At 68.7% G+C, this 57,671-nt stretch carries 43 protein-coding genes, 6 pseudogenes and 1 other annotated feature (2 of these 50 cut by a window edge); of the genes and pseudogenes, 34 read left to right on the top strand and 15 right to left on the bottom strand.

Annotated features, from left to right (window positions below):
• Nucleotides 1-781: the 3' portion of a zinc-binding dehydrogenase gene (locus EGX94_RS12550; RefSeq protein WP_192962664.1), read on the top strand. Its footprint begins 353 nt before the window's first position; the window shows 781 of its 1,134 coding nt (coding positions 354-1,134); its start codon lies off the left edge, out of view; its stop codon occupies nucleotides 779-781.
• Nucleotides 782-848: 67 nt separating this feature from the next.
• Here EGX94_RS12550 and EGX94_RS12545 read toward each other — a convergent pair whose 3' ends face one another.
• The gene (locus EGX94_RS12545) at nucleotides 849-1,640 is read right to left on the bottom strand and encodes a GntR family transcriptional regulator (protein WP_021796818.1); all 792 of its coding nucleotides are present in this window, start codon (nucleotides 1,638-1,640) and stop codon (nucleotides 849-851) included.
• A 198-nt stretch (nucleotides 1,641-1,838) separates the two neighbouring features.
• Between EGX94_RS12545 and iolC the strand changes: the two genes are divergently transcribed.
• From iolC to EGX94_RS12495, 10 genes and pseudogenes are all read left to right on the top strand, one after another.
• The gene (gene iolC / locus EGX94_RS12540; RefSeq protein ID WP_051245306.1) at nucleotides 1,839-2,858 is read left to right on the top strand and encodes a 5-dehydro-2-deoxygluconokinase; all 1,020 of its coding nucleotides are present in this window, start codon (nucleotides 1,839-1,841) and stop codon (nucleotides 2,856-2,858) included.
• Nucleotides 2,859-2,865: 7 nt separating this feature from the next.
• On the top strand, nucleotides 2,866-3,732 hold the full coding sequence (locus EGX94_RS12535; protein ID WP_021796853.1) for a Cgl0159 family (beta/alpha)8-fold protein: 867 nt from the start codon (nucleotides 2,866-2,868) through the stop codon (nucleotides 3,730-3,732).
• The gene (gene iolB, locus EGX94_RS12530) at nucleotides 3,729-4,607 is read left to right on the top strand and encodes a 5-deoxy-glucuronate isomerase (protein ID WP_021796847.1); all 879 of its coding nucleotides are present in this window, start codon (nucleotides 3,729-3,731) and stop codon (nucleotides 4,605-4,607) included. The genes EGX94_RS12535 and iolB overlap by 4 nt, the downstream gene beginning before the upstream one ends.
• A gap of 34 nt (nucleotides 4,608-4,641) precedes the next feature.
• The gene (gene iolD / locus EGX94_RS12525; RefSeq protein ID WP_021796820.1) at nucleotides 4,642-6,549 is read left to right on the top strand and encodes a 3D-(3,5/4)-trihydroxycyclohexane-1,2-dione acylhydrolase (decyclizing); all 1,908 of its coding nucleotides are present in this window, start codon (nucleotides 4,642-4,644) and stop codon (nucleotides 6,547-6,549) included.
• A 231-nt stretch (nucleotides 6,550-6,780) separates the two neighbouring features.
• Nucleotides 6,781-8,274, top strand: a complete 1,494-nt coding sequence (locus tag EGX94_RS12520) for a CoA-acylating methylmalonate-semialdehyde dehydrogenase (protein ID WP_021796823.1) — start codon at nucleotides 6,781-6,783, stop codon at nucleotides 8,272-8,274.
• 484 nt (nucleotides 8,275-8,758) lie between these two features.
• Nucleotides 8,759-9,946, top strand: a pseudogene (locus EGX94_RS14505) (DUF6531 domain-containing protein); the annotation flags it as partial.
• A 3,850-nt stretch (nucleotides 9,947-13,796) separates the two neighbouring features.
• Nucleotides 13,797-15,116 carry a pretoxin HINT domain protein gene (locus EGX94_RS14480; RefSeq protein WP_021797693.1) on the top strand — a complete coding sequence of 440 codons (1,320 nt, stop codon included), beginning with the start codon at nucleotides 13,797-13,799 and terminating at the stop codon, nucleotides 15,114-15,116.
• Between the two features lie 12 nt (nucleotides 15,117-15,128).
• A complete protein-coding gene (locus tag EGX94_RS12505; RefSeq protein WP_021797687.1) occupies nucleotides 15,129-15,458 on the top strand; it encodes a hypothetical protein in 330 nt (109 codons plus the stop codon).
• Nucleotides 15,459-15,485: 27 nt separating this feature from the next.
• On the top strand, nucleotides 15,486-16,355 hold the full coding sequence (locus EGX94_RS12500; RefSeq protein ID WP_021797692.1) for a polymorphic toxin-type HINT domain-containing protein: 870 nt from the start codon (nucleotides 15,486-15,488) through the stop codon (nucleotides 16,353-16,355).
• A 575-nt stretch (nucleotides 16,356-16,930) separates the two neighbouring features.
• Nucleotides 16,931-17,674 (top strand): hypothetical protein, encoded by a 744-nt coding sequence (locus EGX94_RS12495; RefSeq protein WP_123826379.1) that lies wholly within the window; start codon nucleotides 16,931-16,933, stop codon nucleotides 17,672-17,674.
• A 243-nt stretch (nucleotides 17,675-17,917) separates the two neighbouring features.
• Here EGX94_RS12495 and EGX94_RS12490 read toward each other — a convergent pair whose 3' ends face one another.
• The 6 genes and pseudogenes from EGX94_RS12490 to EGX94_RS12465 all read right to left on the bottom strand — a co-directional run bounded on the left by EGX94_RS12490 (nucleotide 17,918) and on the right by EGX94_RS12465 (nucleotide 24,376).
• On the bottom strand, nucleotides 17,918-18,985 hold the full coding sequence (locus EGX94_RS12490; protein ID WP_081707404.1) for an IS630 family transposase: 1,068 nt from the start codon (nucleotides 18,983-18,985) through the stop codon (nucleotides 17,918-17,920).
• A gap of 54 nt (nucleotides 18,986-19,039) precedes the next feature.
• Nucleotides 19,040-20,452 (bottom strand): annotated as a pseudogene (locus tag EGX94_RS12485) (IS30 family transposase).
• Nucleotides 20,409-21,119, bottom strand: coding sequence for an IS3 family transposase (locus tag EGX94_RS12480; protein ID WP_021797666.1), 711 nt, complete (start codon nucleotides 21,117-21,119; stop codon nucleotides 20,409-20,411). The pseudogene EGX94_RS12485 and the gene EGX94_RS12480 overlap by 44 nt, the downstream one beginning before the upstream one ends.
• Nucleotides 21,062-21,158: a sequence feature (AL1L pseudoknot), on the bottom strand. (Overlaps the previous gene by 58 nt.)
• The gene (locus EGX94_RS12475; protein ID WP_021797668.1) at nucleotides 21,116-21,436 is read right to left on the bottom strand and encodes a transposase; all 321 of its coding nucleotides are present in this window, start codon (nucleotides 21,434-21,436) and stop codon (nucleotides 21,116-21,118) included. It overlaps the preceding feature by 43 nt. The genes EGX94_RS12480 and EGX94_RS12475 overlap by 4 nt, the downstream gene beginning before the upstream one ends.
• A 314-nt stretch (nucleotides 21,437-21,750) precedes the next feature.
• Entirely contained in the window at nucleotides 21,751-23,298 is a 1,548-nt protein-coding gene (locus tag EGX94_RS12470; RefSeq protein ID WP_196807760.1) for an MFS transporter, read from the bottom strand.
• 208 nt (nucleotides 23,299-23,506) lie between these two features.
• Complete coding sequence (locus EGX94_RS12465; RefSeq protein ID WP_021797673.1) at nucleotides 23,507-24,376, bottom strand: sugar phosphate isomerase/epimerase family protein; 870 nt, start codon at nucleotides 24,374-24,376, stop codon at nucleotides 23,507-23,509.
• 353 nt (nucleotides 24,377-24,729) lie between these two features.
• On the opposite strand from EGX94_RS12465, the gene EGX94_RS12460 reads away from it, so the two are divergent.
• The 9 genes and pseudogenes from EGX94_RS12460 to EGX94_RS14470 all read left to right on the top strand — a co-directional run.
• Nucleotides 24,730-25,806: a transaldolase family protein gene (locus EGX94_RS12460; protein WP_021797688.1), complete on the top strand. Its 1,077-nt coding sequence runs from the start codon at nucleotides 24,730-24,732 to the stop codon at nucleotides 25,804-25,806.
• A 117-nt stretch (nucleotides 25,807-25,923) separates the two neighbouring features.
• Nucleotides 25,924-26,919, top strand: a complete 996-nt coding sequence (iolG, locus tag EGX94_RS12455) for an inositol 2-dehydrogenase (protein ID WP_021797669.1) — start codon at nucleotides 25,924-25,926, stop codon at nucleotides 26,917-26,919.
• Between the two features lie 229 nt (nucleotides 26,920-27,148).
• A complete protein-coding gene (locus EGX94_RS12450) occupies nucleotides 27,149-28,798 on the top strand; it encodes an MFS transporter (protein WP_021797665.1) in 1,650 nt (549 codons plus the stop codon).
• A gap of 79 nt (nucleotides 28,799-28,877) precedes the next feature.
• Nucleotides 28,878-29,897 carry a LacI family DNA-binding transcriptional regulator gene (locus tag EGX94_RS12445; RefSeq protein ID WP_021797694.1) on the top strand — a complete coding sequence of 340 codons (1,020 nt, stop codon included), beginning with the start codon at nucleotides 28,878-28,880 and terminating at the stop codon, nucleotides 29,895-29,897.
• A gap of 298 nt (nucleotides 29,898-30,195) precedes the next feature.
• Entirely contained in the window at nucleotides 30,196-31,389 is a 1,194-nt protein-coding gene (locus EGX94_RS12440; RefSeq protein ID WP_021797698.1) for a Gfo/Idh/MocA family protein, read from the top strand.
• Nucleotides 31,390-31,425: 36 nt separating this feature from the next.
• On the top strand, nucleotides 31,426-32,424 hold the full coding sequence (locus EGX94_RS12435; RefSeq protein ID WP_021797664.1) for a sugar phosphate isomerase/epimerase family protein: 999 nt from the start codon (nucleotides 31,426-31,428) through the stop codon (nucleotides 32,422-32,424).
• A gap of 135 nt (nucleotides 32,425-32,559) precedes the next feature.
• Entirely contained in the window at nucleotides 32,560-33,336 is a 777-nt protein-coding gene (locus EGX94_RS12430; protein ID WP_021797679.1) for a sulfite exporter TauE/SafE family protein, read from the top strand.
• Nucleotides 33,337-33,492: 156 nt separating this feature from the next.
• A pseudogene (locus EGX94_RS14475) lies at nucleotides 33,493-33,579 on the top strand (LacI family DNA-binding transcriptional regulator); the annotation flags it as partial.
• A 430-nt stretch (nucleotides 33,580-34,009) separates the two neighbouring features.
• Nucleotides 34,010-34,309 (top strand): annotated as a pseudogene (locus EGX94_RS14470) (substrate-binding domain-containing protein); the annotation flags it as partial.
• A 282-nt stretch (nucleotides 34,310-34,591) separates the two neighbouring features.
• On the opposite strand, the gene EGX94_RS12420 reads toward EGX94_RS14470, so the two are convergent.
• Both EGX94_RS12420 and EGX94_RS12415 read right to left on the bottom strand, forming a co-directional pair.
• Nucleotides 34,592-35,116, bottom strand: a complete 525-nt coding sequence (locus EGX94_RS12420) for a PI-PLC domain-containing protein (RefSeq protein WP_021797681.1) — start codon at nucleotides 35,114-35,116, stop codon at nucleotides 34,592-34,594.
• Complete coding sequence (locus tag EGX94_RS12415) at nucleotides 35,113-35,322, bottom strand: hypothetical protein (protein ID WP_051383795.1); 210 nt, start codon at nucleotides 35,320-35,322, stop codon at nucleotides 35,113-35,115. Before EGX94_RS12415 ends, EGX94_RS12420 begins: the two co-directional genes overlap by 4 nt.
• 247 nt (nucleotides 35,323-35,569) lie before the next feature.
• Between EGX94_RS12415 and EGX94_RS12410 the strand changes: the two genes are divergently transcribed.
• The 5 genes and pseudogenes from EGX94_RS12410 to iolE all read left to right on the top strand — a co-directional run bounded on the left by EGX94_RS12410 (nucleotide 35,570) and on the right by iolE (nucleotide 41,309).
• Nucleotides 35,570-35,809, top strand: coding sequence for a hypothetical protein (locus tag EGX94_RS12410; protein WP_021797684.1), 240 nt, complete (start codon nucleotides 35,570-35,572; stop codon nucleotides 35,807-35,809).
• A gap of 177 nt (nucleotides 35,810-35,986) precedes the next feature.
• The gene (locus EGX94_RS12405; RefSeq protein ID WP_021797662.1) at nucleotides 35,987-36,988 is read left to right on the top strand and encodes a LacI family DNA-binding transcriptional regulator; all 1,002 of its coding nucleotides are present in this window, start codon (nucleotides 35,987-35,989) and stop codon (nucleotides 36,986-36,988) included.
• Between the two features lie 317 nt (nucleotides 36,989-37,305).
• On the top strand, nucleotides 37,306-38,454 hold the full coding sequence (locus EGX94_RS12400) for a Gfo/Idh/MocA family protein (RefSeq protein WP_051383796.1): 1,149 nt from the start codon (nucleotides 37,306-37,308) through the stop codon (nucleotides 38,452-38,454).
• A 141-nt stretch (nucleotides 38,455-38,595) separates the two neighbouring features.
• Nucleotides 38,596-40,200 (top strand): annotated as a pseudogene (locus EGX94_RS12395) (MFS transporter); the annotation flags it as partial.
• A gap of 182 nt (nucleotides 40,201-40,382) precedes the next feature.
• Nucleotides 40,383-41,309, top strand: coding sequence for a myo-inosose-2 dehydratase (gene iolE, locus EGX94_RS12390; protein WP_043121767.1), 927 nt, complete (start codon nucleotides 40,383-40,385; stop codon nucleotides 41,307-41,309).
• Between the two features lie 265 nt (nucleotides 41,310-41,574).
• Here the strand turns inward: iolE and EGX94_RS12385 are convergent, their stop codons facing one another.
• Together EGX94_RS12385 and EGX94_RS12380 are read right to left on the bottom strand one after the other, a co-directional pair.
• A complete protein-coding gene (locus EGX94_RS12385; RefSeq protein WP_028707218.1) occupies nucleotides 41,575-43,305 on the bottom strand; it encodes a glutamine--tRNA ligase/YqeY domain fusion protein in 1,731 nt (576 codons plus the stop codon).
• Between the two features lie 68 nt (nucleotides 43,306-43,373).
• A complete protein-coding gene (locus EGX94_RS12380) occupies nucleotides 43,374-44,000 on the bottom strand; it encodes a histidine phosphatase family protein (RefSeq protein ID WP_021797683.1) in 627 nt (208 codons plus the stop codon).
• A 188-nt stretch (nucleotides 44,001-44,188) separates the two neighbouring features.
• Between EGX94_RS12380 and EGX94_RS12375 the strand changes: the two genes are divergently transcribed.
• The 4 genes and pseudogenes from EGX94_RS12375 (at nucleotide 44,189) to EGX94_RS12360 (ending at nucleotide 48,057) form a co-directional block, all read left to right on the top strand.
• Complete coding sequence (locus tag EGX94_RS12375; RefSeq protein WP_021797680.1) at nucleotides 44,189-45,163, top strand: ABC transporter substrate-binding protein; 975 nt, start codon at nucleotides 44,189-44,191, stop codon at nucleotides 45,161-45,163.
• Nucleotides 45,164-45,170: 7 nt separating this feature from the next.
• Complete coding sequence (locus EGX94_RS12370; protein ID WP_021797678.1) at nucleotides 45,171-46,124, top strand: ABC transporter permease; 954 nt, start codon at nucleotides 45,171-45,173, stop codon at nucleotides 46,122-46,124.
• A 109-nt stretch (nucleotides 46,125-46,233) separates the two neighbouring features.
• Nucleotides 46,234-46,917 (top strand): annotated as a pseudogene (locus EGX94_RS12365) (ABC transporter ATP-binding protein); the annotation flags it as partial.
• Between the two features lie 138 nt (nucleotides 46,918-47,055).
• Entirely contained in the window at nucleotides 47,056-48,057 is a 1,002-nt protein-coding gene (locus EGX94_RS12360) for a proteasome assembly chaperone family protein (RefSeq protein ID WP_021797682.1), read from the top strand.
• A gap of 883 nt (nucleotides 48,058-48,940) precedes the next feature.
• Here EGX94_RS12360 and EGX94_RS12355 read toward each other — a convergent pair.
• Nucleotides 48,941-49,765 (bottom strand): PIG-L family deacetylase, encoded by an 825-nt coding sequence (locus tag EGX94_RS12355; RefSeq protein WP_021797686.1) that lies wholly within the window; start codon nucleotides 49,763-49,765, stop codon nucleotides 48,941-48,943.
• 98 nt (nucleotides 49,766-49,863) lie between these two features.
• Between EGX94_RS12355 and EGX94_RS12350 the strand changes: the two genes are divergently transcribed.
• Nucleotides 49,864-50,853 carry a rhomboid family intramembrane serine protease gene (locus EGX94_RS12350; RefSeq protein ID WP_123826377.1) on the top strand — a complete coding sequence of 330 codons (990 nt, stop codon included), beginning with the start codon at nucleotides 49,864-49,866 and terminating at the stop codon, nucleotides 50,851-50,853.
• A 28-nt stretch (nucleotides 50,854-50,881) separates the two neighbouring features.
• Here the strand turns inward: EGX94_RS12350 and EGX94_RS12345 are convergent, their stop codons facing one another.
• Nucleotides 50,882-51,502 (bottom strand): L-threonylcarbamoyladenylate synthase, encoded by a 621-nt coding sequence (locus EGX94_RS12345; protein WP_021797721.1) that lies wholly within the window; start codon nucleotides 51,500-51,502, stop codon nucleotides 50,882-50,884.
• Between the two features lie 32 nt (nucleotides 51,503-51,534).
• Nucleotides 51,535-51,906: a pilus assembly protein gene (locus EGX94_RS12340; RefSeq protein ID WP_123826375.1), complete on the bottom strand. Its 372-nt coding sequence runs from the start codon at nucleotides 51,904-51,906 to the stop codon at nucleotides 51,535-51,537.
• 238 nt (nucleotides 51,907-52,144) lie between these two features.
• On the opposite strand from EGX94_RS12340, the gene EGX94_RS12335 reads away from it, so the two are divergent.
• Nucleotides 52,145-53,359 carry a pyrophosphate--fructose-6-phosphate 1-phosphotransferase gene (locus EGX94_RS12335; protein WP_021796415.1) on the top strand — a complete coding sequence of 405 codons (1,215 nt, stop codon included), beginning with the start codon at nucleotides 52,145-52,147 and terminating at the stop codon, nucleotides 53,357-53,359.
• A gap of 76 nt (nucleotides 53,360-53,435) precedes the next feature.
• Entirely contained in the window at nucleotides 53,436-54,458 is a 1,023-nt protein-coding gene (locus tag EGX94_RS12330) for a DUF2891 family protein (protein WP_123826373.1), read from the top strand.
• A gap of 286 nt (nucleotides 54,459-54,744) precedes the next feature.
• Here the strand turns inward: EGX94_RS12330 and EGX94_RS12325 are convergent, their stop codons facing one another.
• Nucleotides 54,745-55,812 (bottom strand): IS630 family transposase, encoded by a 1,068-nt coding sequence (locus EGX94_RS12325; protein WP_081707363.1) that lies wholly within the window; start codon nucleotides 55,810-55,812, stop codon nucleotides 54,745-54,747.
• Nucleotides 55,813-55,937: 125 nt separating this feature from the next.
• Here EGX94_RS12325 and EGX94_RS12320 point away from each other — a divergent pair, with 125 nt between their 5' ends.
• Nucleotides 55,938-57,065, top strand: coding sequence for an L-talarate/galactarate dehydratase (locus EGX94_RS12320; RefSeq protein WP_021797234.1), 1,128 nt, complete (start codon nucleotides 55,938-55,940; stop codon nucleotides 57,063-57,065).
• A 91-nt stretch (nucleotides 57,066-57,156) separates the two neighbouring features.
• A protein-coding gene (locus tag EGX94_RS12315; protein ID WP_021797207.1) for a FadR/GntR family transcriptional regulator crosses the window boundary here: on the top strand, nucleotides 57,157-57,671 show its 5' portion. 256 nt of this gene lie beyond the right edge of the window; the window shows 515 of its 771 coding nt (coding positions 1-515); the start codon lies at nucleotides 57,157-57,159; its stop codon lies beyond the right edge, outside the window.

Raw genomic sequence — 57,671 nt, 5'->3', positions numbered from 1 at the left:
CCTCAACCGGATCCAGGGTCGGCTCTACGACGGCGAGACAAGGCTCTTCGACCTCGACGGGACGCCCATCGCCATGTACTCCATGGGCGGCCTGGCGCAGTACTGCGTCATCCCCTCGACCTCGGTCGCCCCGCTGCCGGACTCGATCGACCCGGTCGCCGGGGCCATCCTCGGCTGCGCGGCAATGACGGCCTACGGCGCGGTCCGCCGCGGCGCGGACCTGCGCCACGGGGAGTCCGTTGCTGTCGTCGCCACCGGCGGGGTGGGCTCGAACATCATCCAGATCAGCCGGGCCTTCGGCGCGAAGCAGGTCATCGCGATCGACGTCGCCGACGACAAGCTGGAGGCGGCGCGCGCACTGGGCGCCACCGACACCGTCAACTCGACGAAGCAGGACGTCCACGAGACGGTCTTCGCGCTCACGGGCGGGCGAGGCGTCGACGTCGCCTTCGAGGCCCTCGGCCGCCCCCAGACGTGGACGTCAGCCCTCGACGCGCTGCGCGACGGCGGGCGGATGGTGCCGATCGGTCTGGGCGCCGGGGTGCAGACGGCGCAGGTCGAGATCAACCGGACGGTGCGCCGCTCGCAGTCGATCATCGGGTCCTACGGGGCCCGGACCCGTCAGGACCTGCCGGAGGTCGTCCGCCTCGCGGCGGAGGGGACGATCCGCTACCAGGACATCGTCACCCGCAGGTTCGCCCTCGAGGACGTCGCGCAGGGCTACGAACTGCTGAGGCAGGGCGCGGTGCAGGGGCGCGGCGTCGTCGACATGTCGCTGTGACCCGGCGATCCGGCGCCGCTCCGAGGGGGCGGCGCCGGTTCCGGGCAGCACGGGTGGCGGCCCGGGATCAGCCGTCCGCGACGAGATTGAACTGGAACGAGTACATGCCGCAGTTGTAGACGTGGTTGCCGTACTCGATGACGGTGCCCTCCTTGTCGAAGGCGGTCCTCTCCATGACGAGCACGGCGCTGCCCTCGTCCAGCGCGAGCAGATGGGATTCGCGCGCGGATGCGAGCCTTGCCCCGATCGACTGCTGGGCCATGACCGGACGGATGCCGTGGACGGCGAGACTGTCGTAGAGCCCCTGCCTGGTGAGCTGGGTGACGCTCGGCGTCCTGTCCCCGGAGGGCAGCAGATTCGTCAGGATCGCCAAGGGCTCGTCGTCGATGTAGCGCAGTCGCGTCGTGCGCACCACCTCGGAGCCGATCCCGGTGTGCAGATCGCGGGCCTCCTGCTCGCCGGCGAGCATGACCTCGTAGGAGAGGACCTCGGTGCGGGGGGTGAACCCGGCGTCCACGAGGTCGTCGTTGAGGGAGGTCAGCCCGAGGGGGCGGCGTACGTGCATCGGGGTCACCCGCGTCCCGACACCGCGCCGACGGGTCAGTAGCCCCCTCGCGACGAGATCGCGCAGCGCCCGGCGCGTTGTGGGGCGCGAGACCTTGAGACGCCTCGCCATGGAGACCTCGTCCTCAATGAGGCGGCCCGGCTCCAGCCGGCCGGCCAGGATGAGCTCCTCGAGGGGGTGGGCGATCTGCTGGTAGAGCGGAACCTCCGAGTCGCGGTCCAGGGCGATCTGCGGGACGAAGGGGACGTCGAGGCCCTCGGCCTGCGCCGTGCCCGTCATGTTCACCTCTGCCATCGACCGCTCCTGACCTTGCCCACCGGCGCACCGCGTCGGGTGCGTCAGTGTACATCGAACCCATATGACATATTGATCCTCAATTTGTCATGACAAAATCTTGACGGGTTCGTCCCCGCGTCATAGGTTGGGGTCAGCAGCATCCAGGGAGCACCCGCACGGAGAGCGGGGCATGACTGGGCCGCAGGAGGAACGATGATGTCCAGCCCAACAGAGATGACACAGGCCCGCACCGCACGCACCGAGGACGACGAGCTCGATCTGTTGACGATCGGGCGCTGCGGCGTGGATGTCTACCCCTTCCAGACTGGGATCGGACTCGAGGACGTGACGAGTTTCGGGAAGTTCCTCGGCGGATCCCCGACGAACGTCGCGGTGGCCGCCGCCCGGCAGGGGGCGCGCAGCGCGGTGATCACGGAGGTCGGCGACGACCCCTTCGGCCGCTTCGTCTGCCGCGAGATGAAGCGCCTCGGAGTCTCGGACAGGTTCGTCGCGCGCAACGAGGACTACAACACCCCGGTGACCTTCTGCGAGATCTTCCCGCCCGACGACTTCCCCCTCTACTTCTACCGCCAGCCGAAGGCCCCGGACCTCGAGCTCACCGCCTCGAACATCCCGATCAGGGCCGTGCGGGCGGCCAGGATCTTCTGGTTCTCCGTCACCGGCCTGTCGGCCGAGCCATCCCGCTCGGCGCACCACTTCGCGCTCGACCTGCGGAAGGGCTCGAAGTGGACCATCGCCGACCTGGACTACCGCCCCATGTTCTGGCAGGACGAGGAGATCGCCTCGAGGGAGGTCGGGCGGGCTCTGGGCAAGGCGAACGTGGCGATCGGCAACAAGGAGGAGTGCCGGATCGCGGTCGGCGAGACCGAGCCGGATCGCGCCGCGGACGCGCTGCTCGACCGCGGCGTGGACATCGCCGTCGTGAAGCAGGGGCCCCTCGGCACCCTCGCCAAGACCAGGCAGGAGCGTATTGTCATGCCCGTCACCCCCGTCGAGGTCTGCAACGGGCTGGGGGCCGGGGACGCCTTCGGCGGTTCCTTCTGCCACGCGCTCCTCGCGGGCCTCGACCTCGCACGAGCCGTCCAGTACGCCTCGACGGCGGGGGCGATCGTGGCCTCCCGCCTCGAGTGCTCCACCGCGATGCCCACAACGACGGAGATCGAGCGGGTCATCGCCGAGCACCCCGACATCCGACCAGTCATCGAGAAGAGGTAGGGCACTCATGGGAGCTCTGATCGAAGAACTCACGAGGATCCGTTCGTGCGATCCGGACAGGATCGCACGGGTCCTCGCCGACCGTCCGCGCGCCGATCTCGCGTCCGAGGGGCGGCTCCTCGTCATCGCCTGCGACCATCCGGCCAGAAGCGCCCTGGGCGCCGGGCCCGATCCGATGGCCATGGCCTCGCGCGAGGACCTGCTCCGTCGGTGCGTCGCAGCCCTGTCGCGGCCCGGGGTCAACGGCTTCCTGGGCACCGCCGATCTCATCGAGGACCTGGCCCTGCTCGGGGCCCTCGACGGGAAGCTCGTGTGGGGGTCGATGAACCGGGTGGGTCTGCAGGGGGCCGCCTTCGAGTTCGACGATCGTTTCGGGGCCTACGACGCGGAGGGCATCGCCGCGGCGGGGCTCAACGGCGGGAAGATGCTCACCCGCATCGACTACGACGACCCCGCGACGGCGCGCACCCTCGAGGCCAGCGCCCGCGCCGTCGACTCGCTCACGAGGCGGGGCCTCAACGCCATGATCGAGCCCTTCGTCTCGCGGCGCGAGGACGGGCGCGTCATCAACGACCTCACCCCCGACGCCGTCATCAGGTCGATCTCCGTGGCCCAGGGGCTCGGAAGCAGCTCGGCCCGCACCTGGTTGAAACTGCCGTGCGTCGAGGACATGGGGCACGTCATGGAGTCCACCACCCTGCCCAGCCTGATCCTCGGCGGTGAGGTCTCCCGGGATCCGCAGGCCGCACGGGCCGCGTGGGCCAGGGCGCTCGCCCTGCCCAACGTCAGAGGACTGGTCATCGGCCGGTCCCTCCTCTATCCGCCGGACGACAACGTCGAGGCGGCCGTCGACAATGCAGTGGAGTTGCTGTGAACGAGAACAAGTACATCGTCCGTTCGGGCGAGACCGCCCATGATTCCTACGCGACCGATCTGAGCCCGGCCCGCGCCGGTTGGGAGTGGTCGTCCCTGCGCGTGCTCGACCTCGCCCCGGAGCAGGGGGTCGAGGTGCCGGGGGGCGAGGCCGAGTTCCTCGTGCTGCCCCTGGCCGGCGGCTGCACGGTCGAAGTCTGCGACCGGTCGTACGACATCGCGGGGCGCGCATCGGTGTTCACCGACATCACCGACTATCTCTACATCCCCCGAACCACGGACATCAGGGTGACCAGCGAGGACGGCGCGCGCATCGCGCTGCCCGGGGCGAAGGCGACGAAGGACCTGCCCGTCCGCTACTGCGGGCGCGACGAGGTCGGCACGGGGCTGCGCGGGGCGGGCCCGTCCTCCCGGCAGGTCAACAACTACGCCCTCGGCAACGACCTGGAGACCTCGCACCTGCTCGCCTGCGAGGTGCTGACCCCGGGCGGGAACTGGTCCTCCTATCCCCCGCACAAGCACGACGTCCACAGTGACGTCGAACGCGTCCTGGAGGAGATCTACTACTACGAGATCAGGCCCGGCGACGAGGGCGCCGCGGAGGGCTTCGCCCTCCAGCGGATCTACCCCTCACCCGGCCACGAGATCGACGTGTGCACCGAGGTGCGCAGCGGGGACATCGTCGTCATGCCCCACGGCTACCACGGCCCGTCCGTCGCCGCGCCCGGGTACGACCTCTACTACCTCAACGTCATGGCCGGTCCCGCGGAGGACTCGATCTGGTTGATGACGGACGATCCTCGGCACACGTGGATCCGCCGGTCGTGGGAGCACGAGCAGGTCGATCCCCGACTGCCCATGACCCCGATGAACTAGCACGCCGACAACCCGTTCCCGACCAGGAGAGACAATGACCAGCAGTCCCGTACCCACCGTCCGCCTCACGACGGCCCAGGCAACCGTCCGCTTCCTCGTCAACCAGTACTCCGAACGCGACGGGCACGAGCAGCGCCTCATCGCCGGCGCCTTCGGCATCTTCGGGCACGGCAATGTCGCCGGTCTCGGCCAGGCACTCCTCCAGAACGAGCTCGACCCCGAGCCCGACGGCGGGTCGATGCCTTACATCATGCCCCGCAACGAGCAGGGTCAGGTTCACGCGGCAGCGGCCTACGCGAAGAGCAGGAACCGGCTGCAGACGCTCATGTGCACCGCCTCGATCGGCCCCGGGTCGCTCAACATGGTCACGGGCGCCGCGCTCGCCACGACGAACCGCCTTCCGGTGCTGCTGTTCCCCTCCGACCAGTTCGCCACCCGCTACCCCGACCCGGTCCTCCAGCAGATCGAGAACGCCCAGACTCTCGACACGACGTGCAACGACGCATTCCGCCCGGTCAGTGCGTTCTTCGACCGCATCAACCGCCCCGAGCAGCTGCTCCCCTCGCTCATGCAGGCGATGCGCGCGCTCACCGATCCGGCCGACACCGGAGCGGTCGTCCTGGCGATGCCCCAGGACGTCCAGGCCGAGGCCTTCGACTTCCCCGTCGAGATGTTCCGCAGGCGCGTGTGGCATGTGCGCCGGCCGCCGGTCGACCCCGCCTCGCTCGAGCGCGCGGTGGAGCTCATCAGGGCCTCGGAGCGCCCGATGGTCATCGCCGGCGGCGGCGCCATCTACTCCGAGGCCTCCGAGCAGCTGCGCGAGTTCGCCTCCCGCACCGGCATCCCGGTCGCGGACACCCAGGCCGGCAAGGGCGCCATCAACTTCGACCACGCCCAGTCGATCGGCGGCGTCGGGTCGACCGGCGGCGACGCGGGCAACCACATCGCCGACAGGACCGACCTGGTCATCGGCGTCGGGACGCGCTACTCCGACTTCACGACGGCGTCCCGGACCCAGTTCAAGAACCTCGACGTCCGCTTCGTCAACATCAACGTCAAGGCCTTCGACGCCGTGAAGAACGGCGGCGAGATGCTCGTGGCCGACGCCCGCGAGGCGCTCACGGCCCTCACGGAGGCGCTCGGCGACTACTCGGTCTCCCCCGACTACGCGGCAGAGATCGCGCGGGAGAAGGCGGCCTGGGACGAGCGCGTGGACGAGTGCTACCACCTCGGTCACGGCCCGCTGCCGGCCCAGACCGAGGTCTTCGGCGCCCTGAACGAGCTCATGGGCGACGAGGACGTCGTCATCAACGCGGCGGGCTCCATGCCCGGCGACCTCCAGGCGCTGTGGCGGGCCCGCACGCCCGTCCAGTACCACGTGGAGTACGCCTTCTCCTGCATGGGCTACGAGATCCCCGCGGCGATGGGCGTCAAGCTCGCGCTGCCCGACTCCGAGGTCGTCTCGATCGTCGGCGACGGCTCGTACCAGATGCTCCCGATGGAGCTGGCCACGGTCGCCCAGGAGGGGATCAAGGTCATCTACGTGCTGCTGCAGAACCACGGCTTCGCCTCGATCGGAGCCCTGTCCGAGTCGCACGGCTCCCAGCGCTTCGGCACGCGGTACCGCAAGGGCGGGGCCGGCGCCTCGCACACCGCGGACGGCGAACTGCTCGGCGTCGACATCGCGGCGAACGCCCGCTCCTGGGGGATCGACGTCATCGAGGTCCACGGCATCGACGAGTTCAAGGACGCGTACCGGCGCGCCGTCGCCTCCGACCGTCCGACGATGATCCACATCGAGACCGACCTGTACGGCCCCAATCCGCCGGCGTCGTCCTGGTGGGACGTCCCCGTCTCGCAGGTCTCCCGGATCGAGTCCACGCAGGCGGCCTACCAGGACTACCTGCGTGATCGTGCGCCGCAGCGTCACTACTTGAAGTAGGGCGCACAGTGGCCCGTCCGCGCGTCGCGGCGGCTCGGCTCCCGGCCGCGGCCTGCCCACCCACAAGCTCCTTTATTTGTTAGAACAAAATTTCGTCATGGGCTACAAACTGGTCAGCGCAGAGTAGACTGCCCAACGGATGCCTGCTCGCCCGCCCGGCTCCTGCCGGGACGGGCGGGCGAGCAGGCGCATCCGCACATGAAATCAACACTCCAGAGGAGTTCACGGACAATGAAGACGATTGAGCACTGGATCGACGGCGCCCCCTACAGCGGCGCTCCGACGGGACGCATCCCCGTGGAGAACCCCGGAACGGGAGAGGTGGAGGCCGAACTGCTCCATGCCTCGGACGCCGATCTCGATCACGCCGTCGAGGTGGCCCGTCGGGCTCAGAGGGAATGGGCGAAGGTCTCCCTCGCCAAGCGGGTGGCCATCATGTTCCGCATGCGGCAGCTGGTCCTCGATCATCAGGACGAGATGGCGAGGCTGATCGTCGCCGAGCACGGCAAGAACTACTCCGACGCCATCGGCGAGATCCAGCGCGGCCGCGAGACCTTCGACTTCGCAACGGCCATCAACGTCGCCCTCAAGGGCGAGTACTCCTACGACGTCTCGTCCGGCGTCGACATCCACACGCTGCGCCAGCCGGTGGGCGTCGTCGCGGGCATCTGCCCCTTCAACTTCCCGGCCATGGTGCCCATGTGGATGCATCCGTTGGCGGTCGCCGCCGGCAACGCGTTCATTCTCAAGCCCGCGTCCCCGGCCCCCTCCGCCGCGATGCTCACCGCACGGCTCTACAAGGAGGCCGGCCTGCCCGACGGCGTCTTCAACGTCGTCGCCGGCGACCGCGACATCGTCACCAGCATCCTCGAGCATCCCGGGATCGACGCGATCTCGTTCGTCGGCTCGACGCCGGTCGCCCACATCGTCCAGAACACGGGCATCACCCACGGCAAGCGCGTCCAGGCCCTCGGTGGCGCGAACAACCATGCGATCGTCATGCCCGACTCCGACCTGGACTTCGCCGCCCAGCACATCTCAGCCGCCGCCTTCGGCGCCGCGGGCGAGCGCTGCATGGCCCTGCCGGTCGTCGTCGCGGTCGGCGGCATCGGCCCCGACCTGGCGCAGCGCGTCAAGGCCCATGCGCAGGCCATCAAGGTCGGCTACGGCATGGACGAGGGCGTCGAGATGGGCCCGGTCATCAGTGCGAAGGCCAAGAGCCGCATCACGGGTCTCATCGACGACGCCGAGAAGCGCGGCGCCGACGTTGTCCTCGACGGGCGCTCCCTCGTGGTCCCCGGTCACGAGAACGGCCACTTCCTCGGTCCGACGATCATCGACGCCGTGCCGCTCGACGCCCCGGTGTACACCGAGGAGGTCTTCGGCCCCGTCCTGACGATCGTCCACGCCGACACCTACGACGACGCCATGCGAATCGTCAACTCCTCGCCCTTCGGCAACGGCTCGGCGATCTTCACGAACGACGGCGGCGTCGCCCGCCGCTTCACCCTGGACACCGAGGCGGGCATGGTCGGCGTCAACGTGCCGATCCCGACCCCGGTCGCCTACTACTCCTTCGGCGGCTGGAAGGAGTCGCTGCTCGGCGACACCCACATCCACGGCCCTGAGGGCGTCAAATTCTACACCCGCGCCAAGGCGATCACGACGCGCTGGCCCTCCGAGAAGACCTACGCGGCGACGATGTCCTTCCAGCGGGAGGAGTGATCCTCTTCCCGGACCACAGACGACGGAATCCTGCCGGCGGTGCCCCTCAGCCGCAGGGCTGCGGGGCACCGCCCTTGTCCGGTGACCAAGGGCGACGCGGTGCCAGGCGGTCTCGTCACCCCAACCGCAGGGCTACGGAGCACTCCCCTCTCCGGGACTCCCGGCTCCTGCACCCGCCGCCGCAGCCCCGCTCCGCTGGTTTCGACCCATGCCGGTGAAGCCAGGAGGCTCGTGGCGCAGTCCAGGCGATGCCGAGCGGGGCCCTGGCCTGAATGGCTGCTCGCCCGGGCTCCCGACACGGGACAGGACCACTGATCCATCGCCGAGCGCGTTTTCCGGGTCGGCCCGACGAACTGTCATGCAGCCAGGCATGAAGCGTCCACCGCTCCGGTTCGCCGCACAGGGCCCCTTGGGAGCACCCCTGACCGGCCCCTGAGAATCGAGCGGTCGACGTGGTCCTCTCCCCGAGCCTCGGAGTGGCCGGATGGTCTCATGGCTAGGGGTTTCGGCGAGTCATCGTCGGCATGTAGGGCACCGGTCCGGTCACCCCTCAGGGGTGGTGCCCACTGGCCCGTTCGGTTTAGCGTCGGTGGGGTGTGGCCGCCCGCCCCCGGTGCTGGCCCGTCTGTACCTGTGTGGGAAGGATCATGTCGTGGCCGAGTACTCGGACAAGCTGGGAGCCTATGACGAGCCGGTGGCGTTCGACGACGCCACGGCCGACACCCTGAAGTCGGCGGCGACGACCCTGTCGGCCACCCTGACGAGCCAGGCCGCCTCGAGAACGTCATGGGCGACGACCGCGTCGACCGACTTCGAGGGCCACTACGCGGACGTGTTCGACACGAACGCGAAAACAGCCTCGACGGACTGCACGAACATCGCCTCGGCCCTCGACGACCTCGCAACCGAGGTACAGGCATTGAAAGAAGCCGCCCAGGCCGAACGCGAGCGGAGGAAGCAGGCCAAGGAGTGGGCCGACCGGCAGGACAAGGAGAACATCTTCAAGAAGGGCTGGGACTGGGTGTCCAACGGCGACAAGCCCCCCGCAGGACCCGCCCAGGTACCACTCCCACAGCCCCACGAGGTCACGACCACACCCTGGTCCGAACCTGCCCCGGGCGGGTCCGGGGCCACGAGCTCGGCCCGGCCCGATGACCTGCGGACGTACTCGTCGAACGTGACCGGCGCCAACGACACCGTCACCACCCAGAAGGGCACCCTGGAGGGGGCCATCACCGAGTTCACGGCGAAGTGCTCCTGGTGCAGCATCGACACGTCCGGCATCACGACCGCCCTGGCCACATTCGGGGCGAACAACACGAACGAGACCCGCTGGGTCGACACGGTCGCGGCCGCGTTCGAGGCCGCCGGCGCCTCCGGCGCCATCTCCACGGTCTCCGACGCGGCCCTCGACGCCTCCCTCCAGGCCGCCGGCGTGACCCAGACCCGCCAGCCGGTCGACGTCACCGCCCCCACCATCCAGGGCGACCCCCAGACCTCGGGCTACGCGGACGACCCGGTCAACACGACGACCGGGAACTTCGTGGAGCCGGAGACCGACCTGTCCTTCGACGGCGGGTGCGCGTCCCTCGGGTTCGACCGCATGTACAACTCCCTGTCGGCCGGTATCGGGGCGTTCGGGCCCGGCTGGGCCTCCACCGCCGACCAACGACTGCGCGTGACCGAGGACGGCGCCGTGTGGGTCCAGCCCTCCGGACGCCACATCACCTTCGGCCGCCTCGGTGGCGGCTGGGACCGGGCCCACAACGACACCTACTGGCTCCACACCACCAACCCCGGCCCCGACACCGACAACACCGCCGGTGGTGCCGTCCCCACCACCGACGGCCCCGCCGGCGAGGCCGGCCCCGCTGCCGGCGGTGATACCGCCGGCCCTGGCGGCGCCCCCGACGCTGCTGCTGATACCGCTGGGGGCGCTGCCGGGCCGGCCGGCGGGGACTCCCCCACCACCATGGCCACCACTGCCGGTACCACCGCCATGTCGGGCGCGCGTGCCGCCGGGGACGCCTCCGCCGGCGGTGGCGCGCATGCTTCCGCCTCCGATACTGCCGCTGTTTCTTCTGCCGTGGCCACCACTGCCGATGCCGACCCCGGTGCTGGTGGTGGTGCTGGCTGGTTCGTGGTGTCGGACAATGCGGGTGGCCGGTGGTGTTTTGATCGTGCCGGCCGGCCCGTCTCGGTCAGCCGGGGCCCAGGCACCAGGGTGGACCACCAGTGGAACGGAGACCGCCTGGTCGGCCTGGCCCATGAGCGGGGCCGGACCATCACCATCGAATGGAACGACCACCACACACGAATCACCGCCCTGACCGCCAACGACGGACGCCGCATCGACTACACCTACGACCCGGCCGGCAGACTCACAGAAGCCCGAACCGCCGGCGGCGGGGCCCGCCGCTACACATGGAACGAGGCCGGCCTCATCGCCACCGTCACGGACCCGGACGGTGTGGTCGAGGCCGCCAACACCTACAACGAGCGGGGGCAGATGACATCGCAGCGGTCCCGGTTCGGCCGTACCTCGCACTACACGTACCTGCCGGGGAACATCACGCAGGTCGCCGACTCGGATGGGGGCCGGGCGAACACGTGGATCCACGACCAGCGTGGCCGTCTTGTGGGGATGGTGGACGCGGACGGGAACCGGCAGAGCATCGGCTGGGACCGGTGGGGCAACCGGGTCCAGGTCACCGGCCGCGACGGGGCGGTGACCGTTTTCCGGTATGACGGGCGGGGCCGTTTGACCGATCACGTGCTGGAGACGGGTGCTCGGTTCTCCTACGAGTGGGACGGGGCGGATCGTCTGGTGGCGGTGCGCCGTGTCGATGAGGACCCGGCGGGTGTGCTGTTCGCGTACGAGGGCGAGGATCGGAATCCGTCGACGGTGACGGACCCGGCCGGCGGGGTGACCCGCCTGGTGTGGGATCGGAACCTGCTCACGAGGGTGGTCGACCCGACCGGGGTGACGATGGCGTTCGGTTATGACGGGCGCGGTGATCTCGTGTCGGCCATGAACGCGGTCGGGGACACGGCCCGACTGGTCCGTGACGGGGCGGGCCGGGTCGTCGCGGCGGTGAGCCCGCTGGGGCATCGGACCGAGTACCGCTACGACGGGGCCGGCCGGCTGGTCTCGCGGCGGGACCCGGACGGGGCGCTGTGGCGGTTCGAGCACACGGCCGGGGGCAGGCTGGCCGCGGTGGTGGACCCTGAGGGCGGGCGCACCGTGGTGGAGTACGGGCCCGGCGGGGCCGAGCATGTCACGACCGACCCGCTGGGCCGGGCCGTCGTCATGGGTTACGACGATCTGGGGAACACCACTCAAGCCATCCTTCCTGATGGGAGCCGGTGGGAGTTCGGCTACGACGGGCTGGGCCGGCTGCGCCAGGTGACCGACGCCGCCGGGGGCAGGGCCGAGTTGTCGTACGACGCGTGCGGGAATCTGACGGGTTCGGTCGATCCGACCGGCGTGGTCCAAGACTTCAGGTACGGTCCGGCAGGTCTGCCGACGGCCGCTTCTGATGCCGGTTCACGGATCGGCGCGGGTTGGGACCGGCTGGGACGGTTGACGAGCCGGACCGGCAGTGACGGTTCGCAGGTGTCTGCGCGCCATGACCGGTGCGGACGCGTTGTTGAGAGCATCGACGAGGCCGGCGGGGTCACGCGCGTCGAGCGCGACGCCGCCGGCAGGCCGGTGCGCATCACCCAACCGGGCGGGAAGTGCTTCGGGTACGAGTACGACGCGTGCGGGCGCTGGTCGGCGACGGTCAGCACGGGCGGGCGCCGGTACGAGATCGACTATGACGGCGACGGGCGGATCATCGGTGAGACCTGGCCGACGGGCGAGCGCGTCACGTCACGGTTCGACGCGTGCGGGCGGATCATCGAGCGGGTCGAGCCGGGCCGGGGCCGGACCCGGTTCGGCTACGACCGGTGCGGGCGGATCAGCTGGGTGCGGGACACGTGGAACGGGCGCCGCCGGTTCGGCTACGACACGGCCGGGCAGCTGGTGTCGGTGACGGACGCCCTCGGCGGGACCACCCGTTTCGAGTACGACGGGTCCGGGCGCCGGGTCGGGCTGGTCGACCCGATGGGCGGACGGACCGCGTGCGCCTATGACGCGGTGGGCCGGGTCACGGCGATGACAGATCCTGCGGGGCGGACCACCCGGTACCGGTGGGACGCGGCGGGCCGGCCCGCGGCCCGGGTCGACGCGGACGGCCGGGACCTGCAATGGCGCTACGACGCGACGGGCAGGCATGCGGCGACGCTGGCCGGCGGGCGCGTGCTGTCGCAGGTATCGCGGGATCATGCCGCGCGTTCCTACACCGTGGTCTCCGGCGAGGACTCCGACGCGTTGAGGTGGGACGAGCTGGGCCGGCTGGTCGAGCGGCGCCGCGACGGGCGGACGGTGCGCTGGAGATACGACGCCGACGGGCTGCGCACCTCGATGACGCGCCCGGACGGTACGGTCACCCGCTACGAGTACGACACCGACGAGCGGGTCAGCGCGGTGGAGCACCCCGGGCTCGGGCGGGCCGAGATCGCCCGTGACGAGCTGGGGCGCATCACGGCGGTGACGGCGCCCGGGGTGCGGGCCGAGTGGGTCTGGCAGGGCGGCGGCGTGGTCGCTCAGCGTCTTGAGCGCAATGGTTTCGTGCGCACGACCCGCCTCGAGCGCGACCGGGACGGGCGCGTGACGGCGCAGACCGTGGACGGCGTCCGCACAGTGTTCGGCTATGACGCGGCCGGTCAGCTCGTGCGGGCCGTGTCGGGCGAGGGCATCGTCACCGAGTTCGAGTGGGACCCCAACGGCCGCCTGACCGGGCAGACCAGCGGCGGGCGGCGCACCGGCTACGGGTACGACGCCTCGGGGCAGTTGACGTGGATGCGCCGCCCGGACGGCGGCCAGGTGGAGTACACCCACGACGGCGCCGGCCGCAGAACCGGCGAACGGGACGATGACGGCCGATCCCGAATGTTCGACTGGGACCCGCACGGCTTCCTGGAACGCATCACCACCACCGGCACCAGCGGGCCCGCCACGGTGACCGAACTGCAGACCGACGGTCTGGGCGGGCTCGCCCAGATCAACGACCAACAGATCGCATGGGACGACCCGTGGGGCGGAGCACCGATCCAGGTCGGTGACGTGCCCATCGTGGACGTGGGCGCCGGCCTCGGTGTCGGCGGGCCAGCCGGCGGCTGGCTGCTGCCCGACCGCGCCGGCCACGACGCCGGCGCCGGCCCGTGGGAGCCCGGCGCCGACGGGTTCGGTCTCGGCGGCGGGCTCGGCCTGTCCAGCACCGGGACCCTCGGCGTCGACGGGCTCGCGCTGACCGGCGCCCGGGCCTACGACCCGGCCACGGCCGGTTTCCTGTCCCCCGGACCCGCTCCCGCCGGTACTGGGCGCCGGCTGGGCCGCGAACCCGTACTCCTACGCCGGCAACGACCCCGTCAACCTGTCCGACCCGACCGGCCTGCACCCCCTCACCGACGCCGACATGAACGCCTGGCGCGACGCCCACACGACCGGGGTGGCAGCCGCCGGGGACTACCTGAAGGACAACTGGAAGTACCTGGTCGTCGGCACGCTGCTCACCGTGGGCCTGTCCGCGGTAATGGGCCCGATCGCCGGCGGCGCGGTCGCCGGCGCCATCGTGGGCGGCTGGCAGAACATCGACCAGCAACACGCCGCGGGCGGGCCGATCGACTGGAGCCAGGTCGGTGTCTCCGCCCTCATCGGCGGCGCCGCCGGGCTCGTGGGCGGCGCGGCGGGACGAGGCGCCGCCTCCGCCCTGTCCGGAAGCGCCATGAACTGTCTGGGCCGTTCCACTCTCGTCGGCGCCGCGTCAGGAGCAGCCGGCGGTGGGTTCGCCGGCGGCGCCGGCTACCTGACCGGCCCCGGCCCCCACACAGCCGGCGGGCTGCTCGCCGCGACCGGCAAGGGCGCCGCCGTCGGAGGCGGCATGGGCGCCGCCTCCGGCGCCCTGTCCGCGGTCACCGAAACCTCCGCCTACGGATGCTTCCCCGCCGGCACCCGAATCCTCCTCGCCGACGGGTCGAGCAGACCCATCGAACAGGTCACCGAAGGCGACCGCGTCGCCTCCACCGACCCCGACACCGGACAGCCCACCACAGCAACCGCCACCGCAACCTTCACACACCACAACGTGGCGACCCTGCGCCTGACCACCAGCACCGGCCAGATCACCACCACAGCAGCCCACCCCTTCTACGTCGAGGGCAAAGGCTTCACCCCCGCCGGCCAACTCACCACAGAAGACACCCTCCGCGACCACACCGGACAACCCGTCCACCTCCACACCATCGAGTCGACCGGCACCGTCCAGACCGTCCACAACATCGAAGTCAACAACACCCACACCTACCACGTCGCCACCACCGGAGGCTGGCTCCTCGTCCACAACGGATGCACATACCGGAACGGAGAATGGGTTGACTACGAGACGGGCGAGCCCGTCGCGACCCCGACGAAGCAGACCGAGATCGTGAACAACGGTCGTGTGCAGTATGATGACATGACCCAACTGGTCAAGGACAGCCCCGACGCGTCCCTTGAAGTCAGGACGAGCAACAGATTCCCAAGAACAGAAGTCGTCCTGACACCGGAACAGGCGTCACACGCCCACTCCATCGACCCCAGAGCACCCTGGGGAAATTCAGCCGAAGGCCCCACCATAGGGATAACCGATCGTGGAACTCAACAACATTACACCACTAATGGTGAGTGGGTCGACAGTTCTTCAATAAATGAAACCCACATTCCATTGGATGGATGGCCATACGGAAACAACAAGTAGGAGACACTGATCATGATCACATTCGATGACCTTCCACCAAGGTCGCCCATTCTTGAGATCAATGAGGAGATCGAGGCGATCCATGGCCTCATGAGCATGCCCTTGGGCTATCTGAAGGAGCACTTTGACGAATTTAACAATTATGTTCTGTTCATGGGGATTTCCTACGGCGACGTTGCCTATGTCGACATCACCCCTGAGAATGAGGGCGAGTTCTTCAAGTTCGCCGACTGGCTCGATGACGTCTACCCGAAACTCGGAAAACCTCGCTTGAAAGGAAGTGCCGCCTTCAGGTTCGGCTATGACAGCTTGATCAAAGAATATCCGGATCTCAAGCGATGATTCTTGACGTGCTGTGGCACGGCGGCGGTGAAACGCGAGAACACATCCGCCGGCGGCAGGACCGGCGCCCTGTCCGCGGTCACCGAAACCTCCGCCTACGGCTGCTTCCCCGCCGGCACCCGAATCCTCCTCGCCGACGGGTCGAGCAAACCCATCGAACAAGTCACCGAAGGCGACCGCGTCGCCTCCACCGACCCCGACACCGGACAGCCCACCACAGCAACCGTCACCGCAACCTTCACACACCACAACGTGGCGACCCTGCGCCTGACCACCAGCACCGGCCAGATCACCACCACAGCAGCCCACCCCTTCTACGTCGAGGGCAAAGGCTTCACCCCCGCCGGCCAACTCACCACAGAAGACACCCTCCGCGACCACACCGGACAACCCGTCCACCTCCACACCATCGAGTCGACCGGCACCGTCCAGACCGTCCACAACATCGAAGTCAACAACACCCACACCTACCACGTCGCCACCACCAGAAGCTGGCTCCTCGTCCACAACGGATGCCGGTGGGACAGCACCGCGAGCAGATGGCGCGACACCGAAACCGGACAATTCCGCACAATCCCGGAAGACCCCACCGAAACCATCGTCAACGGCAGAGGCGACTACGAAAGCCTCCACCAGTGGGCCGATCAGCAGGGACTACCCAACACATGGAGGGAAGATCCAGTTAATTTCCCCACAGGTGGCGAAAGAGCGGACAACGGCACATACCATGTACACATGCACGGCCCGAACCCCAGGGCTCCACAAGGATCAAACTCAAGCAATGGGCCAACGGTTAGCATCAAAGGCCCAAATGGATGGTTTGGAACAGATGAAGCGTGGCGCCCTCGTAACAATAATAATGAGTCACACATCCCACTTGGCGGGTCGCCGTTTTAGAATAATTTCGGCCCTCATGGACGGTTCGTTCACAGGGACCTCCATCAGAAGCGTTACTTCTTGCCAAGTCAATGTCTGTTGACTCTGTGAACAAACCTCGTGAACAAGGGAACATTTTTGACGAATCTGCAATCTTTTTTCGGATACGCTTGGACCGTGCGGGTCGATGTCGCCACAGAAGAAACGGTTATCTGATTGCAATGAGGCTTATTCACAGCGTCTGCGGATGACACTGTGACCAGGGGTGATGATCGCGATCTGGCCCCCTGTGAATAAGCCTCAATGAAAGGGTTATATGGAACACGCATACTCGTTCACATGAAAGTTGAAATAATCCTGAACACCACTGAATGCGAGCCAGCCATCATCGTCAAAAATAATCGAACACGGCAAGAAAACCACCGAGAATGGCTCATTGACACGCCGAAAACACACTTCCAGTCTACAACGCGAAGCCTCTGAGAAACTTCACAACATTCCTTTACGACATAATTTCCGCACCTCCAGAGGCGACTTGCACCACCTTTCGACCGCCAACAAGCGATCGATCCTTCTTCATAGCACTCATCGTCCAATTGGCTGACCTGCATTACCAGGTTTTCCCGAATAAAGGTGAAGGTCAAGATATGACACGAATCGAAGATTTCAATGAATACCCCACGATCATGAGGTTTTATCAAGAGCTAGATATTATTCGCGCTCTCCAAAAAATGCCGCTGGACTACTTGCGCGACAATGCAGGAGCATTTAAGAACTTGATAGAGGCTCTGAGCTACTCTCATGGCGAGAACGTAGGCTCCATTCGGCGAGGCAACGAGGAAGAGTTCATACACTTCAGCGACTGGCTTGATCATACCTGGGAAGAGCTCGGCTTTGAAAACGGAGACGAAACATCGAACATCTTTCGAGTCACAATCGATGACGTAGCAAATGAATACCCTGGCTGGGAGGAAGAAGCCAGAAAGCGCGACATGGAAAACAGCATACTGATGAACGCGCTCCACGAATTGTGCAGCACTCACCAGATTTTAAGTGAGGTCACACAGAGTGATGTCTACAAGAGGGGTAGCGAGGTCACTGCCGAATATCTCGTTGCAGAAATAATCGTGCAGCTTGCCAATCATGTTTCAGACAAAAAAGATGACGTCAAAACGATCTGCGAAAAATTGGGTTCAGTAGTCGCTGACTTGCGGACGAGCGTTGCAGAACTGACCAGAAACAGTGTTTCAGCAGCTCTCGACATGTCAGGCGACAATGGGTTGACATTGAAAAAACTACTCCCTCCTGGGCTGATCAGAGCAAATCAACGGCCGTCATGAAACAAAACCGTGGAGTGTTGCGCCCCGGGTTTGATGGAGGCAGTGATGACAGGAAGGATCACTGCACATGGGACAGAGGAAATACGGCTCATCACAGAGGCTTGTTCATGGGGCTGGTTCGGGTTGTCGTCGATGATCTCGCGTGGGGCGTGTCGCGGAAGATGAGAGGGCGGCCTGCCCCGAGATAATTGATGCGTGACCAAAAAAATCAAGGAACAGGCCGCAAGTCTGATGCTATGGCGGTCATGAAACAAGATCGTTTTCGGTGTCGCGGGGTGGGAGGTGTTCGAAGTCGTGGTCGAAGGTGCGGCCGGTGATGTATGAGGTGAACGCGCCGAAGGTTTCTTCGGGGGTCTCGCGCTGGATGTTCGCGATGTTGTTCTTGGCGGTGTTCCAGACGTGCTCGACCGGGTTGTGGTCGGGCGCATACGGTGGCAGATGAATCGGGGTGATGCGTTCCAGTAGCTGACCGGGCTCGTAGAGACAGGTCAGCATCTTGGCGTGGTGGAACCGGGCGTTGTCGAGGACGACCGCGATCTTCTCCTCCCGGGTTTCGCGTTGAAGTCGGTCCAGCGCGAGGATTGTCTGCTCGGTGTTCTGGTTCCCCTCGATCGGATACAACTTGACCTTCTTGCTGGTCAACGAGAGAGCACCGAAGAACGACTGGGACGTCTTCTTCCGGTCCACGGACAGTTTGGTGCGCTGTCCTTTCGGGAGCCACATGCGGCGGGTCTCGGCCTCATGCTCCAGGCGCACCTCGTCTGCCGCGTACACCTCCCAGCCGGCGTCCAACAGGTCCTTGACCTGGGTCTTCACCTCTGCCATGCGCCTGGTGATGGCCTGCTCGTCGCGGTGCTTGTCGAACGGGTCCGGCAGCTTGAAACTCAGCCCGCAGAACCGCAGGAGCAGCTGGTACGAAGAATCCGACTGATACTCGACATCGAACAGGATCTTCACGACATCACGTATCGCTGGGACGTCCCAGAACTCGGCGTGGACACCCGTCTGGGAGGGCGGCTGGGTCAAGATGGTCTTGAGTTCTTCCTTCTGGGCGCGGGTGAGTTTCGCCGCGTTCTGGTTCCCGGCGTGCCCGGTCAGGACCGAGCACATCCTACTGTCCCGCCAACCGGCCAGCCACTCCCGGATGGTTTTCACGCTGCGCTCAACCATTTCAGCGATGATGCTCACATCAACGCCTCGAGAAGCGTACAGGATCGCTTCTGTCTTCATCCGCACCAACACGTAATTGTCCGCGCGCTTCTTCCACCTGATCAGGACGGCGGTTTCTTCCGGGGTGATCTCTACCTGCATGTCCCAATCATATCCGAAACAGCACAGGAAATCCACGAAAAATACGGTTTCGTTTCATGACGGCCATAGTTGTTCGTTGAGGACTTCGGCTGGGGTCTTCCAGTTGAGGCTCTTGCGGGGCCGGTTGTTCAGTGTGTGGGCGATGGCTTCGAGGTCTGTGGCGCTCCAGCGTGACAGGTCAGTGCCCTTGGGGAAGTACTGGCGTGACAGGCCGTTGTTGTTCTCGTTGGTGGGGCGTTGCCAGGGGCTGTGGGGATCGGCGGAGTAGACCTTGGTGCCCGTGGCGAGAGTGAACGCGGCGTGCGCGGACAGTTCCTTGCCACGGTCCCAGGTGATGGTCTTGCGCAACTGCTGGGGCAGGGTGGTGATCGAGGCGGTCAGAGCGGTGTTCATCGCTTCGGCGCCGTAGCCTGCCAACGACGGACCGTTCTTGGTCCGGGGCTGTTCACCGTGGCCTTCCAGCCTGGGCAGGTGGACCAGGATCGTGGCGCGGCCGTGGCGTTCGACCAAGGTACCGATGCCTGATCTGCCCGTCCCGATGATCAGGTCGCCTTCCCAGTGCCCGGGGACCGCCCGGTCTGCGGCCTCGGCGGGTCGCCTGCTGATCACGACATCGGCTCTCACATGGCCTTCGGGTTCGTTGCGGGAACGTTCCCTTGGCCGCCGCAAGGCTCGTCCGGTCCGCAGACAGGTCACCAGTTCACGCTTGAGCGCGCCGCGGCCCTCGATGAACAGTGACTGATAGATCGTCTCGTGACTGACACGCATGGACTCATCATCGGGAAAGTCCAGCTTCAAGCGGTTGCTGATCTGCTCAGGGCTCCATGCCTTCGACCAGCGCCGATCGGCCCGGTGGGGCTTGTTCAATCCCTTCCAGGCCCGGGGTGTCGGGCCCCTTCACCGCGGTGCCGTCGGGCCTGGTCACGCTGCCAGCGAGACGGTCCTGGACGTAGTCCCGCAGTCGGGGATCGGTGACCAGTTTCGCGGTCTTGGGACGTTTCGCGGCTTCTTGGGCCTTCCACTGGGCCACAGTGGCCCGGTACTCCACCTTCCCGCCACGCGTGGCAGCGTTGCGGCGCAGTTCACGACTGATCGTTCCCGGGTCACGGCCGGTAGCGCGCGCGATCACACGGACTCCTTGGCCCGTGGCGCGCAGGATCGCGATCTCCTCACGCTCGGCGAGGGACAGGTAACGCCGGCCGGGTTCGGCAAGACTGATCGGGGGCATGCCCCCAGCGTGACGAAACCACCGCGCCCCGACAGGAACCGACACGCCCACAGCGGTAACAGCCTCTGTCGTGGTGACCCCAGCGGCTACCACACGCCAGAACCGCCTCTGGAGCGCCCGAGACGGTTCCGGGCGCCCCGGTGAACACATCACAGGCCCAACGCCCTGTCAGCCCGCCACTGACACCGCAGCCCCTCAGACGCACCACTGGTCTCCACACCCCCGTACCCGACCGCCATCATCAACACCCTCCCGATCAAACTGTTGCGACGACCAGCTGAACCCACCCCGGGAGCCGTGATCACTGTGATGGACCAGCCCCTGCCGGCCGCGGCCGGCCCCGGTGACCACGAGGGCGTGTTCAAGGGCGAGCAGCGGCAGTCCGGCGGTGTGCAGGCTCGCCGCGACGGCCCATCCCACGATGCGCCGGGTGCAGACGTCGGTGATGAACGCGACATGGCAGAACCCGGTCAGGATCCTCACGTAGGTGATGTCAGCGGCCCAGAGCTGATGAGGACGCTGGGCTGTGAACTGCCGCTCGACGAGATCGGCCCGGGCATCGGGTGCTTCAGCAGGACGCGTGGTGACCGGCTTGCGGCCACGCCTGATGCCCTGCAGGCCGGCGGCCCGCATGAGCCGGGCGACCTGGTCACGGCCGAGATCCCAGCCAGCACGGCGCACCGCGTGGTGCATCTTCCGCACCCCGTACACGGAGTAGTTCTCCGCGTGGACCCGCCGGAGCTTGGCCACGAGGATCTCATCGCGCAGTGCCCGTGCCGATGACGCGCGGGTCCTGGCCGCCCGGTACCCGCGGGAAGTGATGAACCCACACTCCGTCGCGCTGAGCACGCGGCAGATGGCCTCGACCCCGAAACGGTCACGGTGTTCGTCGATGAACCGGATCATCTCGTCGTGGGGCGGTCGAGTTCCGCTGCGAAAAAAGCCGAGGCCTTGCGCAGGATCTCGTTCGCGCGTCGCAGCTCGAGGTTCTCCCGGCGCAGCCGGCGCATCTCGCCAGACTCGTCGGTGCTCACACCGGGGGCCTCGCCTCGGTCGATGTGGCTCTGCTTCCACCAGCCCCGCAGGGTGTGAGGGGAGATCCCGCCGAGGGCTTCGCCCACGACGGTGCAGGCAGCCCAGCCGGAGCACTGCTCGGCACGGACGCGTTCTTCGATGAGCCGCAGGGCCTTCGCCTTGAACTCGGGGCTGTACTTCTGGGACATGCTCCGATCCTCCTCGAGGAAATAGACCGAAACGAAACCCAGGGCGCTTCATAGGAAGCAAACCCGGACCATTTCAAACCGTCACCGAACTCCTGAGACATCACACACACATCGGGAACACCACTCTTTATCAATGTCCAAAACGTGGAGCACTCCGGTGGTACTGGTCATCGACGACGACGGGGGCTGCTCGTCAAGGCTCGGGCGATGTGGGCGCGGTCCGCAGCAGCGTGAAAGGGGGTTCTGTCCCGCGGCCCGGGCCGCGGGACAGAACCCCCTGGAAGGACGGAGTCAGGGCACCGGCCCTGCGACCGTCAGCTGAACTCCTTCTCGAAGCGCATCTCGAGCTCCTCGAGGGAGTCGTGCTTCGTCTCGGGCACGAACTTCTTGTAGAAGATGAGCGAGAGCACGTTGACCGCGGCGAAGATCAGGTAGGTGAGCGCCCCGCCGAGCTGCTCCATCATGATGGGGAAGACGATGGCGACGATGCCGTTGGCGATCCACAGGGCGCCGACCGCCATGCCCATCGAGATGCCGCGGACCTTCGCGGGGAAGAGCTCCGAGACGAGCACCCAGGTCACCGTGCCCGACTGCTTCGCGAAGACGAACAGGCAGACGATGATGAGCACGAGGTACGGCGCGAAGGCGGGCGCCCCGACGATCGAGCCGTCGTCCTGCTGGTGCGGCTGGATGAAGAGGAAGAAGGTCGCCGAGAGCAGGGCCAGCGAGACGACGATCGAGGACTCCTGGTACATGCCGATGTGGCGGCGCTCGAACCGGGCGATGAGCCAGAAGCCGACGCCCGAGCCGAGGAAGGACACGGCACCGGAGATGACATTGAGGCTGATGGAGTCGCTCATCGGCAGACCGGCCGCGTTGAGCACCTTTGGCATGTAGTACATGGCCGTGTTGATGCCGGTCAGCTGGTCGGCGAGGCCGAGGATGATGCCGATGATGAGCAGTCGTCTGGTCCACCTCGCGCCCCAGATCTGTCCGAGGCCCCACTTCTCCTGCTTCGCCTCGTTGCGCTGGATCTCGAGCATCTCGTCGACCTCGGCGGCGACGGGACCGTCCTTGGACTCGTCGCGCACGCGCTTGAGCGCGCCGATCGCCTCGGGGATCCTCAGGTTGGCGGCGTACCAGCGCGAGGATTCCGGCATGAGGCGGATGCCGATCCACAGGGCGATGGCCGGGATCGAGGCGAGGACGAGCATGTAGCGCCATGTCGACCCGTTGCCGTCGGACACGAGAAGGCCGGCGATGTGCTGGACCTTCTCCCAGGCCACGACGGTTCCCGAGGCGTAGGCGCCGCTCGGGTCGTTCTTGATGGTGACGGAGGGGCCGCTGTTCACATGGGCGATGATCGCGTTCATCGAGTACGCGAGGAGCTGTCCGCCGACGATCATGAACTGGTCGACGGCGACGAGCACGCCGCGGATCCGCTTCGGCGCCGTCTCGCCCAGGAAGACGGGCACCGTGGCGGAGGCGCCGCCGACGGCGAAGCCGAGGACGATGCGGAACAGATACAGCATCCAGATGTTCACCGAGAAGGTGCAGCCCAGCGCCCCGAGGAGGAACACGATGGCCAGCAGCGTGATGTTGTGACGACGCCCGTACTTGTCGGACAGGCGACCGCCGAAGGTGGCGCCCAGGGCGGCGCCGAAGCACAGCAGGCCGCCGACGAAGCCCTCCTCGAAGATCGTCATGCCGAGGCCGTGCGCGGCCCGGGGCAGGTGCATGTAGGGCAGGGCCGCGGCGATGACGCCCGTGTCGTAGCCGAACAGCAGCGAACCCAGCGTGGCCACTGCGGCGATCGCCCCGAGGGAGCGCTTCCTCCCGGACGGCGGCGTCTCGGCCACCAGTTCCCTGATTTTCTCCGGTGTGTAGTCATCCACCGTCAACGGTCTGGCGGACATGTGCTCTCCGTTCTCCTCGTGTCGAAGGTCTTCACCATTGATTCACCTCGTGCTGCGGATCGCGCCATCGAGATGGTGTCGGACCGGGGTACGCCGATCGGGGACGGCGGCCCGACGGGTCATGAGTCGTGGTGCGATCCCCGCACCGCAAGGATCACCTGAACTCGTGGCGCAGGCGCTCCAGCATTCTCCGGTTGATCTCGTCGGCCGTTTCGTGCCACCCGAAGACGCACACCGACAGGACGCCGTCGAAGCCGACCTCCCGCAGGGCCTGGAAGACCTCGTCCCAGGGGACCTCGCCGTTCCCGATCTCGTTGTGCTGATGGACGGTGACGTCGGCGCCCGGAGGATTGACAATGTAGCGGTTGCCGTCGTTGGCCCGATGGTTGAGGGAATCGGCGACGTGCACCTCGCGCAGCTTCCCGGCCTCGGCGGCCGTCCGGATCATACGACCGGCGTCCCCGACGCCGTCGGACAGGTGGAAGGTGTGCGGGCAGCAGTACTCGTAGCCGATCCAGTCCCGATCGGCTCCCCTGACGATCTCGAGGGCCCGGTCGTGGAGCTCGACGAAGTCGTAGGGGTGGGCCTCCATGGCGAGGCGGATCCCGTAGCGCTCGAAGACGGGGGCGAGCTCCTCGATCGAGCGGTACCACTGGTGCTCCGACTCGCGGGACCTGTTGCGGTCGCCCGAGAACTCGGAGACGACGTCCCGCACGTCGAGCTGGTCCGCGATCTCCAGCAGGCGACGCCAGTTGCGCACCTGGGCCCGGCGCTCCTGCTCGTCGACGGCGGACCAGTTGAAGACCGGGTTGAGCGTCCGGATGGTGACGCCGCTCTCCTGCTGCGCCCTGTTCAACTCGTCGATGAAGGCCCGGTCGGCCTTGGGGTAATGGTGCCAGAAGTGGAAGTCGGAGCGGGGCGACAGCTCGACGTGCTCGAAGCCGAGCTCAGCGGCCCTGCGCAGAGTGTCGGGCGTCGACATGGTCATGTAGTACATGTTCGGGTCAAGGGCGATGTCCACCATGGGGGTCTCCTCATCGAGCCAACGGCGATGTTGCCGAACCCCATATTGTCATGACAATCAGAATTTGGGAAGCCCCCGGGCCACTCCGGTTCCCGTCGGACGCGCAGCTCCCCCACCCGCCCGCTCCGCAGAAGGGAGCCGGAGGCCTACGAAGGCACCGGTCGGACCCGCCGCTGGCCGGATTCACCAGGTCTGGCGCCCGGTCTCATCAGTTGCCACACAGGCCCCGTCCCGTCCCGATCTTTGTGCTGACATTGGTTGACAGCAGGGCCGAGGGCGACTTGAATGAGTGTCACACGGCGTTCCGACAGCGACGCGGAGCCCGAACCTCGACCGCATAGGAGATGCAGCGCATGACCATCGAATACACTCCCGGCCCGCTCCTCGACGCATCGCGGAGCACCCCGACCGCCCTGTGGAACGACTCCGCCGACCCCGATGAGCTGAAGCAGTCGATCTCCTTCGGCGGCGTGGGCGCGACGTGCAACCCGTCCATCGCCTACACCTGCATCAACCAGCGCAAGGACGTGTGGCTGCCCCGCATCGCCGAGCTCGCCGAGAAGATGCCCGAGGCCACCGAGTCCCAGATCGGCTGGCAGGTCGTGCGCGAGCTGAGCGTCGAGGCCGCCAAGCTGCTCGAGCCGATCTTCGACGAGCAGAACGGCCGCAACGGGCGGCTCTCCATCCAGACGGATCCGCGTCTGGCCCGCAACGCCAAGGCCCTGGCCGACCAGGCCGAGGAGTTCTCGAAGCTCGCCAGGAACATCATCGTCAAGATCCCCGCCACCTCCGTCGGGATCAAGGCCATCGAGGACGCTACCCACCGCGGCGTCTCAGTCAACGTGACCGTCTCCTTCTCCGTCCCCCAGGCCGTCACCACCGGTGAGGCGATCGAGCGGGGCCTCAAGCGCCGTGAGGCCGAGGGCAAGGACATCTCCACGATGGGTCCGGTCGTCACGCTCATGGGCGGGCGGCTCGACGACTGGATCAAGATCGTGGCCAAGCGCGACAACCTCTTCATCGATCCCGGCCACCTCGAGTGGGCCGGCGTGGCCGCGCTCAAGCGGGCCTACCACGAGTTCCAGGCCCGCGGCCTGCGCGCCCGCGTGCTCTCGGCCGCCTTCCGCAATGTCATGCACTGGTCCGAGCTCGTCGGCGGCGACCTCGTCGTCTCCCCGCCCTTCAAGTGGCAGAAGCTCATCAACGACTCGGGCTACAAGGTCGTCAACCGCATCGACGAGCCGGTGGCCCCCGAGATCATGAAGACCCTGGAGAGTATCCCGGAGTTCGTCCGCGCCTACGAGCCCGACGGCATGACCCCCGAGGAGTTCGACACCTTCGGCGCCACCGTCCGCACGCTGCGCGGCTTCCTCCAGGCCGACGCCGACCTGGACACCCTCGTGCGGGACGTCATCATGCCCCAGCCGTGAGCCGAGAAGCCCCCGCTCGCGACCACGGGCCGAGGCGCAGCGTTGTTGCGCCTCGGCCCGTGGGGCGCGAATCCCTCTGACACCAGACAGAATCCCGAACACCACCAAGGAGCAAGGATGCTCAACATCGCCGTAATCGGTGCCGGTCGCATCGGTCACGTCCACGCCAGGACCATCGCGGGGCACCCGCAGGCCGACCTGGCCCTCGTCTGCGACCCCGTCGGGGACGCCGCCGAGAAGCTCGCGTCGCAGTACGACGGGGCGCGATCGGCCAAGGACGCCGAGGAGGCCTTCGCCGATCCGCAGGTCGACGCCGTCATCATCGGCTCGCCCACCCCGCTGCACATCCCGCACCTCCTCGCCGCCGCGAAGGCCGGCAAGGCCGTCCTGTGCGAGAAGCCCATCGCCTTGGACATGGCCGACGTCGAGGCGGCCAGGACCGATCTGGACGCCATCTCGACGCCTGTCATGTTCGGCTTCAACCGCCGGTTCGATCCCTCCTTCGCCGCGGTGCGCGCCGCCGTCGAGGCGGGCAGGATCGGCGCCCTGGAGCAGCTGACCGTCATCAGTCGCGACCCGGCCGCACCGCCGATCGAGTACGTCACGGTGTCCGGCGGAATCTTCCGCGACATGACCATCCACGACTTCGACACCGCCCGGTTCTTCCTCGGCGACATCACCGAGGTGCACGCCGTGGGGCAGAACCTCGATCCGGCGATCGAGGAAGCCGGCGACTTCGACGCGGCGGTCGTGACCCTGCGGGCCGCCTCCGGGGCCGTGGCCACGATCATCAACAACCGGCACTGCGCCTCCGGCTACGACCAGCGTCTGGAGGCCTCCGGCCATGACGGCGCCCTCTTCGCCGAGAACATCCGCCCGACGACGGTGCGCCTGTCGAACGCCGAGGTGACCGACGCCCAGGAACCGTACCTGGACTTCTTCCTCGAGCGCTACGCGGACGCCTACCGGCTGGAGCTGTCGGCCTTCATCGAGGCCGTCGAGGCCGGGACCACCCCGCCCACCGGAATCGGTGACGCCGTTGCGGCCCTGCGGCTGGCCGAGGCGGCCACCCGGTCCGCCAGGACGGGGGAGGTCGTGCGTCTCGGCTCCTGAGCCCTGCTCGACTCCTGACCCTCCCCGCGCCATGGGCCGGGTCCTGCTCACCGACAGTCCGGCGAGCAGGACCCGGCCCATGCAGTGTCCAATGTCTTGACAAATCGGATTAACGCGCGTGAAATAAGTGTGGCACGTGTCCCTCTGGAGCCATCCCGCTTCCCACCAGCAGTCCAGACACGGCAGAACAGCCCGTCGTCGTCGACGGGTGCGACCGAAGGACCACCACATGAGTCACCCACCGGAAACTGATCCGACCCGGACCCAGATCGATGAACTCGTCACGCAGACCCCCGCCTCAGGCCGACGACATTCCGTCGCCTTCGTCGCCGTCGTCGCCGTCGTCGCCACCCTGGGCTCACTGCTCTTCGGCTATGACACCGGCGTCATCGCCGGAGCCCTGCCCTACATGTACATGCCCCATGCCGCCGGAGGACTCGGCATCAACTCCTTCGAGGAGGGCCTGGTCGGCGGCATCCTCCTCATCGGATGCGCCTTCGGCGCCTTCTTCGGCGGACGCCTGTCCGACCGCTACGGACGGAGGCACAACATCCTCCTGCTCGCCGTCGTCTTCTTCGTCGGCGCGATGGCCTGCACCTTCTCCCCCAACCTCCGGGCCCTCTACCCCGCCCGCTTCGTCCTCGGCTTCGCAGTCGGCGGCGCCTCGGCCACCGTGCCCGTCTATCTGGCCGAGACCGCCCCGAAACGCATCAGAGGAACCCTGGTCGGCGTCGACCAGCTCATGATCGTCACCGGCCAGTTCCTGGCCTTCGCCATGAACGCGATCATCGCGCGCGGCATCACAGGCGGCCCCGAGGCCAGGGTGTCCACCGTCGACCCCGGCACCAGCGTGACCATCAACGGTGTTCGGACGACGATCGAGGCGGGGCAATGCTACACCTGGGACGCCCTCCAGCAGGTCGCCGACGCGGTCACGATCGACGGCGGCAACGGCAACACATGGCGTTACATGCTCGTCATCTGCTCCATCCCGGCCATCGCCCTGTGGATCGGCATGCGGATGATGCCGGAGTCCTCTCGCTGGTACGCAGTGAACCGTCGCATCCCCGAGGCCATCGGCGTGCTCAAGCGCGTGCGCGACGAGTCCAAGGACGGCTCGATCGCCGACGAGGTGAGCGAGATGATCGAGGTCAACCGCAGAGAGGCCGCCATCACGAAGTGGGGCCTCGGTCAGGTCTTCCGCACCCCCTGGACTCGGCGCGTCCTCGTCATCGGATGCTTCATCGGCATCTTCAACCAGACGACTGGCGTCAACACGATGATGTACTACGCGCCCAAGGTCCTCCAGGCAGCCGGCTTCGCCACGGAGGATGCCATCGTGCTCGACGTCCTCACGGGCCTGGCCTCCGTCATCGGCTCGGCGCTCGGCCTGTGGCTGCTGGCGCGCTTCAGCCGCCGCCGGGTCATCATCGGCGGCACCATCGGCCTGACGGTCATGCTGTGGGCCATGACGGCCGTCTTCCTCCTCGGCATCAACCCGCACCTCGACGACAGCGGCAACGTCACATCCGGCATGCCACCACTGGTGCCCTACCTCGTGGTGATCGTCATCGTCGTCTTCATGCTCTTCATGCAGGCCGGCAACGCCCCGGGCACGTGGGTCATCATGTCTGAGCTCTTCCCCGCGCGGATGCGTGGCGCGGCCATGGGCTTCGCCGTCCTGTGCATCTGGATCTCCAATGCGATCATCACCTTCGCGTTCCCCTCGATGATGAGCCGCCTCGGCCCGGTGGCCACCTACCTCGTCTTCGCCCTCATCAATGTCGTCGCGGTGGTCTACATGTACCGCAAGGTCCCCGAGACCAAGTACGCCTCGCTGGAGGAGCTGGAGGAGCAGTTCCAGCAACGCTACGCATGAGACACCCGACAGTCGACCCCTCCCGTGTAATCTGTCGGGGGCCGGATCGTCGACGGCCCCGACAGGCGAGGAGGGGCCCGTGGCAACGAGCGGACAGGACGTCACCCAGGACGACGTGGCCCGTGTCGCCGGAGTCTCGCGCAGCCTGGTCTCCCTCGCGTTGAACGGATCACCCAAGGTCGCCGCGGAGACGAGGCGACGCATCGCCGAGACCGCCACCACTCTCGGATACCGGGTCAACGCCGCCGCAGCCTCCCTGGCTCGCCAGCGGTCCAGGACCATCGGTCTGGTCCTGCCCAATCTGCGCAACGCCTTCTTCGAGCAGATCGCGCACACCTTGGGCGACGCCACGGGCGCCAGGGACCTCGCCCTCTTCGTCACGGTGGGCTCAGACCGGCCCGAGGTTCTTCACCGCGCCGTCGAAAGCCTCCTGAGCGTCCGAGTCATAGGGCTCATCCTCGTCTCCCCCTGGCTTCCGGACGAGGACCTCATCGCCATCGGCGAGGAGGTACCCGTCTGCCTCATCGGACGGCGCAGCCCCGGCGGGAGCGTCGACTCCGTACGCGTGGACGAGGAGGCCGCCGCCCGGCTGCTCGTCGGGCACCTCGCCGAGCTCGGCATGCGTTCGGTCGGCTACGTCGGGCCGCGCGTCGTGAACGACACCTCCCGCTTTGAGAGAGAGTCCGCGTTGCGGTTTGCCGCCCAAGCAGCCGGACTGACCCTCGACGTCCGCGAGTGCGACGAGGACGCCGGTCCGGCCGTGCGCGACATGCTGCGCTCCCGTCACGAGCCGCTCGGCCTCGTCATCCACAACGACATCCTCGCCATCGACGCCGTCCCCGTGCTGCGCGAGACGGATCGGCACCCGGGCATTGACGTCGCCCTCGTCTCCTACGACAACACCTACCTGGCCAGGCGCGGGGAGTTCTCCCTCACAAGCATCGACCAGCCCGAGGACGTGCTGGGGACGACAGCCGTGCGCCTGCTGTGCGAGCGCGCCGAAGAAGGGACAACCTCCGCAGGGAGCCCTCGCGACGTCGTCCTGGAACCCGCCCTCGTCATCAGGGGCTCCTCGGAACCGGACCGGGTGTGCGGCTGACGCCCCGATCATTTCACCAGACCGGGACCACGGACGACCACACGGCCGGGCATCACGCCATTGCTGCGCAACCGGGTCCGCTCTTCGAGCGAGTCAAGGCCGAGCACCACCCGCGCTGCATCGGTGCAGCCCTTTCAGACACGTTCCCCCTGATCCTGCCCGTCCGGCGCGGATGTGAAAACAGGGCATCGGGGTTGACATCGCCCAAGCCCTGCGCCCATACTCGTGACAACAGATTATTAACGCGCGTGAATACTCATGGACAAGCATTGTCACCGAAGACATGAGGAGCTTCGACATGACCACCAGAACCCTTTCCGTCGCCGTCATCGGCGCCGGCATGGCCGGCACCACCCATGCCAATGCCTGGCGTCAGGTGGGCACCGTCTACGACCTGGGACTGCCCAGGATCCGCCTGGCGACCATCGCCGACACCTACCTGCCCTTCGCCGAGGACGCCGCCGAGCGCTACGGCTACGAGAGGGCCGTCGACGACTGGCGCCAAGTCGCCGATGATCCGACCATCGACATCGTCTCGATCGTCGTCGGCAATGCCCTGCACCGCGAGATCGCCGAGGCCATGATCAAGGCGGGCAAGCACGTCCTGTGCGAGAAACCGCTGGCCGACACCCTAGAGAACGCCAGGGCCATGGCCGAGGCGGAGAGGAACGCCGGCGTCGTCACCTCGGTGGGCTTCACCTATCGGCGCAACGCGGCCGTCGCCGAGATCGCGAAACTCGTCGCCGAGGGCCATCTCGGCGAGATCAACCACTTCGAGGGCCGCTACTGGTGCGACTACGGCGTCGACCCGAACACGCCGATGGCCTGGCGCTATCGCGGCCCGATGGGCTCGGGCGCCCTGGGCGACGTCGGCTCCCATCTCATCGACACGGCCGAGACCATCTGCGGACCGCTCGTCTCCGTCTCCGGCGGCGCCATGACCACCGCGATCAAGGAGCGCCCGGTCGCCAAGGGACACGTCACCCGCGGCACCGCCCTCGACACCGTCGACCTCACGATGGAGCCCGTCACCAACGACGACGTCGCCACGTTCACCGGCCATTTCGCGAACGGCGCGGTCGGCACCTTCTCGGTCTCCCGCGTCGCCTGGAACATGCCCAATGCGATGATGATCGACGTGCTCGGCACGAAGGGTCGCGCCTCCTGGGACATGGCCCGCTGCGGCGAGATCAAGATCGACGACACCAACTCGCCGGCCGGTCTGGGCGGCGCCCGCCAAGTGCTCGTCAATCCCGACTTCCCCTATTTCGCCCGCGGCTCCTCCATGGCCTTCGGCGGTGTCGGCCTCACCCAGATCGAGCAGTTCACCTACCAGGCTCACGCCTTCCTGCAGCAGGTCGCCGGCGTCGAGGGCCTGCCGCCCTGCGCCAGTTTCGCCGACGGATACCGCGAGATGCGGATCACGGACGCCGTGGCCCGCTCCGCCGCCGCGAACGGCGCCGCCGTCGACCTCACCGGGCTCACCGACTGATCCATCCGAACGAACGAGAACGAAGGAGTCATCGCCATGGCACTCACCTACGGCGCGTACACCGCCTGTCTTCAGGACCGCCCGCTGAGCGCGGCCCTCGACGTCCTCAAGGAGGCCGGTCTGACCGGCGCCGAGGTCAACGTCGGGGGCTTCATCCCCTCACCGCACTGCCCCGTCGACGCCCTGCTCGCCTCCGCGGCGGCCCGCGAGGACTACCTCGGCGTCTTCGAGTCCAAGGGCATGGTCCTGTCCGGCCTCAACACCTCGGGCAATCCGGTCTCGCCGCTGCCGAACGAGGGACTCAAGCACGCCGAGGACATCCGCAACGCCATCAGGCTGGCCGGCCTGCTCGGGGTCAAGGAGATCGTGACGATGTCCGGCACGCCCGGCACGGACCCGACCGCCAAGTACGCCTCCTGGGTCGTCAACCCCTGGAACGGCATCGACCTGGAGATCCTGGACTACCAGTGGTCCGTCATCGTGCCCTTCTTCAAGGAGATCGACGCCCTAGCCCGCGACAACGACGTCAAGGTCTGCCTCGAGCTCCATCCGCGCAACGTCGTCTTCAACGTGCCCGCCTTCGAACGCCTCGTCGAGGAGACCGGCGCCACGAACCTGCGCGTCAACATGGACCCCTCGCACCTGTTCTGGCAGCAGATGGACCCGATCGCCGCGACGAAGCGCCTGGGCGACCTCGTCGGGCACGTCCACGCCAAGGACACGAGGATCTTCCCCGGCGTCGCCTACCGCGGTGTCCTCGACACCGACTTCGGCCACGTCCCGGCCGACGCCGAGGGCAGGACCCCGACCGCCTACGGCTACTGGTGCAGCGCCTGGCCGCAGGACCCGGCATGGCGCTTCGTCGCCTTCGGCCTGGGCCACGACACCGATTACTGGGCCGAGTTCCTGCGCGCCATCAAGACGGCGGATCCCGACATGAACGTCAACATCGAGCACGAGGACGCCGAGTACGGCAACGTCGAGGGCCTGAAGCTCTCCGCGGCCAATCTGCTGGCCGCGGCCGCCGCCGTGTGACACGGGGCGTGGCATGAACACGATGCGGACGCCGGGATCCGCTGAACGGGTTCCGGCGCCCGCATCCGCGTCACCGGCGGGCTCGTCACCTCCACGAGCGCGCGGCCGGACCCGAGGCGGGCCTAGGATCGCCCGGTGAGCGCATTTCCCGATCTCACGGCCGCGCAGTGGTCCGTTCTCGTCATCGCCGCCGTCTTCGTCGGAATCGCGAAGACGGCCCTGCCGGGTCTCGCGACCCTCTCCGTCGCCCTCTTCGCCGCCGTCCTCCCGGCCCGCGAGTCCACCGCGGTGATGGTCCCCCTCCTCATCGCGGGCGACCTGTACGCGATCTGGATGTACCGTCACGACGTCGACTGGCGGACGCTGGGCCGTCTCGCACCGGCGATCCTCGTCGGGCTCGGCACCGGCGCCCTCGTCCTGTGGCGCATCGACGACGCCGGCATGAAGCGGATGATCGGGATCATCCTGCTCCTGCTCACCGCCGCGACCCTGTGGATGATGCGCCGGCGGGGCCGACGCGGCCCCGGTCGGGGCGCCGGGACCGCCCGGACCTTCTCCCGGAGCCCCGTCGCGCGCTGGGTCTACGGATCACTGGGCGGCTTCACCACCATGATCGCCAACGCGGGCGGCCCGCCGATGACGATGTACTTCGTCGCCTCCGGATTCGACGTCATGCGCTTCATGGGGACGCAGGCCTATTTCTTCTTCCTCGTCAATGTCACGAAGATGCCCTTCCAGATCGGGCTCGGGCTGATCTCGGCGCACTCCCTGCGCCTCGACGCCGTGCTGCTGGCCCCCTTGGTCGTCGGGGCCCTCGCCGGCGGCTTCGTCATCCGACGCATGAGCACCACGGTCTTCGACGTCCTCGTCATCGCCCTGACGGTCTTCTCCTCGGTCTTCCTCCTGTTCTGAGGCCGCACCTGTCGCAACGGTGCGCAGCGCCGGCCCGCCGACGACCCCGGCCGGGGCGTGGAATGTGGAATTCGCTGCCGGTCGTGGGCACCGGACCCGACCCCCGCTCCCGGTAGGCTCAACACGCCGAGGGTCCCGGCACGAGGGGGTGAGGCCATGAGCAGGGTCACGCTGCGCGACATCGCGCTCTCGCTCGGGGTGTCGGTCTCGACCGTGTCCCTCGCGCTGCGGGGGTCCGAGCGGATCTCCTCGCCCGTGCGGGAGAAGATCGTCAGACGGGCCGAGGCGCTGGGCTACCGGACCGATCTGGCCGGATCACTGCTGCGCGCCACGAAACCGAACATCATCGGTCTGACCTGCGATGTCGAGAAGGAGCTCCACGTCGCCCACTCCCGCGAGATCACGGCCCCCGCCGAGGAGCTCGGCTACCTGGTCGTGACAGAGGACATGGCCGCCGGCAACGGGGCGAACGCCCTCGCCCGCATCATACAGCTGCACGCCCGGGCCGTGATCGTCGTGGACCCCGTCATGACGGACTCCGCCGCCTCGGCGGCAGTGGACGTTCCCGTCGTGGCGATCGGCCAGACCGCCCCGAGGCAGGACGCCGACCTCGTCATCTCGAACAACGCCACGGGCATGGTCCAGGTGGCGGAGCTCGTCGGGGACTGCTCGCATGTGCACCATTCGCAGGTGCACTATCTCGACGGGGGCCGTCCTCATCGGCCGAGCGCCGCCGCAGCGCCTTCCTCACGGCGATGTCCCCCGGCGGGCCGCGGCGCGGGTCATCCCCAGCGGGCCGACCGTGGACGCCGGATGGCGGAGCGTCCACGACGTCCTGGTCGACGCACAGCCCCTGCCGCAGGCCCTCGTCTGCTACAACGACCAGTACGCGCAGGGCGCCCTGATCGCCCTGTGGCGTGCGCGTCCGTCGGCGCCCGGGGACAACAGGGTGGTGGGTTTCGACAACACGCGCATCGCGTCCTCGAAGGCGTTCGGGCTGACCCCGGTCGACCGGCAGCCCCGGGAGGTCGCGGGAGATCGCGGGAGGTCGCACGACTCGCCCTCGACCTCGCGAACGCCCGGGCCAGGGGCGACCGGTCCGCCCCGAGGCGCCTGGAGATCGACACGCGGGTGGTTCGTCGCAGCACGGCCTGAACCGGTCGGGCGCGCCGTGGCCGGCCAGCAGCAGGGCCGAGACCCGCACCGTCGTCGAACGGGTCCGGGGGCGGCGGGCCGGTGTCCCGCCCGGTCGTGCTCAGACACCCCCGAGGTCGACGGCCCATGCCGCGTCGGCGAACTCCTCGTCCACGAAGTCGTGGATCAGCACGCCCCCGCCGGGAGCCGAACGCAGCATGCCGAGGACGGCGGGGTTCAGCCTCCCGGCGTAGGCGGTGGGATTCCCCAGGACCCCGTTGGTCGCGCTGACGCGGTTGAGAACCAGCGATCCCGGAGGATGCGCGTCCGTGTGGAGCCGCCGGATCTCCTCGAGCTTCATCGCGATCTCCGGGCCGTCCCAGTCGTCCTGGGGGAGGAGGCTGCGGTTGCCGTGCCATGGCACGGCCCACTGCCTTCCGTCGATCCTCTCCAGACCGAACTGCGGGGGTGCGCACTCGAAGGCGACGATCCGGCCCCTGATCCGACCGATCGTGGGCGACGCGGTCTCCTCGCAGGTCCCGGCCGGTCGCCAGAAGAGGTCGAGGTTCTTCGCGACGACCGCGGGCAGCGCCCTGCCGTAGCGCTCGAAGTCGTCCCTGGCCTCGTTGGCGTTCTGGACCCTCATGAGGAGGAAGTCGCGGGAGTGCTCGGCCAGACGGACCGGAGCACGTCGAGGATTCGCTCGGCGGTCGTGCCGCTGACCCACTCCCGGTGGGCGGCCACCATGGTCCGCGTCAGACGCAGGTCGAGGTAACGCACGCCGACGTCGAGCTGCTCGCCCAGCGAGAGGGCCTGCGTGCGGTAGTACGGATGGGTGCAGGCGCTGGTCATCCCGAGCCGGAGTCGGCACGACGACGGAGCTCCGCGAAGCGGACGAGCAGGGCCCGGGATCTCGGCCCACGACGGCACCGTCCCGTGGTGGCATCCCGTGGCAACATCGTGACGACCCATTTGTCTGCACAAATCCCCCGTCCTACAGTGGCGTGCGTCAGCGGGCCGGGGATCGCCCCGGGCCCGGAGTACACCGTCGTGCACGTCGCGACCGGTGTCGCGGCGTGCGCCCAGAGAAAGAGGCACCATGACCGCGATCGACACCATCGCCACCAGCGCCACCGCAGTCCGTCACGAGACCGCCCTCATCCCGGGCAGGACCATCGTCTTCATGACCACCAGCGCCTTCACGCTCGCCAGCGTCCTCCTGGTCGTCGTGGGTCTGGCCGTCGACATGCCCGCGATGATGCTCGTCGGCGCCCTCACGCTCGTCGCCGATGTCATGATCGGCATCTACAGCGGCATCAACGCGCTCGCCTCGGAGTGAGCCGGACGCCCCGGCCGATCCGGGCGGGAACGGCACCGCAGCAGCCACGGAGAAAGGGGGCGACGAGCCAGACGAGCCCATGACCGGTGAGCCACCGCAGCGCCGACGATGCACGCGCGGTGGCTTTTTCGCTGCCAGAATGGAGCGAGAAGGCCGGCCGAGGATCGAGATCAGCACATGCCCAACCCAGGACGCGCGTCGCACACCACCCAGCAGGACGTCGCCGCCCGGGCCGGAGTCTCCCGGGGTCTCGTCTCGCTCGCGCTCAAGGGCGAGGGCCGCATGTCCGACGGGACGCGCCGGCGCATCCTCGACACGGCCCGCGCCCTCGACTACCACCCGAACACCGCTGCCGCCGAACTCGCGGCCCGGCGCTCGCACCGTTTGGCCGTCGTCCTCCCCTACCTCGACAACCCCTTCTTCGACCGTCTGCTCCGGCGGCTCCGCCATCACGCCGGAGTCGCCGGTCACACCCTGGTCGTCCTCGTCTCGGACCTGGAGGACCAGCTCGAGCGGACGACGGTGGACGAGGTCCTGTCGATGCGGCCCGCCGGACTCATCCTGCCCGGCACCTCGATGAGTCCCGAGGCTCTGCTGGCCATGTCGGAGCGCATCCCGCTCTGCGTCCTGGACCGGGCGCTCGACGAGCCGTCGATCCCGACGGTCCGGCTCGACGAGGCCGATGCCGCATGGCAGATCGTCGCGCATCTCGCCGCCCAGGGCCTTCGCCGCCTGGTCTTCTTCTCCCCGCCGCGCAGCATGCACGAGTCGCTGCTCGACGAACGCCGCGCGGCGTGCCGCGAGGCCGCGACGGACGCCGGTCTCGACCTCACGGAGGTCGTCCGCGGCGACGACATGAACGAGACCCTGGCCGCGCTGCGCTCCGACTCGAAGGATCCGTTCGGGGCCGTCGTCTACAACGACATGCTCGGCATCGACCTGGTGGCCGCAGTGCTGGCCTCCCGCCTCAGGCCCGGCGCCGATGTCGCGATCGTCTCCTACGACAACACCTCGCTGGCCTCACGCCCCGAGGTCTCGCTCACGAGCGTCGACCAGTCCCCGGACCGGCTGGCCGAGGCCGCCGTCGCAGCGGTACTCGCCCCCGCCCCGGCGGCGCATGTGACGGTCCCCGCCACGCTCGTCGTCCGCGCCTCGAGCCTGCGGACGCCGCGGGGCTGAGCTCCCCCTCCGCGCGCCCCGGCCGGGGAAGAGGCCCGGAGGACCGGCGTCCCGGAGCGGGGACGACGACAGCGCACAAGCGCAGACACGAGATGAGTCAGCTCGCCCTCTTGCGCCGGGCACGAGGTGTTGCTACATTTTGTCATATCATTGATTACGCGCGTTAGCACTCCTCATGGCGCATCGCCATTCAGCGACGCTGAGCGTGCCGGTGCGGCCACGTGACGTCCGCACCCCACCGGCCACTGTCGACCGGGAAGGAGATCTCTGTGAACAGCAAGAAGCAGATCGGCATCGGCATCGTCTCCCTGGGCTGGATGGGTCGTCTGCACGCCCGCAGTTACCGCTCGGTCTCGGAGCGCTTCCCCGAGCTGGGCGCCGAGGCCCGTCTCGTCGCCGCGGCCGACCCCGTCGTCGAGGCGCAGCGGGCCGCCGTCGAGGACCTCGGCTTCGACCGGGCCTGCTCCGACTACCACGAGCTCCTCGCCGATCCCCTGGTGGAGGCCGTCTCCATCTGCTCACCGAATCATCTTCACCAGGAGATCGCGCTGGCCGCCGTCGAGGCCGGCAAGCCCTTCTGGATCGAGAAGCCGATGGGCGTGGACTCCGGCCAGTCGAGGGCCATCGCCCGGGCGGCGGCCGGGGCCGGTCTCGTCACCGCCGTCGGTTTCAACTACCGGCACGTCCCGGCCATCGAGTACATGCGGACGCTCGTCCGCTCCGGGGAGCTCGGCCGGATCACCAACGTGCGCGTCTGGTTCATCGCCGACTACAACGCCTCTCCCCGAGTCCCGCTCACCTGGCGCGCCTCCCGCGAGAAGGCCGGCGCCGGAGTCGTCCCCGATCTCATGAGTCATGGAGCCGACCTCGCCCAGTACATCGTGGGACGCATCGCCCAGGTCACCGCCATCACCGGCACCTTCATCACGGAACGTCCCATCCCCACGAAGACGGGCATCGGGCACTCCGGTTTCGAGATCGGCGACGAGACCGGCCCGGTCGAGAACGAGGACTACGTCGGCATGCTCGTCCGTTTCGAGAACGGCGTCCTCGGCACGATGGAGTCCTCCCGCGTGAGCGTCGGGCCGCGCGCCGAGTACGTCGTCGAGGTCTACGGGACGAACGGCTCGGCACGATGGAACTTCGAACGCCTCAACGAGCTCGAGGTCTGCACGACGGTCGACGGCGGCCCCACGCACGGCTACACCCGCGCCATGGCCAACCCGGCCTGGGGGGAGTGGAGCCGCTACCAGCCCGCCATCGGCACCTCCATGGGATTCGACGACATGAAGTCCATCGAGGCGGCCCAGTTCCTCCGGTCGGTGCTCACCGGGCAGCAGTTCGCCCCCTCCGCGGCCGACGCCTGGTGCGCCGCCGAGGTCGATGAGGCCATCGTGGCCTCCGCGGCCGATGGCACCTGGCACGACGTCGCCCCCGTTGAGGGCCCGACGACCTTCGACGCCTGAGAACCCCACCGCTTCCCGGTCGCGGAACCGCGACCGGGAAAGCACCCCCGCAGGAGCCTGCACCGCCGGGCCCCGGATGAACGGAGAACCATGAGCGAAGGAGCTCAGGAGACCGCGCTGAAGAACATCACCGCGGACCAGATGGAACAAGCCGTTGCGGCCACCCCGGCCTCGGGCGGGCATCGGGGCATCATCGCCATCGCCGCTGTGGCCACCCTCGGCTCGCTGCTCTTCGGCTACGACACCGGTGTCATCTCCGGCGCCCTGCCCTTCATGTACATGCCCCATGCCGCCCAGGGCTTCCAGCTCACCAGTCTCGAGGAGGGCGCGATCGGCGGTACTCTCCTCATCGGCGCCGCCTTCGGCGCCCTCCTCGGCGGCCGGCTGTCCGACCGCTACGGCAGGAGGCACAACATCACGGTGCTCGCCATCGTCTTCCTGGTCGGCGCCCTGGGCACGACTCTCGCCCCGAACATCTGGGTCATGTACCCGTTCCGAGTCGTCCTCGGCCTGGCCGTGGGCGGCGCCAGCGCCACCGTGCCCGTCTACCTCGCCGAGACCGCACCCAAACGCATCCGCGGCTCGATCGTGGCCATCGACCAGCTCATGATCGTCACGGGGCAGCTGCTCGCCTTCACGATGAACGCCATCATCAGCAACATCCAGGGCGGCCCCCGGATCACGATCGAGGCGGATCCCTCCGGCACCCTTGCCCCGGGCGAGTACGTCTACGACACGATCCAGGCCCTCCAGTCCTCGCAGGGCGGCACGATGAGCGCCGAGCAGTACCACGCCTTCCTCGACCAGCTCGTCATCTCGGGCGGCAACGGCGAGACCTGGCGATACATGCTCGTCCTGTGCTCGATCCCGGCCGTCGCGCTGTGGATCGGCATCCGGTTCATGCCGGAGTCCTCTCGCTGGTACATCGCCAAGGAGCGCCTCCATGAGGCCATCGGCTCGCTCAAACGGGTCCGGGATCCGCACCGCGACGGCCCCCTCGAGGACGAGCTCATGGAGATGGCGGAGGCCCGCCAGCACGAGCTGGCCGAGGAGGCTCAGCGAAGAGGGCTGGGGTACGTCCTCGCCACGCCGTGGCTGCGCAAGCTGCTCCTCGTCGGAATCTTCCTGGCCATCATCAATCAGACCACTGGCGTCAACACGATCATGTACTACGCGCCCAAGGTGCTGGAGTACGCGGGCATGTCCACGTCGGCCTCCATCACCGCCCAGGTGGCGAACGGCGTCATGAGTGTCATCGGCTCGGCCGTCGGCATCTGGCTCATCCTCCGGTTCCGTCGCCGCCAGATCCTCATCGCCGACGTCACGGGCGTGGGCGTCTGCCTGCTCGGCATCGCCGCCACCTTCCAGCTGGCCATCGCCCCGCACATGGCGGCCGGCAGCGCGCCGCCCTCCTGGGCGGCCCTCCTCGTCCTCGGCCTGATGGCCCTGTTCATGCTCATCGTCCAGTCCTCGAACGGCACCGTCGTATGGACGATGCTGGGCGAGATCTTCCCCGCCAACGTCCGCGGCGTCATGAACGGCACGGCCGTCTTCTGCATGTGGATCGCCAACGCGATCATCACGTGGACCTTCCCCACGATGATGGAGGGCCTGGGCGGCGGGCTGACCTACGCGATCTACGGGGTGCTCAATCTCGTCATCGCCGTGGTCCTGCTCCGCATCATGCCCGAGACCTCCGGCCGCTCGCTCGAACGGATCGAGCACGACATGGAGGAGCGCTACTCCCGACGCGCAGGCATCGGACGACCGGGGCCCGGCCCCACTCCGCGCAGCCACGGAGCAGGACACCACAAGACTCGTTCACGACCTCGATGAACCGGGCTATGGCCAGGGGTTGCGCCCCCGCTGAGGCTCCTGTGAACAAGCCTTCACGAATCATGACACCACGAATGGAATGGAGACACACCATGGCTTTCCGACTCGATCCCGCAACGGCGATCAAGGACCCGCACGGCATCCACTGGGGCATGCACCCCATCGCCTGGCGCAACGACGACATCCCGGAGGTCGGTGCCTTCAACACCCTCGACGACATGCTGCTCGACCTGGCCGACGTGGGCTACGCCGGCACCGAGTGCGCCGGCTTCTTCCCCGCGAAGGAGGAGGTCAGGGAGCGCGCCGAGGCGCGCGGCATCCGGATCGTCGCCCAGTGGTTCTCCTCCTTCATCCTTCGCGACGGCGTCGACGCCGTCGCGAAGGACTTCGAGGAGAAGTGCGCGTACCTGGAGTACCTCGGCGCGACGCGCATCGTCGTCTCGGAACAGACCGGCTCGGTCCAGGGCGTCCGCGACGTCTGCATCTTCACCGACAAGCCGGTCCTCACCGAGGAGCAGTGGCACGTCCTGGCCGACGGTCTCGACCGACTCGGCGACATCGCCCACGCCCATGGCCTCGAGCTCGTCTACCACCATCACCTCGGAACGGTCGTCCAGACCGCCGAGGAGACCATCCGCCTCATGGAGCTGACGGACCCCGCCAGGGTCTCCCTGCTGTTCGACACCGGCCACGCCTACGTCGGGGCCGGGACGGTCGCGGACCTGCTGAGCGCCACCATCGACCGGGTCGGGCACGTCCACTTCAAGGACGTCCGCCCCGAGAAGCTGGCCGAGTCCCGCGCCGCCGAGCGCTCCTTCCTCGACTCCTTCCTGTCGGGCATGTTCACCGTCCCCGGCGACGGGTGCATCGACTTCACGGAGCCCTACCGGATGCTCGTCGACCACGGCTACGACCAGTGGATCCTCGTCGAGGCCGAGCAGGACCCGGCCGTCGCGAACCCCCACGAGTACGCGGTCAAGGCCCGCGCCTACCTCGAGAGCACGCTCTTCACGCTCTGACCGGCGGGGCCGGGGAGCGCGGGCGTCGTCTCCGGCCCTCGGGCCTCTCGAACGGGAGACGTCCGACCCTCGCAGGGCCCGCGTCGCCCTCGGACCGTGACGGGAACGGCGGTCGCCGCGGGGACGGGGCAGGCCGACCGCCGTCCCCGGTGCGTCGTCATCGGCAGGAGGACGACGGCGCCCCCGAGGGCCATGAGGGCGAGGAGCCGGCAGGCGGCGGTCCAGGGCCGGCCCGTCGGCGGGCGTCCCACGGACGGGCCGGGGCTCATCCCCTCGAGCGGGCCCGGGCGCCGTCGTCCGCCCTGGCGGCCCTGCGCTGAAGGGCGGCCCACTCGTCGCGCAGCCCGACCGTGCGATGGAACAGGCGCTTCGTGCGAGGATCGGCGGCGAAGTAGCCGAGCCGCTCGAACTGGACGACACGGCCCGGCTCCACGTCGGCGATCGCCGCCTCGCCCTTGGCTGAGTCGAGGAGCTCGCACGAGTCGGGGTTGAGGTCGTCGAGCGGCTCCCCGGTGGCCTCACCGGGGTTCACCGCGGTGAACAGACGGTCGTAGAGCGCCACCCGGACGTCGACGGCGTGGGGGGCGCTGACCCAGTGCATCGTCGACCTGACCCGGCGTCCATCGGGAGCATTCCCCCCGCGCGTGGCCGGGTCGTAGCTGGCGTGCACCTCGACGATCTCGCCGTCGGCGTCCTTCACGACGTCGGTGGCCGTGACGAGATAGGCGCCGCGCAGGCGCACCTCGCGCCCAGGCGCCAGACGGAAGAACTTGGGCGGGGGCACCTCGGCGAAGTCCTCGCGCTCGATGAGCAGTTCGCCGGTGAAGGCCACCTCGCGGGTGCCGTCGTCGGGGTTCTCCGGGTTGTTCGTCAGCCTGAAGTGTTCGACGACGGGCGCGCCGTCCTCGTCGGTGGGCCAGTCGTCGAGGACCAGGCGCAGGGGCCGTGTGACGACCATGCGGCGCTGGCTCGTCGTGTTGAGCTCGCGGCGCACGAAGGACTCGAGCTCCTCGATGGCGTGCCGGGAGTTCGTGCGCGTGGTGCCGACGTAGGTGCAGAAGTCGCGCACCGCCTTGGCCGGGTAGCCGCGCCGGCGCAGCCCGCGCAGCGTCGGCATGCGCGGATCGTCCCAGCCGTCGACGACGCCTCCGTTGACGAGCGCGGCGAGCCGGCGCTTGGAGGTGATCGTGTGGGTGAGCTCGAGGCGGGCGAACTCGATCTGACGCGGCTTGTCGGTCGGCAGCGGCAGGTGCTCGAGGAACCAGTCGTAGAGCGGGCGGTGGGCGTCGAACTCGAGGGTGCACAGCGAGTGGGTGACGCCCTCGATGGCGTCGGACTGGCCGTGCGCCCAGTCGTAGGTGGGGTAGATCGGCCACCGCGTGCCGGTCTGGTGGTGCTCGGCGTGGCGGATGCGGTACATCACCGGGTCGCGCAGGGCCATGTTGTCGGCGTCCATGTCGATCCTGGCGCGCAGCACACGGGAGCCGTCCGGGAACTCGCCGGCGCGCATGCGGGTGAACAGGTCGAGGTTCTCGGCGACCGTGCGGTTCCGGTAGGGGCTCTCGACGCCGGGGCGCCCGAAGCCGCCGCGCTGGGCCGAGATCGTCTCGTTGTCCTGGTCGTCGACGTAGGCGAGGCCCTGCTCGACGAGCAGGAGGGCCCACCGGTAGAGCTGCTCGAAGTGGCCGGAGGCGTGGAGGACGGCGCCGGGCTCGTAGCCGAGCCAGGCGATGTCGTCGAGGATCGACTGCACGAACTCGGGGTTCTCCGCCACCGGGTTGGTGTCGTCGAAACGAAGATTGCACACGCCCCCGAACCTCTCGGCCGTCCCGAAGTCGACGGTGATGGCCTTGGCGTGGCCGATGTGCAGGTAGCCGTTCGGCTCGGGCGGGAAACGCGTCCGGACGCGCCCTCCGTGGACGCCGTTCGCGAGGTCCTGCTCGACCGCGTCGCTGATGAAATCGCCGGCGCCGCCGGCCGCCTCCTCATTCGCCATGGCGGTCAAGTTAGCACGCGTCAGGACCCCCGCAGCCCGCAGTGACCACCGTCCCGCGACGGCGCCGTTCACTGCGGCGTCGACGCATGCCACTGCGGCGATGCGTTGAAGTGGTCCAGCCGCCAGCCGGTGCTCGTGAGGGCCAGCCCGGTGGAGCAGCAGTTGTCCATGGAGTCGAGCCGCCACACGGCGTCGACGCCCCAACCGACCATGGCCGCAGCGCCCATCCTGATGGCGGTGCCGTGCGAGAAGACGAGCACGACGCCCTCGGGCTCGGACTCGTGGATCCGCTCGAGGGTCCGGCTCACGCGCCGCTGGACGAGGGCCCCGGACTCCCCGCCGGGCCACTGGACGTCCCGGCCCGTGCGCCATCCGGCGAGCCGCGGGTCCATGGCCAGCACCTCCTCCCAGACGCGGCCCTCGGCGTCGCCGAAGTCCATCTCCGCGAGCCGACCGTCGGTGCGGATGTCCAGGCCTGTCAGGGCCGCGACCTCGGCCGCCGTGTCGTGGGCGCGGCTCAGCGGGGAGCTCCAGATCGCGACCGGCTCGAGCGAGGCGTAGTAGGGGGCGGCGGCCCGCGCCTGCCGTCGGCCGTTCGCGTTGAGGGGGATGTCCGTGGCCCCCTGCCAGCGCCGCTGGACGTTCCACTCGGTCTGACCGTGGCGCACCATGATCAGACGGGGCCTCACCGACATGCTCTCCCCTTCCCTTTCCCTCCGACCGGCCGCATCGGACCGGCCGCCCGTACCAGCCTATGGGCCCGGCAGGCCGCGCGGGCGGACGCCCGGACGCGCGGATGCCCCGCGGGCGGGCCGAGGCGGCGCCGCAGGCGGGCGTTGGCGTAAACTCCCCGCAGAACTTCTCTCAACGACGAAGGACAACCATGAATCGTCGCACCCTGCTCTCCGCCGCGGGCCTCGCCGCGCTGGCCGGCCCGCTGGCCGCCTGCTCCTCCGACTCGAGCAGCTCGGGTTCCTCGTCGTCGAGCTACTCGATCGGCATCATGCAGATCCTCACCCACTCCTCGCTGGACGCCGCGAGGGAGGGCTTCAAGGCCGCCTTCTCCGACGCCGGCATCACGTGCGACGTCGACGAGGAGAACGCCCAGGGCGACCAGACCACCGCGACGAACATCGCCACGAAGTTCGCCTCGCAGAACCTCGACCTGGTCCTGGCCATCGGCACCCCGGCGGCCCAGGCCGCCGCCCAAGCCGTCACCCAGATCCCCGTCCTGTTCACCGCCGTCACCGATCCGGTGAGCGCCCAGCTCGTCGCCTCAGCCGACGCCCCGGGCGGCAACGTCACCGGGACGAGCGACATGAACCCGGTCGCCGAGCAGATCGGGCTCATCAAGCAGATCAAGCCCGAGGCCGCCTCGGTCGGCTTCCTCTACTCCTCAGGCGAGGTCAACTCGCAGGTCCAGATCGACCTGGCCCGCGCGGCCGCCGAGGACCAGGGCCTGAGCGTCCAGGAGAAGACGATCACCAACACCGCGGAGCTCCAGCAGGCTGCCGAGACCCTCGACGTCGACTCCCTCTACGTGCCCACCGACAACAACGTCGTCTCGGGCCTCGCCACGGTCGTCGCGCTGTGCGAGGACCGCAGGATCCCGCTCATCGTCGCCGAGGGCGACTCGGTGCGCAACGGCGGCGTCATCACCTACGGCATCGACTACGTCAAGCTCGGCCGCCAGACCGGCGAGATGGCCATGCGGATCCTGCGCGACGGCGCGGACCCGGCCACCATGGCGGTCGAGACGCAGTCCGACCTGACCGTCTACGTCAACGAGTCGGCCGCGTCGGCCATGGGCGTCACGATCCCCGCGGACCTGCTCGACGGCGCGGAGAAGGTCGGCTGATCGGCTCATGCTCGGCGCCATCGAACTGGGCCTCCTCTACGGGCTCATGGCCCTCGGTGTCTACCTCACCTTCAGGATCCTCGACTTCGCGGATCTGACGGTCGACGGCAGCTTCACCACGGGCGCGGGCGCCTGCGCCCTCATCATCACCCACGGCGGAAGCCCCCTGCTGGGCACGCTCGCCGGGTTCGGCGGCGGTCTCGCCGCCGGCGCCGTCACGGGACTGCTCAACACCAAGGGCCGGATCCACCCGCTCCTGGCGGGCATCCTCACCCAGATCGCGCTCTACTCGATCAACCTGCGCATCATGGGCAGGGCGAACCTGCCGCTGCTGCGCGCGACGACGCTGTTCACCCCTCTGACGAACGGCAGGCTGATGGGCACCGGGGTCTCCATCGTCGTCCTCGCCGCGGTGCTGGCCGTGTTCGTCCTGCTCATGGACTGGTTCCTGTCGACGAACCTCGGATTCGCGATGCGCGCCACCGGCGACAACGAGTCGATGGCCCGGGCCAACGGCATCAACACCGACACGATGAAGATCGTGGGCCTGGCGCTGTCGAACGGCCTCGTGTCGGCCTCCGGCGCCCTCATCGCCCAGTACCAGGGCTACGCCGACATCTCGATGGGCATCGGCCTCATCGTCGCCGGCCTGGCCTCGGTGATCATCGGCACGGCGATCTTCGACTCCTCGCGGATCGCCGTCGCCACGGCGGCCGTCTGCTTCGGCTCGATCGCCTACCGCGTGATCATCCAGCTGGCCCTCATGGTGGGTCTTCAACCCAACGACATGAAGCTCGTCAGCGCGGTCATCGTCGTCCTGGCCCTGCTCATCCCGCGCTGGGGCGTGTTCGCCAACACCCGCGCCCGACGGCGCGCCCGCGGCCTGCCGGCAGAGCCCGACGTGACGGCGCCGATCGAGGACCGCGACCCCCTGTCCGGTCTGGTGAAGCCAGGAGCCTGAGATGCTTGACGTGGTGAACATTCACAAGGCCTTCCTCCCCGGGACGGCCAACGAGAAGGTCGCCCTGTCGGGGGTCACCCTGCACTTGGCCGCCGGCGACTTCTGCACCGTCATCGGCTCGAACGGCGCCGGCAAGTCCACCCTGCTGAACGTCGTCTCCGGGCGGTACCGGCCCGACGGCGGCACGGTGAGGATCGATGGCCGGCGCGTCGACCGCCTGCCCGACCACACAGTCGCCCGGTACGTGGCGCGCGTCTTCCAGGACCCGATGGCCGGCACCGCGGCGCACATGACGATCGAGGAGAACCTCTCGCTGGCCATGGGGCGCGGCACCACCCGCGGCCTGGGCCAGGGCGTCACCCGCGCCAAGCGCGAGTTCCTCCGCACCCAGCTCAAGGTCCTCGAGCAGGGCCTCGAGGACCGCCTCACCACGAAGGTCGGCCTGCTCTCGGGCGGCCAGCGCCAGGCGCTGTCGCTCGTCATGGCCACCTTCGGCGATCCCAAGGTGCTGCTGCTCGACGAGCACACCGCCGCCCTCGACCCGCAGCGGGCCGAGCTCATCACGAACCTGACGCGCGAGCTGGTCGCCGAGAAGGGCCTCACGACGCTCATGGTCACGCACAACATGGAGCAGGCCCTGCGCCTGGGCAACCGACTCATCATGATGCACGAGGGGCGGATCATCTTCGAGCTGAGCGGCCAGGACAAGGCCGGCGCCGGCGTCGAGGACCTCATGGCCGAGTTCGACCGGATCAAGGGTGCTCAGCTGTCCGACCGCACCCTGCTCACCTGAAGCCCTGCTCCGCCCACCGACCGGACAGGATTGAGTCGGGTACGCTTAACTCTGAGGAATGAATGGCGCCCCGGCGGCGTTCCACCCACTGATGAGCACCGCGTGCACGAGCGCGCGACGCGAGTGCAGGAGGAGACCATGTTCGAGCCCACATCGCTGTTCCACTACGAGAATTCCGTCGACAAGCGCACGGTCCACGACCGGGTGCTGGTGATCACCCTGGGCAGCTACGGCGACGCGGGATCGGCCCAGGCCCAGCTCGACGAGCACCTGCTCAACACCCTCGCCCATCGCCGGCTCGGCTCCTTCGACGTCGACCAGATCACGGACTACCGGGAGCACCGCCCCACGATCGACCTGGACCTCGACCACTACGCCAACTACGCGGCGCCAGCGATGGAGCTGCACGAGCTCACCGACAAGTCCGGCGCGCCCTTCCTCCTGCTCACCGGCCCCGAGCCGTCGCTGCAGTGGGAGCGCGTCGCCGGCTCGATCGAGCGCATCGTCGACGAGCTCGACGTGCAGCTCGTGGTGACCGCCCAGGGCATCCCGATGCCGGTGCCCCACACCCGCCCGGTGACGCTGACGAAGCTGTCCACGCGCCCCGAGTTGCTGCCCGGCAACCAGGGCATCGGATCGTTCCGGATGAGCGCGTCCTTCTCGGCGATGATGACCCAGCGCCTCGGCGAGAAGAGCCTCGACGTCATCAACCTGGCCGCCCACGTGCCGCAGTACCTCACGGACAACGAGTACCCCCAGGCCACGATCGCCCTCGTCCACGGACTGAACCTCAACGCCGGCCTCGACGTGCCGATGGGCGACCTCGAGCAGGCGGCCCGCCTGGTGCGCGGGCAGATCGACGCCCAGGTGAACGTCTCCGAGCAGCTGCAGCAGGTCATCTCCCAGCTCGAGGGCCAGTACGACCGCTTCATGGCGGGCCGTTCCCTGCCGGTCAACGGCGAGAACCTGCCCGACGCCGAGGAGATCGGTCGGGCGGTCGAGGACTTCCTCGCGAGCCTCGACGACGAGGGCGGGCAGGACGGCGATGCCGGGAACCCGCCCGACGACGAGGAACGGGGCGGGGGCCCGCAGGACTCCGGGCCCCATGACGGCCCCGAGCCCGATCACGGGCAGCAGTGACCCCGCGGCGCCGCGGGCCCGTCCGCGACGCATGACCCCTCCTGCGTCGGACGAGCGCCGCTCACGGACGGCCCCGCGCACGAGGCGCCCCTCCGCGGCCCCGGCGTCCGACGCGCCCTCGCCCACGTCGACGACCCGGAACGACTGCGCCTCCGCCGCCGGGTGCTCACCGGCGGACCCGGGCCCCTCGACGCGCTCGACGGACGGGAGCCGACGCTGGTCGAGATGCTCGTCTTCACCGTCTGGCCCGACGGCGGCGGGTTCACCGGCCTTGACGAGGCGCTCGCGGCGCTCGCGGACGAGCCGGCCGCCCGCGAGGAGTTCCGCCAGGTGCTCGACGTCGCGGCCGGGCGAGTCCGGCACGTCGCGCGGCCCATCGCCGGACGCCTGCGCGACGGAGGCCCTGCGCGTCCACGCCCACCACACGCGCGAGGAGATCGTCGTCGGCATGCGCCACGACGGCTTCCGGCGGCGGCCCGACGCGATCCGCGAGGGCGTCCTCTTCAGCGAGCCCTCAACGCGGACGCGCTGCTCATCACCCTGCGCAAGAACGAGAAGGGCCACTCCCCGACGACCATGTACCGCGACGTGGCGATCTCCAAGACGCTCTTCCACGGGAGACGCAGTCGACGACCTCGGAGGACTCGCCGACCGCCCGCCGGCACCCGGGGCTGGACGGCTCGGGCGCCGAGACAGTGCTGTTCGTCCGCGAGGACCGGGCCAGCGAGTTCGGGGCCGGCGCTCCCTATCCGTGCCTGGGCACGGCCGACCCGGCCACGAGGGCAGCCGCCCCGTCGGCATCGACTGGCGGCTGCGCGAACCCATGCCGGCCGAGGCCTGGACGACGGCGTCGGTCGCGCGCCCCTGAGGTCCGGGCGGGCGCTCAGCCCCGGAGGGCGCCGGGCCGCTGGGACGGGACCGGCCACGCGTGCCGCATCGGACCGGGATCGGCCGGCTCGCGGTAGTACTCGGTGCCGAACATGATGGCGAAGACCTCGGAGGACAACGACAGGAAGACGCCGACGTCGCTCGCCTGGCTGGCGTGGGCCTCCAGGGCGCGGTGCTTGGTGGCGATGACGCGCTCAGGCAGATCGACCGCCCAGCGGATCTGCGACTGGGGGGAGCCGATCGGCCTCCCGTCGTCGCCCACGGCGGCAGGGTCCCAGAAGCCCTCGTCCTCGATGCCCATGGCCCTCGCCCTCGCGTAGCGCTCGGCGATGGCGTTCTGGTTCATCGTCTCCTCGAGCACGCGCAGCCCGGGGCCGAGCAGATCCGCCGCAGCGGCGCCGACTCGGTGCACCATCAGATGGTCGGGATGGCCGTAGTTGCCGTGCGGGTCGTAGTGGACGAGCACATCGGCGTCCTCCTCGCGCAGGACCCCGACCAGCCTCTCGGCGACCGACCCGGGGTCCGCATTGCAGAAGGCCCTCGGGTCACGATTGGAGTCCCAGCCGGTCATCCCGGAGTCGGCGAAACCCAGCCGGACGATCCGGTCGATGCCGATGACCTCGGCGGCGTGCTCGTGCTCGGCCCGACGGTGGGCCGCCAGCCCGGCGGGGTCGAGGCCGTCGGGCACGACGCCGAGGGCCCCGTCGGTCGCGAGGACCTCGATGACACGGTCGCCGCGCTCGTGCGCCATGGCCACGGTCCCGGAGGTCTGGCTGGCCTCGTCGTCCGGATGCGCGTGGAGGAAGACCCAGTTCGTCACCCGGCCATCCTTCCACCGTCCCCGGACCGGCCATGCCCCTCACGCCCTGGGCTGAACGGCGCACGGACCCGCCCGGAACGACCCCGTAGACTGGCCTGGTGAGCGACGCGACGAGCACTGGCGGGGACATCGGGCGCACTCCCCCGCCCGGAACGCCCGACTTCGCGGCACCCGAGTCCCCGTGGCCGCCGCTGGACACGCGGGGGCCGGGCCTGCAGGCCTCCGGGCACGCTGCCGGCGGCGCCCCGGCGGGCCCCGGCCCGGTGCCGGGCTGGCCGCCTCAGGACCCGCCGACGCAGGACGCACGGCCCGGCGCAGGCGCGCAGGGATCCCCGTGGGGCCCGCCTCGTCCGCAGGAGCACCAAGCGGCACCCGGTCTGCCGGGCCCTGCGGGCCCGGCGCCGCGGCCCCCGCGTCCGGCGGCCGCGTCCGACGGGTACGTCGCCCCGGACAGGGACGCCGACACCGGCAGGCCCGTCGTGACGTACACGATGATGGCGATCTGCGGGGCCCTGTGGCTGCTCACGACGGTCGCCCCTCGCCTGACGGGCGTCCTCGAGCTCGTTCCCGATCTGGCCCTCCACCAGCCGTGGCGCCTGCTCACCGGCGGTTTCCTGTACCTGGGCGGCAGCCTTCTCGACATCAGCCTCGGCCTCCTCACGATCTGGATCGTCGGTCAGGCCATCGAGCCCGCCATGGGGCGCAGGGACTTCCTCCTGCTGTACCTGCTGAGTCTGCTCGGCGGCTCGGCCGCCGCCGTGCTGTGGAGCCGGGCCAGCCACGGATCCCTGCTCGTCAGCGGGGCGTCCGCAGCGATCTGGGGCATGTTCGGCGTCCTGGTGACCCTCCGCCCCAAGGGCTGGTCGAAGGAGTCGACGAGCGGCCTCTGGGTGCTCGTCGGGCTGAACGTCCTCTACGTCATCCTCATCCCGACGATCGCCTGGCAGGTCAAGCTCGGCGGCTTCCTCATCGGCCTGGCCGCCGGCGTGCTCGTGAGGACGCGCGGCCGGGCGGGCCGGAGCACGCGCGCCCTGTGGCTGCTGCTCGTCCCGATCGTCCTGACCCTGGGCGTCGCAGCACTGCCGTGAGGCCCCGCCTCGTTCGGACGGGCCGCCCTCATTCGAACAGCTCGGTGCCCCCGCCGCCACGGCGCACGATGAGCGGCTCGTCGCCGGTCAGGTCGATGACAGTGGTCGGCAGGCGCCCTGCGTCGCCGGAGTCGAGGACGGCGTCGACATCGTTGTCGAGGGCCTCCTTGATCTGCCAGCCGTCGGCCAAGGGCTCGTCCTGCCCGGGCAGGACGAGTGTCGACGAGACGATCGGCTCGTCGAGGGCGTTGATGAGCGCCAGCGCCGTCACGTGGTCGGGCACGCGCGCCCCCACCGTGCGGTGGCTCGGGTGCAGCATGGAGCGCGGCACGTCACGGCTGGCGCGCAGGATGAACGTGTAGGGCCCCGGGGTCGCCGCCTTGACGGCCCGGAACTGCCGGTTGCCCATCTCGACGTACCTGCCGAGCTGGGCGAAATCGCTCACGACGACCGACAGGTGGTGCCTCTCGTCGAGCTCGCGGATGCGCCGGATGCGCTCGATGCCGGCCCGGTTGCCGTACGCCGCGCCGAGCGCGAACCCCGAGTCCGTCGGGTAGGCGATGACGGCCCCGTCGCGGAGCAGCTCGGCCGTCTGGTTGATCGAGCGCTGCTGCGGGTTCTCCGGGTGCACGGGATAGTAACGAGCCATGGAACCAGACTAGAACGGTGCACGGGCCCGCCTCACCCCTGCCGCAGGTCCGCCTCGGCCCGCCCGGTGACGGTGAACCGGTCGATGCCGATGAGGCCGAGGAAGACCGTGTCGCTCGTGGCCGTGGTGCTCACCCACACCCGGCGGTCGGGGCCGATGGACACCTCGACGTCGGCGGCGCCGTACCCGCGCGCCGTGTCGGTGGCTTCGGCGATCGCCCGGGCGTCGCCGGAGGATCCCTGCAGCCGCGACGTCGCCGCCTCGTCGGTGGCGGCGCGGGCGCCGGCCGCCGCGGCGACCTGGGCCCGGCGCTGGGCGGACAGGCGCGCGGCGCCGTCGACCGCCAGGCCCGCCACGAGGATGAACGCGGGCATGACCGCAGCGAGCAGGGTGCTGACGCTCATGCCGCGCTCGTCGCGGACCGACCGGCGGGGCGCGGCGGGGAGGCGACCCGGAAGGGGTTCTCGCTTCATCGCATGCTCCAAGGGGTGGGGGCTGGGCCCAGTGTGGCACGGGAAGCCCCGGCCGGGACAGGGCTGTGGACATCGCCCGGTGAGCGGGCCCCTCACCACCGTCCCGGTGGCCTAGTCTTGAGGTGTTGGCCCGCACCAGGGCGGGCCCGGCTCATGGAAAGGCTCCCACATGGTGAAGAAGGTCGCCCTGCTCACTGCCGGCGGTTTCGCTCCGTGCCTGTCGTCGGCCATCGCCGGTCTGGTGCGTCGCTACACAGAGGTCTCCCCCGAGACCACGATCATCGGCTACCGCTACGGCTACGAGGGCCTGCTCAAGGGTGACTCGATCGAGTTCCCCCCCGAGGTCCGCGCCCATTACGACCGCCTCTTCGCCTTCGGCGGCTCGCCGATCGGCAACTCGCGCGTCAAACTCACGAACGCCGCCGACCTGGTCAGGCGCGGCCTGGTGCCCGAGGGGGCCGACCCGCTGAAGATCGCCGCCGACCAGCTGATCGCCGACGGCGTCGACGTCCTGCACACCATCGGCGGCGACGACACCAACACCACCGCCGCCGACCTGGCCGCCTTCCTGGCCACCAACGACTACCCGCTCACCGTCGTCGGGCTGCCCAAGACCATCGACAACGACATCGTCCCCGTGCGCCAGTCCCTCGGCGCCTGGACCGCCGCGGAGCAGGGCGCCCGCTTCGCCGCGAACATCATCGGCGAGCACAACGCCGCACCCCGCGAGCTCATCATCCACGAGGTCATGGGCCGCAACTGCGGCTACCTCACGGCCGAGACCGCCCGCCGCTACCGCGCCTGGCTCGACGAGCAGGAGTGGCTGCCCGAGGCCGGCCTGAAACGGGAGGCCTGGGAGGTCCACGCCGTGTACGTGCCGGAGGCTCAGATCGACCTCGACGCCGAGGCCGAGCGCCTGTCGAGGGTCATGGACGAGGTCGGCAACGTGACCATCTTCCTGTCCGAGGGCGCCGGCGTCAACGACATCGTCGCCCGGCTGCAGGCCGCCGGTCAGGAGGTCCCGCTGGACGCCTTCGGGCACGTCCAGCTCGACAAGGTGAATCCCGGCGAGTGGTTCGCCAAGCAGTTCGCCCCGCGCATCCGCGCCGCCAAGACCATGGTCCAGAAGTCGGGCTACTTCAGCCGCTCGGCCAAGTCGAACAACGAGGACCTCGAGCTCATCGCCGCCACCTGCGACATGGCGGTCGACGCGGCGCTCGCCGGGAACTCCGGCGTCGTCGGCCAGGACGAGGAGGCTGGCGACGAGCTGTCGGTCATCGCCTTCCCGCGCATCGCAGGCCACAAGCCGTTCGACGTCGACCAGGACTGGTACCGCCGGATGCTCTCCGAGATCGGCCAGCCGGCCCCGGTGAGGGCCGAGTGACCCGCTGATCCCCGGCGGGGCGCCCCGAACGGGGCGCCCCGCTTGATGTCCCCGTCCCGATCACCGAGGTCCCTTCATGAGCAGCCCCGTCGAGCAGCGCCCCGACTGGCGCGCCTCCTGCGCGCCCGGCTGGGCCCGCGCGCTGCTCCGGACGATGGGGACGCCCGTGCCGTGGGCGAGCGCCGGGTCGTCGTCCACGGCGACGAGGGCCAACCCCGACACCGAGAGCCTGCGCCCGCGCGTGGACGACGACTGGCACTCCTCGGCGCACATGGAGTGGGCGGCGCTGGTGCTGCTGCGCGAGGCCCCGGACGCGCTCGGCCCCGAGCTGGTCGGGGCGCTGACCGGGCAGCTCCGACGGCGCTGGCGGGGCGGCGCAATCCCGGCCGAGGCCGACCAGCTGCGCGCGCGGCCCGACGCGGGGCGCCCCCTCGGCTGGGCGTGGACGGCGATGCTGGCCGCCGAGGCCCGCCGCAACGGGACCGCCGTCGACAACGGATGGGACGGCCAGCTCGGCGAGCTGGCCGAGGCGGTGTCGGCCAATCTGCTCCGCACGCTGGCGTGCACGGACGCTCCGGTGCGGCTCGGCACGGGCCGGAACACCGCGTTCTGCGCGGGGCTGCTGCTCGACGCCTTCGACGCCCTCGGGCAGGACGGCCCGGCAGGCGTGCTGCGGGATAGGGCCCGCACGTGGTTCTGCGGTCCGCAGCGCTCGTCGTCCGCCGTCGACCCGTGCGCGAACGACATCTGCTCCCCCGCCCTGTCCCAGGCCGACCTGGTCCGCCGCGTCCTGCCGGCAGGCGCCTTCGACCGGTGGCTCGCCGGCTTCCTGCCGCGGCTCGGATCGCCGCGGGACGCGACCCTCGGGGTGCCCGTCCGCCATGACGGGGCCGGCGGCTGCCGCGTGCTGACGGCCCTGGCGCTCACCCGCGCGCTGCACCTGCGTCATCTCGCCCCGCACCTGCCGCGGGCCCGCGCGGAGCTGGCGCTCAGGGCGTCGGGACGGCTCGTCGACGAGGTGGCGCCGCTCGTCGACGCGGCGCCGGTGACGAGCGCGCACCTGCTCGTGCCGCTGGCGGTGCTGGCGGCAGCGGACTGAGGGGCCGGCTCGCCGCCCCGGTCCCGATCGCCGCGACGACGCGCCATGCCGGCTCGCACGGAACGACCGGTCACCGACGGGCCGGGGACGCATCGTCCCGCATGCCGACCCATACATCTGCACCGCCCCGTCCGTGCCCCGGGGAGGAGCCGACGGCGCACGCCCGGAGGGTCCCCGCTCCACGGCCCCTCCGCCCGGGAACGCGCCGCGGCGCCGACCAGGTTCTGCACAGGATCCCGATCTCCGTACCGGATTCCCCGCACGATTCACTTAACATATATGGCCGTCATGAAACAAAATCGTTTCTGGTTTCGCGGAGTGGGAGGTGTTCGAAGTCGTAGTCGAATGTTCGGCTGGCGATGTATGAGGCGAACGCGCCGAAGGTTTCTTCGAGGGTCTCGTGCTGAATGTTCGCGATGTTGTTCTTGGCCGCGTTCCAGACGTGCTCGACCGGGTTGTGGTCGGGAGCGTACGGCGGCAGGAAAACAGGGGTGATGCGCTCCAGCAGCTGACCGGTCTCGTAGAGGGCGGTCAACGCTTTCGCGTGGTGGAAGCGGGCGTTGTCCAGGACGACCGCGATCTTCTCTGTCTCGGTTTCTCGTTGGAGTCGTTCCAGCGCGAGGATTGTCTGCTCGGTGTTCTGGTTGCCCTCGATCGGGTACAGTTTGACTTTTTTGCTGGTCAGCGAGAGGGCGCCGAAGAAGGACTGGGACGTCTTCTTCCGGTCCACGGACAGCTTGGTGCGTTGTCCTTTCGGGAGCCACATGCGGCGGGTCTCGGCCTCGTGCTCGGGGCGGGCCTCGTCTGCCGTGTAGACCTCCCAGCCGGCGTCCAATAGGGCCTTGACTTGGGTTTTCACCTCGGTCATGCGTCTGGTGATGGCTTTCTCGTTGCGGTGCTCGTCGAACGGGTCGGGCAGTTTGAAGCTCAGCCCGCAGAAGCGCAGGAGCAGCTGGTACGAAGAATCCGCCTGGTACTCGACATCGAACATGATCTTCACGACGTCACGTATCGCTGGGACGTCCCAGAACTCGGCGTGGATGCCCGTCTGGGAGGGCGGCTGGGCGAGGATTTTCTTGAGTTCTTGTTTCTGGTCGCGGGTGAGTTCCGCCGCGTTCTGGTTCCCCGCATGGCCGGTCAGCACCGAGCACATCCTGGTGGCCTGCCACTCGGCCAGCCATTCCTGCACGGTCCGCTCGGCCCGTTCGACCATCTTCGCGATGATGTCGATTCCGACTCCTTCAGAGGCGTACAGGATCGCTTCGGTCTTCATCCGCACCAACGCATGATTGTCGGAACGCTTCTTCCACCTGATCAGGACGGCGGTTTCTTCCGGGGTGACCTCAACCTGCATGCCCCGATCATATCCGAAACAGCACAGGAAATCCACGAAAAATACGGTTTCGTTTCATGTCAGCCATATGTTCATGACTTATATGATGAGTTGACCGCGACACGCAACCGCGAAGGAGCGCATCCGTGACGCACGACACCATCACCCGTCTCTGCCTGTCCCATGTCGTCCTCCCGCTCGCAACGGAGATCTCCGACGCCAAGGTCTTCACCGGCCGGCAGAAGCCGATGACCGAGGTCAACTTCCTCTTCTGCGAGCTCTGGACCGCCGATGGCCTCTACGGCGTCGGTTTCGCCTACTCGAAGCGAGCCGGTGGCCCTGCGCAGTTCGCGCATGCCAGGGAGATCGCCGACAACCTCATCGGCGAGGACCCCAACGACATCGACCGGCTGCGCGTCATGCTGCTGTGGGCCGGCGCGTCGGTCGGCCGGTCCGGCGTCGCCGTCCAGGCGATCGCCGCCATCGACGTCGCCCTGTGGGATCTCAAGGCGAAACGCGCAGGGCTGCCGCTGGCCAAACTCATCGGCGCGCACCGGGACTCCATCCGCTGCTACAACACGTCCGGTGGTTTCCTCAACGCCCCGCTCGAGACCGTCCTCGAGAACGCCACCCGATCGGTCGAGGCCGGCATCGGGGGCATCAAGATCAAGGTCGGGCACCCGGACCCCCGCGTCGACCTCGAACGGCTGACCGCCGTGCGCGGGCACCTCGGGGACGGTTTCCCGCTCATGGTGGACGCCAACCAGCAGTGGGACCGCCCCACCGCGCTGCGCATGTGCACGGCATTCGAGCAGTTCGACCTCGTGTGGATCGAGGAGCCCCTGGACGCCTACGACCACGAGGGGCACGCGGACCTGGCCCGCCGGGTCATCACGCCCATCGCCACCGGTGAGATGCTGACCTCGGTCGCCGAGCACGCCTCGCTCATCGAGCACCGGTCCTGCGACGTCATCCAGCCCGACGCCCCGCGCATCGGGGGCATCTCGGAGTTCCTCAGGCTGTCGGCCCTGGCCTCCACTGCCGGCCTCATGCTGGCCCCGCATTTCTCGATGGAGATCCACTCGCATCTGGCAGCGACCTATCCCCTCGAGCCCTGGGTCGAGCACTTCGACTGGCCCGATCCGCTCTTCAACGAGCACATGCGGATCGAGGACGGCCGCATGATCGTCTCGGAGCGCCCCGGACTGGGTGTGACGTTGTCGGACCGGCTGCGCGCCTGGACGGTCGACAGCCTCGAGCTCGGCACCCGGTGACGGCGTCCCGGGGCCGCCGGACGAGGGCGCACGCTCCGGCGACCCCGGCCCCGGTAGCCTGCGCATGACACGCGACCACCGGGAGACCCCTATGGCAGCACTGTCCCGCACCGATCCGCGCGGCCTCGGGCACGCTCTGGCGGACCACCTGAAGCAGCGCATCGCCGAGGGCGATCTCGGCGCCGGGGAACGCGTTCCGTCGGAGACCGAGCTGTGCCGGGACTTCGCCGTGTCCCGGACGGTCGTCAGGGAGGCGGTCGCCCAGCTGCGGGCCGAGGGACTGGTGGAGACCTTTCAAGGTCGCGGCACCTACGTCACCGCCGTTGTCTCGCCGGGCGGTCAGCAGGGATCGGGCACGCCGCCCCTCACCGGCATGCCCCGCCACGTCATGGAGCTGCGTCTCGCCCTCGAGTGCGAGGCCGCCGCGCTCGCGGCCAGGAGGAGCACCGAGGTCGACCGGGGGGTCATCGACCGAGCGATGGCGGATCTGCGCGATGCCCTCGCCCGCCGGGAACCGGCCATCGCGCAGGACTTCGCGGTCCACGCGGCGGTGGCCCGCGCCTCGGGCAACCCGCTCGTCAACGACATCCTGCGGGGGCTCGGTCC

It is taken from the genome of Propionibacterium acidifaciens, from assembly GCF_003798325.1.
GTDB classification, from domain to species: Bacteria; Actinomycetota; Actinomycetes; order Propionibacteriales; family Propionibacteriaceae; genus Propionibacterium; species Propionibacterium acidifaciens.
The sequence above is the reverse complement of the archived record's forward strand: the minus strand, read 5'-3'. Positions and strand labels throughout refer to the sequence as shown.

Bases quoted from the DNA above. Each gene is read 5' to 3' on its own strand.
- EGX94_RS12345 (WP_021797721.1), bottom strand. From the start codon at position 51,502: ATGGCTCGTTACTATCCCGTGCACCCGGAGAACCCGCAGCAGCGCTCG.
- EGX94_RS12330 (WP_123826373.1), top strand. From the start codon at position 53,436: ATGAGCAGCCCCGTCGAGCAGCGCCCCGACTGGCGCGCCTCCTGCGCG.
- EGX94_RS14480 (WP_021797693.1), top strand. From the start codon at position 13,797: ATGAACGCCTGGCGCGACGCCCACACGACCGGGGTGGCAGCCGCCGGG.
- EGX94_RS12360 (WP_021797682.1), top strand. From the start codon at position 47,056: ATGTTCGAGCCCACATCGCTGTTCCACTACGAGAATTCCGTCGACAAG.
- EGX94_RS12325 (WP_081707363.1), bottom strand. From the start codon at position 55,812: ATGCAGGTTGAGGTCACCCCGGAAGAAACCGCCGTCCTGATCAGGTGG.
- EGX94_RS12410 (WP_021797684.1), top strand. From the start codon at position 35,570: ATGACCGCGATCGACACCATCGCCACCAGCGCCACCGCAGTCCGTCAC.
- EGX94_RS12440 (WP_021797698.1), top strand. From the start codon at position 30,196: ATGACCACCAGAACCCTTTCCGTCGCCGTCATCGGCGCCGGCATGGCC.
- EGX94_RS12520 (WP_021796823.1), top strand. From the start codon at position 6,781: ATGAAGACGATTGAGCACTGGATCGACGGCGCCCCCTACAGCGGCGCT.
- EGX94_RS12545 (WP_021796818.1), bottom strand. From the start codon at position 1,640: ATGGCAGAGGTGAACATGACGGGCACGGCGCAGGCCGAGGGCCTCGAC.
- EGX94_RS12405 (WP_021797662.1), top strand. From the start codon at position 35,987: ATGCCCAACCCAGGACGCGCGTCGCACACCACCCAGCAGGACGTCGCC.
- EGX94_RS12480 (WP_021797666.1), bottom strand. From the start codon at position 21,119: ATGATCCGGTTCATCGACGAACACCGTGACCGTTTCGGGGTCGAGGCC.
- EGX94_RS12450 (WP_021797665.1), top strand. From the start codon at position 27,149: ATGAGTCACCCACCGGAAACTGATCCGACCCGGACCCAGATCGATGAA.
- EGX94_RS12370 (WP_021797678.1), top strand. From the start codon at position 45,171: ATGCTCGGCGCCATCGAACTGGGCCTCCTCTACGGGCTCATGGCCCTC.
- EGX94_RS12340 (WP_123826375.1), bottom strand. From the start codon at position 51,906: ATGAGCGTCAGCACCCTGCTCGCTGCGGTCATGCCCGCGTTCATCCTC.
- EGX94_RS12385 (WP_028707218.1), bottom strand. From the start codon at position 43,305: ATGGCGAATGAGGAGGCGGCCGGCGGCGCCGGCGATTTCATCAGCGAC.
- EGX94_RS12420 (WP_021797681.1), bottom strand. From the start codon at position 35,116: ATGAGGGTCCAGAACGCCAACGAGGCCAGGGACGACTTCGAGCGCTAC.
- iolE (WP_043121767.1), top strand. From the start codon at position 40,383: ATGGCTTTCCGACTCGATCCCGCAACGGCGATCAAGGACCCGCACGGC.
- EGX94_RS12535 (WP_021796853.1), top strand. From the start codon at position 2,866: ATGGGAGCTCTGATCGAAGAACTCACGAGGATCCGTTCGTGCGATCCG.
- EGX94_RS12375 (WP_021797680.1), top strand. From the start codon at position 44,189: ATGAATCGTCGCACCCTGCTCTCCGCCGCGGGCCTCGCCGCGCTGGCC.
- EGX94_RS12465 (WP_021797673.1), bottom strand. From the start codon at position 24,376: ATGGTGGACATCGCCCTTGACCCGAACATGTACTACATGACCATGTCG.
- EGX94_RS12435 (WP_021797664.1), top strand. From the start codon at position 31,426: ATGGCACTCACCTACGGCGCGTACACCGCCTGTCTTCAGGACCGCCCG.
- EGX94_RS12415 (WP_051383795.1), bottom strand. From the start codon at position 35,322: ATGACCAGCGCCTGCACCCATCCGTACTACCGCACGCAGGCCCTCTCG.
- EGX94_RS12380 (WP_021797683.1), bottom strand. From the start codon at position 44,000: ATGTCGGTGAGGCCCCGTCTGATCATGGTGCGCCACGGTCAGACCGAG.
- iolD (WP_021796820.1), top strand. From the start codon at position 4,642: ATGACCAGCAGTCCCGTACCCACCGTCCGCCTCACGACGGCCCAGGCA.
- EGX94_RS12505 (WP_021797687.1), top strand. From the start codon at position 15,129: ATGATCACATTCGATGACCTTCCACCAAGGTCGCCCATTCTTGAGATC.
- EGX94_RS12400 (WP_051383796.1), top strand. From the start codon at position 37,306: ATGGGTCGTCTGCACGCCCGCAGTTACCGCTCGGTCTCGGAGCGCTTC.
- EGX94_RS12335 (WP_021796415.1), top strand. From the start codon at position 52,145: ATGGTGAAGAAGGTCGCCCTGCTCACTGCCGGCGGTTTCGCTCCGTGC.
- EGX94_RS12490 (WP_081707404.1), bottom strand. From the start codon at position 18,985: ATGCAGGTAGAGATCACCCCGGAAGAAACCGCCGTCCTGATCAGGTGG.
- iolG (WP_021797669.1), top strand. From the start codon at position 25,924: ATGCTCAACATCGCCGTAATCGGTGCCGGTCGCATCGGTCACGTCCAC.
- EGX94_RS12460 (WP_021797688.1), top strand. From the start codon at position 24,730: ATGACCATCGAATACACTCCCGGCCCGCTCCTCGACGCATCGCGGAGC.
- iolC (WP_051245306.1), top strand. From the start codon at position 1,839: ATGTCCAGCCCAACAGAGATGACACAGGCCCGCACCGCACGCACCGAG.
- EGX94_RS12475 (WP_021797668.1), bottom strand. From the start codon at position 21,436: ATGTCCCAGAAGTACAGCCCCGAGTTCAAGGCGAAGGCCCTGCGGCTC.